Source organism: Streptomyces sp. GL_141 (assembly GCF_057834385.1).
In genome coordinates this window covers 1-56489 of the sequence record NZ_JBYQMI010000002.1, presented here as the reverse complement: position 1 = coordinate 56489, position 56489 = coordinate 1, and the positions used below count along the sequence as shown (strand labels likewise).

56 protein-coding genes are annotated in these 56489 nt (G+C 70.9%); 23 read left to right on the top strand and 33 right to left on the bottom strand.

Translation table 11 applies throughout. From position 1 onward, the window contains the following. Positions 1–73: 73 nt before the first annotated feature. Positions 74–283: a hypothetical protein gene (locus tag AC3IX6_RS39505; RefSeq protein ID WP_489371823.1), complete on the top strand. Its 210-nt coding sequence runs from the start codon at positions 74–76 to the stop codon at positions 281–283. 9 nt (positions 284–292) lie between these two features. On the opposite strand, the gene AC3IX6_RS39500 is transcribed toward AC3IX6_RS39505, so the two are convergent. Both AC3IX6_RS39500 and AC3IX6_RS39495 read right to left on the bottom strand, forming a co-directional pair. After that, positions 293–1456 (bottom strand): caspase, EACC1-associated type, encoded by a 1164-nt coding sequence (locus tag AC3IX6_RS39500; RefSeq protein ID WP_489371822.1) that lies wholly within the window; start codon positions 1454–1456, stop codon positions 293–295. Next, a complete protein-coding gene (locus AC3IX6_RS39495; protein ID WP_489371821.1) occupies positions 1453–1812 on the bottom strand; it encodes an effector-associated constant component EACC1 in 360 nt (119 codons plus the stop codon). The genes AC3IX6_RS39500 and AC3IX6_RS39495 overlap by 4 nt, the downstream gene beginning before the upstream one ends. A gap of 784 nt (positions 1813–2596) precedes the next feature. Here AC3IX6_RS39495 and AC3IX6_RS39490 point away from each other — a divergent pair. Next, complete coding sequence (locus tag AC3IX6_RS39490; protein WP_489371820.1) at positions 2597–2965, top strand: hypothetical protein; 369 nt, start codon at positions 2597–2599, stop codon at positions 2963–2965. Further along, the gene (locus tag AC3IX6_RS39485; protein ID WP_489371819.1) at positions 2962–3639 is read left to right on the top strand and encodes a nucleotidyl transferase AbiEii/AbiGii toxin family protein; all 678 of its coding nucleotides are present in this window, start codon (positions 2962–2964) and stop codon (positions 3637–3639) included. The genes AC3IX6_RS39490 and AC3IX6_RS39485 overlap by 4 nt, the downstream gene beginning before the upstream one ends. A gap of 140 nt (positions 3640–3779) precedes the next feature. Here the strand turns inward: AC3IX6_RS39485 and AC3IX6_RS39480 are convergent, their stop codons facing one another. From AC3IX6_RS39480 to AC3IX6_RS39470, 3 genes are all read right to left on the bottom strand, one after another. Then, complete coding sequence (locus AC3IX6_RS39480; RefSeq protein WP_489371818.1) at positions 3780–4760, bottom strand: hypothetical protein; 981 nt, start codon at positions 4758–4760, stop codon at positions 3780–3782. 397 nt (positions 4761–5157) lie between these two features. Further along, on the bottom strand, positions 5158–5676 hold the full coding sequence (locus AC3IX6_RS39475) for a hypothetical protein (protein WP_489371817.1): 519 nt from the start codon (positions 5674–5676) through the stop codon (positions 5158–5160). A 36-nt stretch (positions 5677–5712) separates the two neighbouring features. Beyond that, entirely contained in the window at positions 5713–7449 is a 1737-nt protein-coding gene (locus AC3IX6_RS39470) for a type IV secretory system conjugative DNA transfer family protein (RefSeq protein ID WP_489371816.1), read from the bottom strand. Between the two features lie 150 nt (positions 7450–7599). Here AC3IX6_RS39470 and AC3IX6_RS39465 point away from each other — a divergent pair, with 150 nt between their 5' ends. After that, entirely contained in the window at positions 7600–7920 is a 321-nt protein-coding gene (locus AC3IX6_RS39465) for a hypothetical protein (protein WP_489371815.1), read from the top strand. 18 nt (positions 7921–7938) lie between these two features. On the opposite strand, the gene AC3IX6_RS39460 is transcribed toward AC3IX6_RS39465, so the two are convergent. From AC3IX6_RS39460 to AC3IX6_RS39435, 6 genes are read right to left on the bottom strand one after another with little or no spacing between them, the layout of a single operon-like run. Next, entirely contained in the window at positions 7939–9498 is a 1560-nt protein-coding gene (locus AC3IX6_RS39460) for a type VI secretion protein (protein ID WP_489371814.1), read from the bottom strand. Then, complete coding sequence (locus AC3IX6_RS39455; RefSeq protein WP_489371813.1) at positions 9498–11018, bottom strand: SCO6880 family protein; 1521 nt, start codon at positions 11016–11018, stop codon at positions 9498–9500. Before AC3IX6_RS39455 ends, AC3IX6_RS39460 begins: the two co-directional genes overlap by 1 nt. Position 11019: 1 nt before the next feature. Then, a complete protein-coding gene (locus AC3IX6_RS39450; RefSeq protein WP_489371812.1) occupies positions 11020–12885 on the bottom strand; it encodes a hypothetical protein in 1866 nt (621 codons plus the stop codon). Then, entirely contained in the window at positions 12875–13612 is a 738-nt protein-coding gene (locus AC3IX6_RS39445) for a hypothetical protein (RefSeq protein ID WP_489371811.1), read from the bottom strand. The genes AC3IX6_RS39450 and AC3IX6_RS39445 overlap by 11 nt, the downstream gene beginning before the upstream one ends. A 44-nt stretch (positions 13613–13656) precedes the next feature. Beyond that, positions 13657–14001, bottom strand: a complete 345-nt coding sequence (locus AC3IX6_RS39440) for a hypothetical protein (protein ID WP_489371810.1) — start codon at positions 13999–14001, stop codon at positions 13657–13659. Between the two features lie 16 nt (positions 14002–14017). Further along, positions 14018–14863, bottom strand: coding sequence for a hypothetical protein (locus tag AC3IX6_RS39435; RefSeq protein WP_489371809.1), 846 nt, complete (start codon positions 14861–14863; stop codon positions 14018–14020). Between the two features lie 367 nt (positions 14864–15230). On the opposite strand from AC3IX6_RS39435, the gene AC3IX6_RS39430 reads away from it, so the two are divergent. Together AC3IX6_RS39430 and AC3IX6_RS39425 are read left to right on the top strand one after the other, a co-directional pair. Further along, positions 15231–16307 carry a C40 family peptidase gene (locus tag AC3IX6_RS39430; protein WP_489371808.1) on the top strand — a complete coding sequence of 359 codons (1077 nt, stop codon included), beginning with the start codon at positions 15231–15233 and terminating at the stop codon, positions 16305–16307. Positions 16308–16330: 23 nt separating this feature from the next. Beyond that, on the top strand, positions 16331–16939 hold the full coding sequence (locus AC3IX6_RS39425) for a hypothetical protein (protein ID WP_489371807.1): 609 nt from the start codon (positions 16331–16333) through the stop codon (positions 16937–16939). Positions 16940–18672: 1733 nt separating this feature from the next. On the opposite strand, the gene AC3IX6_RS39420 is transcribed toward AC3IX6_RS39425, so the two are convergent. Both AC3IX6_RS39420 and AC3IX6_RS39415 read right to left on the bottom strand, forming a co-directional pair. Next, positions 18673–19263, bottom strand: a complete 591-nt coding sequence (locus tag AC3IX6_RS39420; RefSeq protein ID WP_489371806.1) for a GNAT family N-acetyltransferase — start codon at positions 19261–19263, stop codon at positions 18673–18675. Continuing rightward, positions 19260–20588: an NsdA family TPR-like regulatory protein gene (locus tag AC3IX6_RS39415; protein WP_489371805.1), complete on the bottom strand. Its 1329-nt coding sequence runs from the start codon at positions 20586–20588 to the stop codon at positions 19260–19262. The genes AC3IX6_RS39420 and AC3IX6_RS39415 overlap by 4 nt, the downstream gene beginning before the upstream one ends. A gap of 277 nt (positions 20589–20865) precedes the next feature. Here AC3IX6_RS39415 and AC3IX6_RS39410 point away from each other — a divergent pair, with 277 nt between their 5' ends. From AC3IX6_RS39410 to AC3IX6_RS39385, 6 genes are all read left to right on the top strand, one after another. Continuing rightward, on the top strand, positions 20866–21315 hold the full coding sequence (locus AC3IX6_RS39410) for a hypothetical protein (protein WP_489371804.1): 450 nt from the start codon (positions 20866–20868) through the stop codon (positions 21313–21315). Further along, a complete protein-coding gene (locus tag AC3IX6_RS39405) occupies positions 21312–21848 on the top strand; it encodes a hypothetical protein (RefSeq protein WP_489371803.1) in 537 nt (178 codons plus the stop codon). Before AC3IX6_RS39410 ends, AC3IX6_RS39405 begins: the two co-directional genes overlap by 4 nt. Then, complete coding sequence (locus AC3IX6_RS39400; RefSeq protein ID WP_489371802.1) at positions 21845–22717, top strand: DNA glycosylase family protein; 873 nt, start codon at positions 21845–21847, stop codon at positions 22715–22717. Before AC3IX6_RS39405 ends, AC3IX6_RS39400 begins: the two co-directional genes overlap by 4 nt. Positions 22718–22784: 67 nt before the next feature. Next, positions 22785–24281 (top strand): B12-binding domain-containing radical SAM protein, encoded by a 1497-nt coding sequence (locus tag AC3IX6_RS39395; RefSeq protein ID WP_489371836.1) that lies wholly within the window; start codon positions 22785–22787, stop codon positions 24279–24281. Then, on the top strand, positions 24278–24958 hold the full coding sequence (locus AC3IX6_RS39390) for a dTMP kinase (RefSeq protein ID WP_489371801.1): 681 nt from the start codon (positions 24278–24280) through the stop codon (positions 24956–24958). Before AC3IX6_RS39395 ends, AC3IX6_RS39390 begins: the two co-directional genes overlap by 4 nt. A gap of 4 nt (positions 24959–24962) precedes the next feature. Then, entirely contained in the window at positions 24963–25409 is a 447-nt protein-coding gene (locus AC3IX6_RS39385; RefSeq protein WP_489371800.1) for an NUDIX hydrolase, read from the top strand. Between the two features lie 434 nt (positions 25410–25843). On the opposite strand, the gene AC3IX6_RS39380 is transcribed toward AC3IX6_RS39385, so the two are convergent. Both AC3IX6_RS39380 and AC3IX6_RS39375 read right to left on the bottom strand, forming a co-directional pair. Next, positions 25844–26740 (bottom strand): glycosyltransferase family 2 protein, encoded by an 897-nt coding sequence (locus AC3IX6_RS39380; RefSeq protein WP_489371799.1) that lies wholly within the window; start codon positions 26738–26740, stop codon positions 25844–25846. Positions 26741–26774: 34 nt separating this feature from the next. Beyond that, positions 26775–27728, bottom strand: coding sequence for an NsdA family TPR-like regulatory protein (locus AC3IX6_RS39375; RefSeq protein WP_489371798.1), 954 nt, complete (start codon positions 27726–27728; stop codon positions 26775–26777). Between the two features lie 142 nt (positions 27729–27870). Here AC3IX6_RS39375 and AC3IX6_RS39370 point away from each other — a divergent pair, with 142 nt between their 5' ends. Further along, positions 27871–28965 (top strand): NAD-dependent epimerase/dehydratase family protein, encoded by a 1095-nt coding sequence (locus AC3IX6_RS39370; RefSeq protein ID WP_489371797.1) that lies wholly within the window; start codon positions 27871–27873, stop codon positions 28963–28965. A 26-nt stretch (positions 28966–28991) separates the two neighbouring features. On the opposite strand, the gene AC3IX6_RS39365 is transcribed toward AC3IX6_RS39370, so the two are convergent. Then, on the bottom strand, positions 28992–29873 hold the full coding sequence (locus AC3IX6_RS39365; RefSeq protein ID WP_489371835.1) for a glycosyltransferase family 2 protein: 882 nt from the start codon (positions 29871–29873) through the stop codon (positions 28992–28994). 86 nt (positions 29874–29959) lie between these two features. On the opposite strand from AC3IX6_RS39365, the gene AC3IX6_RS39360 reads away from it, so the two are divergent. Both AC3IX6_RS39360 and AC3IX6_RS39355 read left to right on the top strand, forming a co-directional pair. Next, positions 29960–30676 (top strand): LbetaH domain-containing protein, encoded by a 717-nt coding sequence (locus AC3IX6_RS39360; RefSeq protein ID WP_489371796.1) that lies wholly within the window; start codon positions 29960–29962, stop codon positions 30674–30676. A 313-nt stretch (positions 30677–30989) separates the two neighbouring features. Then, entirely contained in the window at positions 30990–31160 is a 171-nt protein-coding gene (locus tag AC3IX6_RS39355; protein ID WP_489371795.1) for a hypothetical protein, read from the top strand. A gap of 61 nt (positions 31161–31221) precedes the next feature. Here AC3IX6_RS39355 and AC3IX6_RS39350 read toward each other — a convergent pair whose 3' ends face one another. From AC3IX6_RS39350 to AC3IX6_RS39340, 3 genes are all read right to left on the bottom strand, one after another. Then, positions 31222–31854, bottom strand: a complete 633-nt coding sequence (locus AC3IX6_RS39350; protein WP_489371794.1) for a DUF6000 family protein — start codon at positions 31852–31854, stop codon at positions 31222–31224. A gap of 643 nt (positions 31855–32497) precedes the next feature. Continuing rightward, positions 32498–36409 (bottom strand): MobF family relaxase, encoded by a 3912-nt coding sequence (mobF, locus tag AC3IX6_RS39345; protein ID WP_489371793.1) that lies wholly within the window; start codon positions 36407–36409, stop codon positions 32498–32500. Positions 36410–36588: 179 nt separating this feature from the next. Further along, positions 36589–37158 carry a hypothetical protein gene (locus tag AC3IX6_RS39340; RefSeq protein ID WP_489371792.1) on the bottom strand — a complete coding sequence of 190 codons (570 nt, stop codon included), beginning with the start codon at positions 37156–37158 and terminating at the stop codon, positions 36589–36591. Positions 37159–37403: 245 nt separating this feature from the next. On the opposite strand from AC3IX6_RS39340, the gene AC3IX6_RS39335 reads away from it, so the two are divergent. From AC3IX6_RS39335 to AC3IX6_RS39325, 3 genes are all read left to right on the top strand, one after another. Continuing rightward, positions 37404–37955 carry a DUF6431 domain-containing protein gene (locus AC3IX6_RS39335; protein ID WP_489371791.1) on the top strand — a complete coding sequence of 184 codons (552 nt, stop codon included), beginning with the start codon at positions 37404–37406 and terminating at the stop codon, positions 37953–37955. A 151-nt stretch (positions 37956–38106) separates the two neighbouring features. Continuing rightward, positions 38107–38328, top strand: coding sequence for a hypothetical protein (locus tag AC3IX6_RS39330; RefSeq protein WP_489371790.1), 222 nt, complete (start codon positions 38107–38109; stop codon positions 38326–38328). Further along, a complete protein-coding gene (locus AC3IX6_RS39325; protein ID WP_489371789.1) occupies positions 38325–38561 on the top strand; it encodes a hypothetical protein in 237 nt (78 codons plus the stop codon). Before AC3IX6_RS39330 ends, AC3IX6_RS39325 begins: the two co-directional genes overlap by 4 nt. A gap of 112 nt (positions 38562–38673) precedes the next feature. Here the strand turns inward: AC3IX6_RS39325 and AC3IX6_RS39320 are convergent, their stop codons facing one another. The 3 genes from AC3IX6_RS39320 to AC3IX6_RS39310 all read right to left on the bottom strand — a co-directional run bounded on the left by AC3IX6_RS39320 (position 38674) and on the right by AC3IX6_RS39310 (position 40780). Further along, positions 38674–39000: a hypothetical protein gene (locus AC3IX6_RS39320; protein WP_489371788.1), complete on the bottom strand. Its 327-nt coding sequence runs from the start codon at positions 38998–39000 to the stop codon at positions 38674–38676. Beyond that, on the bottom strand, positions 38997–39614 hold the full coding sequence (locus AC3IX6_RS39315; RefSeq protein ID WP_489371787.1) for a hypothetical protein: 618 nt from the start codon (positions 39612–39614) through the stop codon (positions 38997–38999). The genes AC3IX6_RS39320 and AC3IX6_RS39315 overlap by 4 nt, the downstream gene beginning before the upstream one ends. A gap of 200 nt (positions 39615–39814) precedes the next feature. Continuing rightward, complete coding sequence (locus AC3IX6_RS39310) at positions 39815–40780, bottom strand: hypothetical protein (RefSeq protein WP_489371786.1); 966 nt, start codon at positions 40778–40780, stop codon at positions 39815–39817. Positions 40781–40880: 100 nt separating this feature from the next. Between AC3IX6_RS39310 and AC3IX6_RS39305 the strand changes: the two genes are divergently transcribed. Together AC3IX6_RS39305 and AC3IX6_RS39300 are read left to right on the top strand one after the other, a co-directional pair. Beyond that, complete coding sequence (locus AC3IX6_RS39305) at positions 40881–41195, top strand: hypothetical protein (RefSeq protein WP_489371785.1); 315 nt, start codon at positions 40881–40883, stop codon at positions 41193–41195. Positions 41196–41234: 39 nt separating this feature from the next. Beyond that, on the top strand, positions 41235–41630 hold the full coding sequence (locus tag AC3IX6_RS39300) for a hypothetical protein (RefSeq protein ID WP_489371784.1): 396 nt from the start codon (positions 41235–41237) through the stop codon (positions 41628–41630). 67 nt (positions 41631–41697) lie between these two features. Here the strand turns inward: AC3IX6_RS39300 and AC3IX6_RS39295 are convergent, their stop codons facing one another. The 5 genes from AC3IX6_RS39295 to AC3IX6_RS39275 all read right to left on the bottom strand — a co-directional run bounded on the left by AC3IX6_RS39295 (position 41698) and on the right by AC3IX6_RS39275 (position 48874). Next, positions 41698–42279 carry a DUF6368 family protein gene (locus AC3IX6_RS39295; protein WP_489371783.1) on the bottom strand — a complete coding sequence of 194 codons (582 nt, stop codon included), beginning with the start codon at positions 42277–42279 and terminating at the stop codon, positions 41698–41700. A gap of 119 nt (positions 42280–42398) precedes the next feature. After that, entirely contained in the window at positions 42399–42731 is a 333-nt protein-coding gene (locus tag AC3IX6_RS39290; RefSeq protein WP_489371782.1) for a hypothetical protein, read from the bottom strand. Positions 42732–42760: 29 nt separating this feature from the next. Further along, positions 42761–43456: a hypothetical protein gene (locus AC3IX6_RS39285; protein WP_489371781.1), complete on the bottom strand. Its 696-nt coding sequence runs from the start codon at positions 43454–43456 to the stop codon at positions 42761–42763. 64 nt (positions 43457–43520) lie between these two features. Next, entirely contained in the window at positions 43521–45437 is a 1917-nt protein-coding gene (locus AC3IX6_RS39280; protein WP_489371780.1) for an SMI1/KNR4 family protein, read from the bottom strand. A 419-nt stretch (positions 45438–45856) separates the two neighbouring features. Beyond that, positions 45857–48874 carry a tetratricopeptide repeat protein gene (locus tag AC3IX6_RS39275; protein ID WP_489371779.1) on the bottom strand — a complete coding sequence of 1006 codons (3018 nt, stop codon included), beginning with the start codon at positions 48872–48874 and terminating at the stop codon, positions 45857–45859. Between the two features lie 221 nt (positions 48875–49095). Here AC3IX6_RS39275 and AC3IX6_RS39270 point away from each other — a divergent pair, with 221 nt between their 5' ends. The 3 genes from AC3IX6_RS39270 to AC3IX6_RS39260 all read left to right on the top strand — a co-directional run bounded on the left by AC3IX6_RS39270 (position 49096) and on the right by AC3IX6_RS39260 (position 51624). Next, positions 49096–49275 carry a hypothetical protein gene (locus tag AC3IX6_RS39270; protein ID WP_489371778.1) on the top strand — a complete coding sequence of 60 codons (180 nt, stop codon included), beginning with the start codon at positions 49096–49098 and terminating at the stop codon, positions 49273–49275. 609 nt (positions 49276–49884) lie between these two features. After that, positions 49885–50943, top strand: coding sequence for a hypothetical protein (locus AC3IX6_RS39265; RefSeq protein ID WP_489371777.1), 1059 nt, complete (start codon positions 49885–49887; stop codon positions 50941–50943). Positions 50944–51282: 339 nt separating this feature from the next. Further along, positions 51283–51624 (top strand): DUF6221 family protein, encoded by a 342-nt coding sequence (locus AC3IX6_RS39260; protein ID WP_489371776.1) that lies wholly within the window; start codon positions 51283–51285, stop codon positions 51622–51624. 158 nt (positions 51625–51782) lie between these two features. Here the strand turns inward: AC3IX6_RS39260 and AC3IX6_RS39255 are convergent, their stop codons facing one another. The 6 genes from AC3IX6_RS39255 to AC3IX6_RS39230 all read right to left on the bottom strand — a co-directional run bounded on the left by AC3IX6_RS39255 (position 51783) and on the right by AC3IX6_RS39230 (position 56489). After that, complete coding sequence (locus tag AC3IX6_RS39255) at positions 51783–52265, bottom strand: WapI family immunity protein (RefSeq protein ID WP_489371775.1); 483 nt, start codon at positions 52263–52265, stop codon at positions 51783–51785. 637 nt (positions 52266–52902) lie between these two features. Further along, positions 52903–53283 carry a hypothetical protein gene (locus tag AC3IX6_RS39250; RefSeq protein WP_489371774.1) on the bottom strand — a complete coding sequence of 127 codons (381 nt, stop codon included), beginning with the start codon at positions 53281–53283 and terminating at the stop codon, positions 52903–52905. Between the two features lie 122 nt (positions 53284–53405). Continuing rightward, positions 53406–54340, bottom strand: a protein-coding gene (locus AC3IX6_RS39245) for an IS5 family transposase (RefSeq protein ID WP_489371834.1) whose coding sequence is annotated in 2 segments (ribosomal slippage) — positions 53406–53969 and positions 53972–54340 — 933 coding nt in all. Because the reading frame shifts where the segments join, the coding sequence is not laid out codon by codon here. A gap of 362 nt (positions 54341–54702) precedes the next feature. Next, the gene (locus AC3IX6_RS39240; RefSeq protein WP_489371773.1) at positions 54703–54897 is read right to left on the bottom strand and encodes a hypothetical protein; all 195 of its coding nucleotides are present in this window, start codon (positions 54895–54897) and stop codon (positions 54703–54705) included. 365 nt (positions 54898–55262) lie between these two features. After that, positions 55263–55679, bottom strand: a complete 417-nt coding sequence (locus tag AC3IX6_RS39235) for a hypothetical protein (protein ID WP_489371772.1) — start codon at positions 55677–55679, stop codon at positions 55263–55265. A 108-nt stretch (positions 55680–55787) separates the two neighbouring features. Beyond that, a complete protein-coding gene (locus AC3IX6_RS39230) occupies positions 55788–56489 on the bottom strand; it encodes a hypothetical protein (protein WP_489371771.1) in 702 nt (233 codons plus the stop codon).

Sequence of the window (56489 nt, the reverse complement as noted above, 5' to 3'; positions counted from 1 at the left end):
TGCCCCCTCGCATGGCTGGACGCTGCCAAACTGTCGAAAGTTCAGCGAAGCAGGCTCGTCGGGGGAGAGCACAGTGGCGCAGAAGAGCGACAAGCCCTACTACCGGGCGGGACACTGGGTACGGCCGTCAGCCGTCAAGCAGGTGAAGAAGCCCGCGACGGGCGTCATCTTCGTGGCTGCGTTGCTGGCCATCGCTACGTGGAACACGGTATTCGGCGATGACAGCGGGACTCCTGCTCCTGCTCCGCAGCAGCCGATCCCGACCGCCGCAGCCACTCCCTGAACAGGTCTCTCAACTCCGACCGTTCCGCCGGGACGCCCTACGCCTACCTACCCATCGCTCCAGCAACGTGGGACCACGTTCCTGGCTCGGTCGTGAGCCGATGGGCCGGGCGACTGCCTCGGTCTTCGTCTCTGCCAGCAACCGTGTCCACACGGCTTGCCACTCGGCGACCTGCGTATCCGGCACGCCGCAGGCAGACAGGTACGCCTCTGTGGTCTGCCAGGTCTTGGGCAGGTCCTCGCGGTTCAAGAGCCGGCTGACGGTGCCGGCGGAGACGCGCCCGCCAGAACGTCGGCTGACCATCTGATGGGTGAGGCCGCTCGTGACGCGAACGTCTGACAACGCCTTTGAGAAGCCCTCGACCGTGCGGATGCCCGAAGGGCTGGGCCAGCAGCGTCCTGCCACCTGGCTGTTGTGGGCGGGAGGAGCGGAACCCGATGCCGGCAGGTACGCCGGGTTGCGGCCGAGCGCGAGCTGCGCTCCCGTGTTCCTGTCTCGCGCCTGTGGTACGGGGCGCCCCTTGGCGGCCAGGTTGATGCGCATGTGCCGGTACAGGGCGCCGAATTCCAGCAGCTCAGGCCCGTGGGGTATGCCCCTCTGCAGAGTGTCCAGGAGCTCGCCCGTGAAGGCGGTGAACCGCTCGCCCGGTGGGGCAAGCGCTGTGCGCGTTTCTGCCGCAGCGGCCAGCAGGAATGTTCCCTCCACGGATGCCTGATCGGCCAGATCTGCGGGGCCGCCCATCGACCCCAGGGCACGGCCGCTGAAGCAGCAGTCGAGGACGACGACGCATCGCTCCGCCCGGCCGGTCAGCAGCGCCTGCCGTAGCCACCGGTAGGACAGCCCGGTCTCGACCCGTTGCTGCCTCGACTGCGGCATCGCCAGATAGAGATCGTTCTCCGGGTCTACCAGCCCATGACCCGCGAAGTAGACGAGCACGGTGTCACGCGCCTGCTCGGCTGCCGCCCGCACCGCGGCCATGGTCGTCTCGGCAGTCGTGGGGTTGGAGAGGGTCACACAGTTCTCCGACGCCAAACCCCAGGAGGAGGGTTCTGCCAGTGCCGCTGCCAAGGCCGCCAGGTTGTTGGACACCGCCGGCAGTTGCTCAAGGTGGTCATAGCGACTGGTACCTATCAGCACAGCTCGGGTCGCGCCGGGATCAGGCAGCGCGCTCACGCCTCTGGTGCCTCATCCGCAGCCGGTGCCTCAAGGGCTCGGACAACACGGCCGATCTCGTCGGCGGTGGACTGCGTAAGCACGATCACGGTGTCGCCCCGCCTGATCTCGATCGGCGGGTCCTGGGGCCTCGTACGTTTCCAGGCAGCCAGTGCCACCACGAAGGAGGCAGCGCTCCAGCCGTTGTCGGTCACCAATTGGATGACGTCGACCAGGCCGCCCATCTGCCCGGACTCGGGAGGCTGTTCCCGGAGCGTCAGCGAGGAGGACCTCCGGATGTCCGTGTCTGCCTGAAGCCAATGGTGCAGTGAGCGCAGCTCGTCGGCTTCCGCCGTCACCCGTACGTCAACGCGCATGGTTGCCCCTGTCTCCACGTGTCGGCCCTCTCGTGCACCACCATCGTCTGGTAGAGCGTGCCGTCTGGAGTGCGTTTGGCTCATTACCGCCCTTACCTGGTGCGGAATGAGCGGTCGGCCAAAGCCTTCGGCGTGCATCCACCCCGGCCGCAGGACGCGACCGCTGCCCAGTCCGAGGGGATTCCCAGGTGGCCGCAGCCGATGAGGGCGGCGGGGTCATCCCCGCGTGCGCGGGGAGCAGGCTTACGGACCTGCCACTTTAGGTCGGCAGCAGCACGTTCTGAAGCACTTCCAGCGAAATCGACATCTCTGACAATTCCCACGCATGGAACAAGATCACCTGCCATCCTCACACCACTAGCCGCCGCTCCCCGATGCACATCACCACTCCAGAAGAAGCAGACGGGGCCCACCAGCTCGGCCAGTCACGAAAGTGGGCCGAATGCGATGCCAGAGCCGCGGGCGTGCGTCTGTACCGCCCTGGACACCGAGCCCCCCGCCATTGGGAGGCCAGCGGAACACCCGTACGTTCCGAGCGGTACGGCATCACCTGCGAGGCAGCAGCAAAGATCGTCGCCCCACCCCACTGTGCCGCAGCCGCTGACGGCGGACCGCGACGCTGCGCGGCCGGGGCCTCCCGGTCGGCCGGCCCCAGGCGCCTACGTGGATGCCCGCAGCAGTCGTAGCCCGCGTAGGCCCCACGCAGGACGCGCCATGCGCCCGGTGGGGACCGTACGCGCGTCTGCGGTACCGGGGACGGGCGGGACGCGGGATAATCGGGTTCATGGTCATGCTCTCCTCCAGCAGCGCGGCGCCCTCGGCGGCCGAGGTGCTCCACGCCCGGTACGCAGGCCGGCTGCCCGCCTCGCTGGAGAAGCTTGCGGGGCCGCGCCACGGCGTGGTCGAGCTGCCACTGCACGTCGCCTGGTCCGGACTGCGGTCCTACGACCTGGACCGCCCGCGCCTGCGCATGGGCCTGTACCGCACGGTCCTGGCCGAGGGGCAGCACGAGGACCTCGTCACCCTCCTGAACCGCGACCTCCTCCTCGCGCAGTGGCCCGTCCTTCGCACCCTCGTCAGCCGGCACCTGCGCGAGGTCTGGGAAGACGCGTTCCCCGAGCTGCTCGATGCGACGGAGTCCGCCGCCGCGTGAAGCTGACCGACCTGCACCGCCGGCTCCTCGCCGCCGTGATCGACATCGGCGCCCCGTACCCCCTGGTGATCACCGGCGGGTACGCCGTCCAGGCCCACGGCCTCGTCGAGCGCCTCAGCCAGGACCTCGACGTCGCCACCGAGAACCCCGCCCCGATGGCCGAGATCGTCACCGGCCTGGAGCAAGGCCTGGCGGCCCGGGGCTGGCAGGTGCGCGTGATCGCCGTGGACCCCCTGTCGGCCCGGCTGATGGTCGTCGACCCCGGCACCGGGGAGGAATGCGAGGTCGACGTCCTCAAGGAGCACTTCTGGAACCCGCCGGCCCAGACTGAGTACGGGCCGGTACTTGCCTTCGACTCCGTCATCGGTACGAAGGTCCGTGCTCTGGCAGACCGCGGCGCCGTCCGCGACTTCATCGACGTCCACGCCGCCTCCCACCACCGCACCACCACCGAGCTCGAGCGCCTGGGCGAGCGCCACGGCCGCGACGAGTTCCGGCTCCAGGACCTCCGTGACCGCCTGGCCGGCGCAGACTGGGCGGACGACGACGAGTTCGCCGCGTACGGCCTCACCGAGGACGAGACTGCCGAGCTGCGCACCTGGGCCCGTCGCTGGACGGACGACCTCGACCAGCGGCTGCACGAGCACACCCAAGGCCACGATTACGAAGCCTGAGGCAGCACTCTCGCCCCGGCCGCCGGACGATCCCGGTGGTGGGCGGAGATCCAACCCCATGGGCGCAGAGGCAAGCTCACCCGGTGCTGGCCTGCCCGGCTGTGCCTGCCCAGGTGCCCGACGGGCAGGTGCTGCTGGGTCTACATCGATGCCCCTGGGGTGCGGACCGCTGTCGGCGCGGGAAGCGCGACCCGGGGAGTCGAGGCGGCCGCCTTCTGTGCCGGCCTGGCCGTACCGGGTGGCAGGGTGACCGCGAGCCGGGCCGCGTGTTGGTCGGCCGTCTGGGCCAGGACCTGCAGGGCATGGAGGTCTGCGGGGGCGAAGCGCGCGGAGCCGACCACTGCGGTGACGAGGGCCTTGGCCCGCTCGGCGACGTCACTGTACGGACCGACGGCTGTTCCCGGCCCGCTTTCATGCGGCGGCAACTGCCTCCAGGCGTCTCGAAACTCGGCGACCCTGCGGTGGCCGGAACTAGCCAGCTCCTTGCCCATGGGGTTGGCGATCCACTCCTGGAAGCGCTTCGTCACCTCTTCGGCGGCTCGTACGGAGTCTTCGCGGGTGGCGTACGGCGTCGGGGCCTTTCGCTCGATGAGCCGCTGCCTCGGCGCCTCGGCAGGCGCCTTGGCCGGCACTGCGGCGGATCCCGGTACGGGCACAGCCACGGCCACGTTGCTGTAGGTGAGGGTCGCATCGGAGAGCTTGAGCAGGGCGTCGGCGGTGGGGAGGTCGCCCTGGAGACGTCGGGCCAGTGCTGACGCGGAGGTCGAGATGGCCTCGCAGGCGCGGATGGACGCGGTCTTCCAGAAGCCCTGGAACCGGATGTCGGCCTTCAGGTTCTCCCAGTAGGGTCCGGCGTTCTCCTTCATCACGTCCCAGACGTGCCTGAGGGCGCCTCGGACGGTCTGGATGCGCTGCCAATCGGGGTGGTCCTTGAGGCTCTCGGCGTGGGCGTCCACCCCCGCCTCGGCTGTCTCGACCGCCTTCGCCGCGCCGGGAACTGCCTGGGTGGAGTCAGCAACGGGAGCCGGCGCCGAGATCGGGGCCCAGGGCGTCTGGGTGGGTGCGGCGGGCGGCGGTGTGGCAGCGGGCGGCGAGCCGAGGACGGCCAGGTCCTCAGCCACGGCAGCACGGATCTCGGCCCCCTGGACAGGGAGACCGAGCTCGTCCCAGGCCTCGAGGGCTTTGTCGAATTCCGCCCAGTAGAGGTCTTCCGGGGTCGGGACAGGCCCGGATGCCGTCGGTACGGACGCGGCTCGTGCCTCCGGAGCAGTCGGGGGGACCGGCCGCTCGGGCCCTACCCACAAGGGCATGGGCTCGCGGCCGGGACGGCGCTCCTGGTCCGTCGGTGTGGCCATTGCGGGTGCCTCCTTGGAGTCGTGGGGCGCCGCGGCAGGTGGCGACGGCGCGCTTTCTGCGCATCGGCGGTGCGTTGCAAGGTGCCGGGGACGGGCTCGGGCTCGGGCTCGATGTGGTCCTGCTGTCCGGGGCCGGATTCGGGTTCCGGCCTCCCGCCGCGTGCTACAGCGGCGCGTTCCGCTCCGCTTCGCGGCGGCCGAGTTCGGCGGCCGCCGGATGGGCGGGGGGAGCGGTCGTCGTGTCGGAGAGCGTCAGGTACAGGTCGAAGCCCTCGTCGCTGCCGGGCGGCGGGGGCATGCGGAGCGGTGGTTCCTGGTGGGTGCCGGTCGCGCAGGCGGCGAGCTGAAGGCGGGGGGTGAAGGCGTGGAGGGTGTTGATCCAGTCGGCTTCGGCGAGTTCGCGGCCGGGGTCTTCCTCGCCTGCGTAGGTGCGGATCCAGCCGGTGTAGAGGGCGGTGAGGTGTTCGACGACGGCGGAGTGCCGGTACCAGCAGTGCGTGATCGTGTTGTGGAGCTCGAAGGCGGTACGGAGCCAGTCCACCCAGGAGCCGAGTTCCCGCATCCGCATCCGCCGCTCCGCGGGGTCCATGGCCACCCACACCCAGCGTTGCGGCTCCGTCTTCTTCGCGGCGGCGCCTGGTGGTGACGGCCAGAGGTCTGCCGGGTTCAGCGGGTCGGGCACGGATACCTCCTGGGCTCGGTCATCGTCGTCGGCTTCCTACTTCTTGGTGGGGGCGGCCTGGGGGGCCGCGAGGAGCTTCTTGAGGTCCCTGTCGCGGAAGGTGAGGCGCATCTTCACCTTGATCGGCGGCAGGTTGGTGTACTGGGCGATCGCGGTGAAGTCGGGGAGTTGCTGGAGGGAGTGGACCGGGGCGAGGTCGGTCTCGTTGGCCTGGGTGTTCGTGCTGTGCTCGCCGCGGGAGCGGCCGTGGCTGGTCTTCATGACCTCGGTGCGGCCGTAGAGGCCGGAGAAGTAGCGCAGGGTCTCCAGGTCTCCGCAGCCGGGCAGCAGCATGCGCAGGCCGGAGGCGCTCAGGACGGTGTTGGCCTTCTGGACGCCGAGGGATTCGCGGAGCTGGGAGAGGTCGTGCCAGACCGTCAGCATGGCGATGCCCATGCCGCGGCCGGTGGTGAGGATGGCAGGCAGGCGGGGGTAGCGGAGCATGTTGCCGGCCTCGTCGATGAGGAAGCCGACGGCCGGGTCGATGGGCTTGCCGGTGGAGTTGTAGCGGGATTCGGCGGCGTGGATCGCGCCGGCGATCAGGGAGCTGATCAGCGGGGCGAAGCGGTCGGCGTCGGCCTCTGAGGCGATGACGCAGATGGTGCCGCGCTGGTCGAGCCATTCCTCGAAGGTGAAGTCGGAGCGGGCGCAGGTCTCGCGGACCTCCTCGTCGGCGAAGACGCGGGCCAGGACGTTGAGGCTGAACTGGATGGATCCGACGCCGTCCTCGTGCAGGCGGAGCCAGGGGGAGGCGTAGTCCTCGGCGACGTCGGTGAAGCCGTGGGCGAGGAGGACGGCGCGGACGTGGTCGACGGCGTCCTTGCCGAGCGAGATCCAGCGGCGCAGGTCGGAGATCCCGCCGCCGGAGAGGTGGGCGGCGAGGAGGATGCCCTTGAGGACGCTCTTGGCCTGGTCGATCCAGGGGGCGGCGCGCTTGTCGTCGCCGGAGGCGGAGGCCTCGGCGAGCCAGGAGGCCATCCGGTCGGCGGCCTTGGCGTCGGTGCAGTACGCGACGGGGGACCAGTGGTCGCTGTCCCGGCCGGGGATGCCGGCCGGAGCGATGACCCAGATCGGAGGGCGCGGGGATCCGGCTGCGAGCCCATGATCGGACCAGTCCTTGGTGGTCACGCCGATGGCGCCGCGGCGGTCGTAGATGACGTCGAGGTCGGCGGCCTTCGTGGTGGTCACCACCAGGGGACCCTGCCACTCCGCGGCGTTCGGCAGGACCAGGCCGGTCGTTTTGGAGGAGCCGGGTACGCCGAAGACGGTCGCCGAGATGTTGGGCTGGGCGGCGACGATGTTCTTGGTTCGCAGGCCGCGGCCTGCGGTGATGCGGTTGACCCTCTTGGTCGGGTCGTTCGCGGCATACATCTTCCGCTCGACCTTCGGGCCGCCCCACTGGGCTCCGCCGGAGCGGGCGCCGAAGGACAGGGCGCTGGAGATCTTGACGATCAGGGCGCCCAGGGCGAGGACGAAGAACACCGTGAGCCCGTAGAACAGCCAGGACGGCGGGGCCGGGTGGTAGACGGAGCTCGGGCCTTTGACGATGGCCGACAGCACGGTGGTGGGAATGCTGTCCGTGCTGGCGACCCAGCCGTTGCCGGACAGGAGTCCGGCGAGGGGCCCGGCCAGCAGGACCGCGCTGCCGATGGTGACGACCAGGCCGGCGCCGTACGCGGCCAGCAGCGTGTTGTCGTCCAGCCCTGCGGCGGACGGGCCGGTGCGCTCGGACACTTATGCCCCTTCTGTCTTGGGTTCGTTCTGGACTGGGGTCGTGAGATGAGGCGTGCCCTGCTGGATCGGGCAACGGTCGTGAAGGGGTGCTGCGTCTTGGGGGGGGCACGGGCCGGCTCTGCGTGGGGCTGGATCTGTCGAGGGGGTTTCGTGGAGAAGGACGTGAAGCGGGAGCACAGCCCGGAAGCGGCACGGAACGCGTACGAACGGGTCCTCGCTGAGGATCGGCGGGTGATACGGGAGGCGCTGCGCTCCAGTTTCGGCGGAGCGCACTTCGGTCTCGTGCTGACGGCCTTGGCACTCGGTGCGATCGGGTACTTCGAGGGCCCCGAGTGGCCGTTGATCATCAGCGGTGTGTTCGCGGTCTGGTTCGTGCTGGCTCTGGCCGTCGTCCGCCGACGCGGCGGGCGGGGCTGGAAGGCGATCGGGCGGGCATACATCGCGACCTTCGGCTGGGCCCAGTGGCTCTGACCTGACGAACCCACGGGCCTAGATCACCATCTTCTCGTCGGTCTCGAAGAGGCGTTGCTCCGTACGGGAGAGCATCAGCTGGACCGCGTGCGAGCCGCCTCCGCGGCCGACCTTCCACAGCGCGCGGCCGCGCTGGCCGGCGCCCCAGGAGCCGATGAGGTCGCATTCGGAGTCGGTGAGGCCGATGGCCTCGCGGGTGATCTGGAGCGGCCGGGTGTCCTGGGCGAGGCTGATGCGGGTTTCGCAGGAGGCGATCAGGTCGCGGGCGATCGCGACGGCCTCGGAGCCGGCCGCGCCGACGGACTCGAAGTCGGAGAGACGGTGGGTGGCCAGGACCTGGATGGTGCCGGTCGCCCTGCTGAGCCTGAGGTCGGCGTCGATCTTCTTGACCATGGTGGCGCCGCCGGAGCGCATCTGGCGCCACAGCTCGTCGCGTACGACGATCCACGGCTTCTGTCCCGGCTGGTCGATGGCCGACTGAGCCCAGCTGCTGACGCAGGTCAGGACCATGGCCACCGTCTCGTCCCCGTACTCCTGCAGCGCTGAGATGTCGACGGACTGGATGGGGGCCTCCCAGTCCAGGTTGATGCTGGTGGCCTCGTCGAAGAGTCCTCCGAGGTGCCCGGTGACCATGCCGCCGAGTGCCGAGCGGATGGAGGCCATCTGTTCGCGGGCCCGCTGGATGTCGCCGTCGCGGATGCGGAGCTCGCGGGCCATGGCGTCGGTGGGGTCGCGCAGGCGGTCGTAGACGAGGGGGAGGGTGGGCACGGCGAAGCGGGTGGATCCCGTGCCGTGGAGCTCGCCCGTGACCTCGCGCACCGCGACGTCGAGGGCTTCTTCCTCCTGGGGCTGGAGGGTGCGGCGCAGCTGGAGTTCGAGGAGCGCCTTGAGCAGGGTCAGGCGGCGGCGGTGGATCTCGGTGAGGCGGCCCTTCAGCTCGGCCGGGTCCTTGATGAGGTCGAGGCCGGCGCCGAGCGGGCCCGCGTCCAGGGGGTTGAGGCGGCCGGGCAGTCCGGGTCCCAGGCGTACGGGTTCCACCCCGAGGTGGCGGCACATCGCCTCGTACTCGCCCTTGACGTCCCCGGCGATGAGCGTGCGGTGCCCGAACGCCATCAGGCGCAGGGAGAGCGCCTTGATGTGCGCGCTCTTACCCGAGCCGGGGATCCCGGTCACCATCACGTTGGGGTTGGTGCACAGCCCCTCCTTCACCCAGACCGCGGGGTGGGCGCTGAAGGCCTCCGTGGTCAGGACGTTGCGGCCGATGTACGCGCCGATCGGCGGCAGGCTCGCGGCGTGCAGGAACGGGTACATCCCGGCGGCGTTGGCCGTGTCCGCGCGTACGACTTCGGTACGGGGCGCGGAGGCGGCCCGGCCCGCGAAGGGGTGGGTCCATCCCTTCCTCGGGGCCACACGCATCGAGGTCTCGGGGTCTTCGAGGAGGCGGGCGCGACGCTCTTCCCGGGCGGTCCGCTGCTGCGGGAGCGGTACCGGCGGACGGTCGGCGATGCCTGCCGCCTCGTCGATGCCGATGGCTTCGAGGAGGGTGTCGCCGGCGCAGCGGCGGGAGAAGAGGCCCATCAGAATCCCATCCGGCGGTCGGGCAGGCCCTGGCCGAGGGGGAGGGCGCCGGTGGCGAAGCCGGTGTCCTGGGCTCCCCACATGCGGCGGACCTCCAGCCCGGAGGCTGCGGCGTCCGCCTGGAGTTCGGCGCAGGCGGTCTCCAGCTCGTCGAGCTCGGTGACGGTGACGGTGAGGACGGCCGTCATCCGCAGGACGCCCTGCCCGGAGGCGCGGGCGACGTCCTGCTGGCGGGAGATGGCCTCCTCGCGGCGCTCGTCCTCGCTCTCGTCCCGGCCCGACTTTGCGCGCAGGTGGCGGGCAGAGCTGCGCTTGGCCTTGTCGCGGGCCAGTTCCTGGCGGGCCCGGCGGGGGCCGATGGGCTCGTAGAGGAGCGTCATCGCGCGGCGGGCATTCTGCCGCGGGCGCATCAGCGGCTGCAGGATCGTCGCGTACACGGCGGCCTGCGGCCAGGTGCGGACCTGGTAGGAGACGGACCAGGCGCCGTCGTGCCGGTAAATCCCCCACGCGGTCTCGGTGGCCGCCGGACCGGCGAGGTCTACGTCGAGTCCGGGCTCGGTGCCCGTCCAGCCGGGGGCCTGGGCTGCGGCGCCCCGGGTGGCGAGCATCTGCTGGGCCTCGGGGTCGTACGCGGTGCGCACGGTCGCCGCCACCTTGCGGGGCGGGAGCCACTCGACGACCTGCAGGCTCGCGGTCGACAGGGCCTGGCCCATGGCGTGCAGTTCCCGTACGAGGACGGCCGCGGCCCCGATCTGTCCTCCGCCGGCGCCCTTGATGGCCAGGCGGGCCCGGGCCGAGGACATGGTCACCGTCAGGTAGGTCTCGCGGGTGGCCGCGGCGGGCCCGGCGCCGTCCATCAGCTCGGTGAGCGCGGTCACCGCGGCGGCCGGGGCGTCGGGGGTGACGTGGCGGGCGGTCCAGGAGGCCAGGGCGGCCCCGTCGTCGGGCAGGCACCGCTGGTGCACGGCGATCCGGGTGACGGGGGAGTCCTCGGTGCAGTACGACCGCAGGAGCTGTGCCCAGGCCGCGACCCTGGCGGTCTGCTTCTCGGTGTCGACCAGGGCCAGGCCGGGGAAGGAGATGCGGGCGATGGCGCTGTAGGTGCCGGCCACGGGATCGTGGACGACGCCGAGTTGCCCGCCGAGTCCGTCGGGGGCCTCCAGGATCCGCAGGCGGGCCAGGACGCCGGGGAGGTCCATGGGCTGGCGCCCGGTCTTGGCGGAGCGGGGCGCGAAGGCGCCGGAGAAGAAGAGGTTGCGCTGAGTGGCCACGGAGATCTGGTGCCTTACTGCGAGGGAGATCCATTCGTCGGCGCTGAGCCCGGAGACCCGCCCGAAGGCGAGCGCGAGCAGCAACAGGGCGATCGGTACGCACACGAACGCGGCCTGCCAGCCGACGTTGAACGGGAGGAGCGCGAGGAGGGAGGCGGCGGCGACCATCGCGAAGCCGGGGCCGGAGAGGCGGCCCATGAAGCCGGTGGTCTCCGACTGCCAGCCGCCGTAGGAAACGGGCTGTGACATGTCATCCCTCCTGTCGGGGAGCCGGGGCGGCCGGTGCCTCGGTCGATTTGGTCGGGGCCTCGGCCGGCGCCCCGACGGGGACAGGCTCGGGGGCCGGCGCTCGACGCGGAGCGATCACGACGTGCCGTCCGCCGCCGCCTCCGCTCTGGTCGAGGCCGGCATGGGCGGCCGTACTGGACAGCCCGGACTCCAGCGAGTCCTTGCCCGCGGCCACGACCTGCAGACCGAAGGCGGCCACACCCAGCGCCTTGCCGCCGAAGCGGGCAGCGGACTTGGCGGCTCCACCGCCACCGCCCACGGCGCCACCTCCTGCGGAAGGGGAAGTGGGCGTGGAGTTCTCCGATTCCAGGGCCCTGGTGTAACCGGGGCCGCCGCCGACGGATCCGGCGCCGCTGGGATCGGGCCGGTGGCCGCCGGTCGAGGAGGAGGCGGAGGAGCCGACAGCACTGATCCACCCGGAGGCCATGGAGCTGCCGGCGCCGCTGGTGGTGAAGACCATGAACTTGGCCAGGACCGGCCAGCAGAAGCAGGCCGCGAGGAACATGACGAAGCCGACGAGCATGTTCTGCACGCCCTTGCCCTCGGACATCGCGAAGAAGCCGATGGAGAACACGCCGACGATCGCGGGCTTCATCAGCACCAGGGCGATGAAGGCGTTGCGTGCCTTGGGCCACCACTCGGCGGTGGTGTCGGAGAGCTGCCCGGCGAGCGTGATGGGCATCGTCGCGATGATGATCACGATGCCGACCTGGCGCATGAGCATCTCCACCCACAGGGCGGCGACCGCCAGGATGCAGACGATGCCCATGACGATGACCACGCCGACCGCGGAGGTGGCCATCCCCTGACCGGAGATGATGGCTCCACCGATGGTCGCGGTGCCGCCGCCTCCGCTGATCAGTCCGCCGAAGAGCGAGCCGAGCTGCTGCTGCATGGCCGCCGTCGCGGAGTCCCTACCGCTGCCGCCGCCGTCGAAGGTGAAGTTGATGATCCACGTCGAGACGGCGTCGGACCAGTCCAGCGCGGTCTGCGCGACGACCAGGTAGACGGAGGAGATGACCGCCCACTTGGCCAGCCCGATCAGCGCGGTCGCAGCCGGCCCACCGTTCTGGCTGACCGCCACCTTCCCGAACTGGAGCAGCATGAGGAAGACGGCCACGGACGCCGACAGCGCGGTCGTCAGGGCCGTGAACTTCCCGATACCGGTGTCGCTCAGGTTGATGGACGAGAAGTCGTTGAAGAGCTTCGCGAACTCCGACAGCAGCCAGACGACCGACTTCCCGATGTAGGAAGCGGCTTCCTTCAAAGCGTTCGAGGCGAACTCCGAGAACTTGCCCGCGACCCACTGCATCGGCCCGTCGAACTCGCTCGGGAACTTCTTCTCGCCGTACCACAGGCATGCCCTGAACGGCTTCTTCCTCACCACCACGCAGTCGGTGACGTACTCATTGAGCGGCTCATAGTTCTTCGCCTGCTTGTCAGGGAAGGCCTCGCGCCACCTCTCCAGCTGGCGGACCTCGGCTTCGTGCTGGTCCTCCGGAGAGCAGTCCGGGGAACCGGTGCCGTCCGCACCCTCGCAGGGGATCGTCCTGCCCGGAAAGGGCGGGTCGCCTGGTCCGGGCAGGTGGCACTTGTCGATGTCGCCGATCTGATCGACCAGGCAGTACTTGCCCTGCGGGTCGATCCCGATGCTCCAGTCCTGCGCCCACTCCTTGGGAATCTCTTCGGGCGGACCGACGGATGCGTGGTACTCCGGCTTGTCGGCGGCAACCGCAAGGGACAGGGTCGCTCCCACGCTCAGGAACGAGAGCAGGGCGCACAGCATGAGGACGGCGCGCGACGCCCGGTGGAAACGGTCAGCCGGCATGGCGCACCTGGGCCCACCCGTCGGCCCAGGCGAAGCGGCTGGTTGGCTCGTAGGCGACGGGGAAGTCACCGAGCGCGTCGAACTCGTCGGTGAACTTCCACGCACCGTTCTGCCACTTCACGACGAAGGCGACGGCCTCCCCGCGCAGCGGGTTCTCGTCGCGGCCGCCCTGGGGACCGGTGGCGAAGCGGTCGTAGGAGAGCCAGATCTGCATGACGTGCCCGACGGGAAGGCCGGGCGCGCTGAGGGTCTTGGCCCGTGCTGCGTGGACGGAGGTGGTGAAGCTGACGTCGGCGGGGATGCCGCCGGAGGAGGGGAAGCCCAGAGCCTCGCGCAGGGCGCGGACCTTGGAGACCCGCTTGTCGGCGTAGCCGGGCGAGTCCTTCGAGGCCACCGCGTTGAGCTGCTGGGCGGCCTTCTCGTCGTCGAGCCAGGCGTACTCCTCCCAGAAGTAGACGGCGGCGGAGATCCCGCCGACGGGAGAGCCCGGGAAGCCCGTGGACACGCCGTCCTTCTGGCCGGTCCGCGGCGACAGCAGGATCTTCTTCCCCTTGTCGGGAGTGACCGGGCCGGCGGCGGATGCACCCGTACTCGCCGGTGCGGGTGTGCTGGCGGACGGACTCGCCCCTGCCTGCGGCTGCCCCTTGTCGTCCCGCATCAAGTTGGCCGCGGTGAAGCCGCTGGCGACCAGGAGTGCGGCCACCGCTACCACTACGGCGGCGAGCACGAATCGGGCTCTACGGGCCTTGAGCCCGCTCGACGAGTCCACGCTCAGGCACTCGTCATGTTGTACGCGGCCAGGATCAGCGAGGACGTCAGCCCGATGCCGCCGGCGCCGATCAGGCTCCACAGCACGCTCTGCTTGCCCCGGGCCGCCAGCGGGGCCCGCTCGGTGTTGTGGCCGATCGCGACCAGGGCCCAGCCGCTGAGCCCACCGAGCACGGCGAGTGCGAGGCCGCCGCCGGCCGTCCACGCCAGGATCGTCGCGGCCGGCTTCTTGACCTCCGTCGGCAGGCCCGGATCGAAGTCCGGCACGGGACCGGGCATGGGCGCTGCGAGGAAGTTCGCGGCGGAGTCGGTGGCAAGGGCCTGCAGGCTCATCAGGAGCTGGCTCATATTCGGTGATTCCTCGTCAGACGGCAGGGGCTGCAACGGCAGAGGCTGCAACGGCGGGGAGCGGGGCGGGCTGCGGAGCTGCGGGCAGCGGATCGCCGAAGGTCTCGTGGGCGGCAGTGAGCACGGCGGTGGCCAGCTCCTTCGCCGCCTGGCGGGTGCGCGGACGGATCCGGGCCGGCTGGGCCTGGAGTCCGGTGGCACGGATGTCCGCGTCGTGGGGGAGGTGAACCACCGCGGCGGCGCGGGCGGAGAGCATCGTGGCTGCGGCCCGGACCACGGCGGGTGGCCGGCCGTCAGCGGTGGCGGCCAGGACGACCACCGTGCGCTGCAGGGGCAGGCCTTCGGCGTGCAGCACCATCGCGGCTTGCTGGAGGGTCTGGATGCCGTCGGCGGTGGCCTGGGCGCACAGGATCGGGACGGCGAAGGGAAGGTCGCACCAGGCGCGGGTCAGGCTGGGCGTGCCCGAGTACCGGGTCGCGAGGAGGTCGTGAGCCACCGGGTGGACGGTGTCGGCGATGACGGCCTGCCAGCCGCCTGCAGCGGCAAGTTGATACCAGGCGGCCGGCTGGGACGGCAGCGGCAGCGGGGCCGTATGCCACTCGCGTACGTCGGTCAGGACGGCCCAATCGCCTTCAGGGGCCGCCCGACGACTTGCAGCCGCACCACGGATCTGGCCGCGGGTCGCGGGGCGGTCCGGCGGAAGCGCGGCCAGACCGCCGACCTGCTCTGCTCCGCTCCACGTCGGCCAGGAGGAGGCAAGGCGCGGCGCCAGGTCCAGTAGGACGGTGTCCACCGCTGCCGCGAGTTCGTCGGCGAGGAGGTGCGCGACCGTAGAGCGCGCGCTGCCCCCGGTTGCCGCCATCACCGGCACAACGAGGCGGGCAGCCTCGGGTAACACCGCGTGTAACGAGTTGCCCTTTTTGCCCATGAATCCCCTCGAGCACGTCAATCAATGCCGTCGCACATGCGAAATTCGCACGCGGGGCCGACCGGAACGGAAAGGCATCTGCCCTCACACGACCCATCCGGCCGTCCACCCGAGGGTCATTCAAGACCCTATCTGGCAAGCCGAGATGGCATAGTGTCACGATCCGTCACGCACTCACAGCGAAATCAATTTCCAGCCAGGGCGGCCAAATTTACTCTTCGTGGGCGCAAATCATAAGAACTGCCGAGGAGGCCAGGTGGTGGGGGCCAAGCGATGGCTGGGGGTAGCCGGTGCAGGAGCGGTGGCCACTCCGCTGGCTCTGGGGCTCGGAGTGGTGATGCTCGTCGCCACGCTCGCCGAGGACGACAGCAAGGGGCGCAACGTCGGTACGTGGCCGACAGCCGGCTCACTGATGATCGGCGGCCGTGAGGGCGTGCCGGCCCAGTACGCTCCCCTGATCCTGGCTGCGGCCGCCGCCTGCGACCAGGGGCTGCCGCCGGCGATTCTGGCCGCGCAGATCTGGGCCGAGTCGAACTTCGACCCGACGGCCATCTCCCGGGATTCCTCCGGCCGTCCGATCGCGTACGGGATAGCGCAGTTCATCCCGGCGACCTGGGCCGCTCAAGGCATCGACGGTGACGGCGACGGCGACAAGGACGTCATGGATCCGAAGGACGCGATTCCCTCGCAGGGGCGCATGATGTGCGGTTTGTTGAAGAAGGCGAAGGCACATCCCGAGTACAGCGGATCGCCCGTGGAGAAGGCCCTTGCTGGCTACAACGCCGGGTGGGGGAGGGTCGAGGAGTTCGACGGTGTCCCGCCCCCCGGTTTCGCCGGGGGAGAGACCTACGACTACGTCCGAAAGATCTTGGCCCGGGCGGCGAAGTACACCGCCCCGGCAGGCGGAGGCGGGCCCGTCGAGCTGCCGGACGGCTTCGAACTCCCTCCGGACACCCCGCCGCCGGTCCGCACCGCCGTGGCCTGGGCGCTGGCCCAGAAGGGCGGCTGGTACCAGCTCGGCGGCACCTGCACCAACGCCCTGGGGCCGAACCCGCAGCACTGGTGCGACTGCTCCTCCCTGATGCAGCAGGCGTACAAGGCGGCCGGGATCACCATCCCGCGCGTGACCTTCGACCAGATCGACCTGCCCATCCAGGTCGGCCTGGACAGCCCGAAGCCCGGCGACCTGGTCTTCAACGCCGGTTCCGACGGCTCGGCGTCCGACCCGGGACACGTCGGCATGTACATCGGCTCCGGCCTGCTCATCGAGTCCCCGCGCACGGGGGTCCGTACGCGGATCGTCCCGTACAGCAGCTGGCGCAACTCGACGAACTACATGACCCGGGTGACCGGAATCCGCCGGGTGGTGGCCTGGTGACCGACTCGACCGCAAGGACTGCCATGCACGACGACCAGGCCCTCTTCCACCCATGGGGCGTCGTCGACCCGCGGTTCTGGGCGAGCACGGAGCCCGAGGCCGCCGCCCCCGTCCCACCGCCCGCAGACCCCGCGCCCCTCGATGCCGCCTCCGAGCCCACGTCTGGGGCCGTGAGTTCGGACCTGGCCGAGCAGCTGGCAGCCATCCAGGCGGCCGCGTCCGACAACCTCGCCCGGGCGCACGCCCTTGTCGCCGAGCTCGACGCGAAGACCACCGCCGCACGGGGCGAGCGCCACATCGAGACGATCAGGGTCCGGGAGGTCCGTGCCTACGTCGTCCACTTGACCGGCCACCACGAGACCGCCGTCGCCTGGTACCTCCACGCCGTCCGCCTCCACACCGCTCTCCACGGTCCCGAACACGAGGAGACGGCACTCGCGGTACGGCGGGCCTACAGCATGTGGAAGGCGCTGCCGCCTCCGGACGCGGTGCGTCTGGCCGAGGATCTGACCGAGGCCTTCACCGCGGTGCCGCCCGCGGGGGACGAGGCGATCCGGCGCGTACGGGACCACCTTCGCGACCTCCACGAGTCCGAGGACGGGCAGGGTCCCGTACCGCTGTCCGCGCGATAGCCGGTCGGGGCTGCCCCGCCCCGACTGCCGCCACCGCCGCCGGAAAAGGCCGCCGCTTCGGCCTCAGCCCACGAAAGCCGACCCAGACGCTCCCGCACCCGGCCGAGTAACGGCATGACCTCCAGCAACCCTCCCCGGCATCAGCCACGCGACCCGTCCTCAAGACCACGCACTGCCTGCGCCCGCCAGCGGCGACCGCCCACCCCGGCGGGGCACCTCAGGTATCCAGGGCCTGCTGTGCGCAGGCCCTGGGGCCGAGGAGCCACCGCCCAGCAGCGCCGCCCAGCACTCCCCAGGGCGCCTGGCCGGCTCGGGGAGTAGACGATCCGTCGGGCCGTGCCGGTGGTTGTGAACGGGCCATCCTCGCGTGCGCGGGGAGTAGCGGACCTGTTGGGCCATGAACAAGGCCAGGCTGGGGTCATCCCCCGCGTGCGCGGGGAACAGTTCGACACCCCGGCCGCCGCGTACACCGACATGGGGGCATCCCCACGTGCGCGGGGAGCAGCCGCCGGCCTTCGACCCCGCAGAGCTGTCCTGGGGGTCATCCCCGCGTGCGCGGGGGAGCAGGTTGCGAGTGCAAGGCCGTCCGGGAGGCCCTGGGGGTCATCCCCGCGTGCGCGGGGAGCAGGCTTACTGAGCTGCCACTTTAGGAAGCGAGGAAGGCGTTCTGAAGCACTTTCACCGAAACAGACACATCCGGCAGCTCGCGAGGTCGCGTGGGGTGGACGGCCGTCACCGGCCCCATGTCCCCACCATTCGCTTCCGTGTCCGGCCGGCCCCCTCCGTCTCGCCCCCAGCTCAGACGCTCCCGCACCCGGCCGAGCAGCGGGACGGCCTCCAGCAACCCCTCCCCGGCATCAGCCACGCGACCCGTCTTCAGGACCACGCACTGCCCGCGGCCGCCGGCGGCGACCAGCCACCCCGGCGGGGCACCGCAGGCCCCCAGGGCCGAGGAGCTACCGACCAGCAGCGCCCAGCACTCCCGGGGCGGCTGCCGGGCTTGTCCCAGGCCGGGCTCGTGGGGGTCGTCCCCCGTGCACGGGGAGCAGCCTTCTGTGCCTTCGGCGGCTCAGTCCACGAACGGATCATCCCCACGTATGCGGGGAGCAGCCATTGGGATACACGATCTGGGTCTGCTGCACGGGGTCATCCCCGCGTGCGCGGAGAGCAGGCCCTACTGAAGGAGATCGACCCGGACGAGCGGGGGTCATCCCCGCCTCGCGGGGAGCAGAGCGGTGCTTGGGCGCGCAGGGACTCGCCCTCGGGGTCATCCCCGCGGGCTCGGGGAGAAGAGCCACCAGGCCACCTCCTCCGTCTGTCCGTCGGGGTCATCCCCCGCGTGCGCGGGGAGCAGGCGCGGGCGGGGTTGTACTCCGGCGAGGTCCGGGGGTCATCCCCGCGTGCGCGAGGAGCAGATGTTGGGGGTTCCAGACTCCGTGCTGAGCTGGGGGTCATCCCCGCGTGCGCGGGGAGCAGTGCCAGTCGCCCGAGACGACCAGGCCCGAGGTGGGGTCATCCCTGCGTGCGCGGGGAGCAGGCTTGCTGAGCTGCCACTTTAGGGAGCGAGGAAGGCGTTCTGAAGCACTTTCACCGAAACCGGCATATCCGGCAGGCCCGCGAGGCCGCCTAGGTGGACGACCGCAACCGGGCCCCGTGTCCCGACCGTTCGCTTCCGCGTCCGGCCGGCCCCTCCGCCTCGCCCCCCGCAGCCACCGCCACGTAGCCCTTCTGTGTCAGGCCGCCTCCGCCGGGGTGCGGTGCAGGTCGCGGAGCATGACCGCGTAGAGGGGTGAATCGGGGAAGGGCCGGCGTTCGCCGACCTTTGTGTAGTGCCAGCTCTCGTAGAGGGCTTGGACGCGGGGGTGGGTGGTGTCGACCAGGAGCACGGCCAGGGCCTCGTCGCGGTCGGCGAGGAGGGCTTCGTGGAGGCGGCGGGCTATGCCGGTCTTGCGCCACTTGCCGCGGACCATCAGTTCGGAGACGGCGAAGGTGGTGCTCGGGTCGGGTGCGGGGTCGAGGTGGTCGCGCCACCACTCGCGGCCCGGGTTGGACGGGGCTCCGTAGGAGAACCCGACCGGCTCCGCCGGATCGTCGCCGTCGTAGGCGATCACGCAGACGAAGCCGGGGTGGGCGCCCCAGTGGTCGACGAACCAGGCGAACCGCTGGTGGAACTCGTCGTCCATCTCCTCCGCGTACGCGTCGTCGTGGACGTCCAGGAGAGTCTGGCGGATGCGGGGGAGGTCGGCGTGGCCGAAGCGGTTGAGGTGGTAGCCACCGCCTTGGCGGTCGGTTCGGTGGTCCGTGGGGTGGGCTTCGTCGCTCACGCGGAGTGGCTCCATTCGGTGCGGTAGCGGTCGGCCCAGTCGAGGGCCGTGGTGGCGGACGGCGCGAGGGTGAACAGGTCGCGCTGGAAATCGCCGAGGAGGGTCCGCATGCGGCCGGGCAGGGGCGCGCCGCGCATCAGCTGGAAAGCGGTGTCCGTGGTCGCGCAGGCCTGGTCCAGGTCGCCCTGATGGAGCTGGGCCAAGGCCAGGCGCGAGGTGGCGAGCGCCCGGTTGCGGCGGAAGGGCTCGGGCAGGACGGACAGGGCCCGGTGGGAGGCGGCTTCGGCCTCCGCCGCGTCGCCTAGGCGGTCGCGGACGATGGCGGTCAGGGCGTGGAGTTCGGCGGGCCCGTAGAAGGCGATCCAGCTCGGGCGGATCGCGTCGGGGGCCTTGGCGAGGGCCTCGCCGGCGTAGCCGAGGCAGCGCAGGGCGCTCTGGCGCTCGCCGCGGTTGGAGTGGCCCACGGCGGTACGGGCGTGCGCGAGGGAGGCGTAGAGGGGATCGCGCCGGGTGACGGCGGTCGACTGCGCGGCCTGGGCGGCCACGACGGCCTCGGCATGGCGGCCGCGCTGGTGGGCGAGCATGGCGTTCGAGTTCCACACCCGCATCGTGGCCTCGGGGTCCTGGGCCAGGCCCGCCAGCCGCAGGGCGGTGTTCAGGTGGGCCTCGGCCTGGCCGAGCCTGCGCGAGTCGATGCACGACCAGGCCGCGGTCGCGGTGTAGTTCGCCGCAAGGGAGAACAGGCGCTGCCGGGTGCGGCCGGTGGCGGCGCCCTGCTGCAGGGCGAGGGCTTCGCGGGCTCCCGCGAGGGCGGCCCGTTCCAGGTCGGAGCTGCCGCCTCCCGCGTCGTCGGCCGCCATCAGGGTGTCCAGGCCTCCGCGCAGGCGGATAACGTCGGCGGATCCGACCGACGGACGCGGCCCCGTGGTGGTGGGCGGGTTCGCGAAAGGTGAAGGGCCGGTGGCCGCGGCCGCGGCGGCCGCCGTCACGCCGGCCGCCGCCGCGGCGAGGAAGGTTCGTCGCAGCACGGGCATCTCCTGCTCCTGGTCGGCCCCGGGCAGGCAGGCACGGCCGGCCGGGCCCCGGGGGACGAATCCGAGTTCGGTGACGGTGGCTCCCGCGACCGATTCCAGGGCCCGGCGCAAGCGGGCGTGCGGCCACCGGTTCTCGCCCGACAGCCACCGGAAGACCGTGCGTTCGCTCGTGGTTCCCTGACGCCCGGTGATCCCGGGCATGGCGTCGTTGACCAGCTCTGCCAGTGCGGCGGCGGTGAGTTCGTGCGCGCGCATCCACGCCGCCAGCGCCTCGTTCCTCGGCTGTGCCATACCCGCCACGGTAGAGGCGGCGCACCCGGCCGTCAGGTAAAGCGACCGTCAAGTCGTCAGTACCGTGCGCGGAGCCCGGCACCGGTTCGTCATGGCCGTGGCCGCTCCGGCGGGGGTTACTGGGGATGTGCGGACCGGGGGACGTCCGTACATCCCTCCCCAGTGGCCCCACCAACCCCCGCCCCGGAAGCAGACCCTGACCCGCCGGCACCCGAGACCACGCGGCCTCCCGGCGAAGGGCCCGGGCCCACCCCCGTAAGTCCGACCGGAGGCAGCCGTGCTGGATGTGGAACCCGCGAACCTCGGAGCGCACTGGGCCGCCCGCTGTCACCCCGACCCGGCCCAGGTCTGGCGGGAGTGGGACGACGCGCTCGGCGTGGCGCTGTTGCCGGCGGGGCGTCTGTGGGACGCCGTGGCCATGCCGTACCGGCGGATGCAGGCCGTTGCCCGGGACCTGACCCCGTACGGACTGCTGGACGACTCCGCGATCCTGGCCGACCTGGCGGTGGGCCGCTGCTACCTGTTCCTGCCCGTGGGCACCGCTGCGGATTGGGACGTGCCGGACACCACGGCACTCGGCGACGGCTGGTGGCTGGTGGCCTCCAAGCCCGGCGGCCACCAGCGGCGCACGGGGACGTGGGTGCAGGAGCCGGACTGGCGAACGGCCCTCACGGACCCCGACGTACTGCGGGAATCCCTGCTCCAGAGCGCGGAGGACGCTTCATGACCGTGTACCCCGGGCGCCGGGCGGCGCTCTGGACGTACCCGGGCCACGACCCGCGCACCCCGGGCCGCACGCGGTTCAACACCGGCATCGCGTACGGCGTCTGGGGCGTGGGCGACGAGGTCGCGGAGGCCTTGGGTGAGCTCGCCGAACACCTGACCGCGCACGCGGCGCGGGTGATCCCTTGCCGCTGGTACGTCGTCACCGCCGTACTCGCCCGGGACCGGGCCACCATCAGCGTGCTCGCGCCCGGCTGTAGCCCGGCCGACGGCACGGACCCCGGTACCCGTCCCGCCGTCCGACGCCTCGCCGATTCGTGGGGGCGGCTTCGGCACACCGCGGGACCCGCCGTCTACGCGACCAAAGTCCTGCCGCCCACCCTGCGCATTGACCACACTGTGGGGCCGAGCCACGTAGTCGAGCACGGGGCCGAGGCACGTAGCCGAAGCACGGGGTCGACCCACCAAGTCGACCCACCTGACCGATCCACGTGGTCGAGCGAACCACAGCAACAGCGACGGGAATCGAGCGCATGAGCACCACGATCATCACGGAACACCCCGGCTGGCACGAGACCCCGGCCGGCGAGCCGGTACGCGTCGTCGAGCACCGGGGCGTCGCCTGGCTCGCCCACTGGGAGAGCGAGCGCGAGCACCTGCTGCTGCGCCCCCTCGGTGCCGGCGGTGACACCGGCGGCGGTCACGCCACGAACGGCGACGGCGAGCAGCCGCCCGTCGCCTACACCTCCGCCGTCGACCTCCCCACGACGGCCGAGGGCATCCCGCTCCTCGACGCGTTGGTGCCCCTCGGCACGGTCGCGCGGCTCACGAACCCCTCGCTCTGGGACGCGATCACGACCGCCCTGCTCCGGCAGGTGGTGACGGCCTCACAGGCGCGGAAGCGTCACCGCGCCTTCTACGCCGCCTATGGCCGAACGTTCGACACCCCGGCCGGTCCGCTTCCCCTGGTCCCCACCCCCGCGGTCGTCCTCGACCTGAGCGACGAGGGATTCGCGGCGGTGGGCGCCCTGTTCAACCGCAAGGGCCTGCGCGCCGCCGCGACCGCCTACCTCGACCGCGGCCGTCACTGGGCCACCCTCGATCCCGAAAGCCTGGCCAAGGAGCTCATCGAAGTCCCGTACATCGGCCCGTGGACCGCGGCAGCGGCCGCGGCCGACTTCACCGGAGACCACTCCGTGTACCCGCACGCCGACCTCGCGGTGCGCACATGGGCCCGCCGTGCAGCTCCCGCCCTCACCCTTCCGAGTGCGGAGCGGGAGTTCGAGGCCGTGTGGCGTCGTTGGGCACCCACCCGGAGCCAGATCCACGCCCTGACCCTGTTCACTCTCACTTGGGGGAGCCATGCCCGCGTTACCGGCGCAGAAGGAACAGCCCACCGCCCTTGACCGGCACCGGACCGGAAGTCCGAGCCCTGATCCGTCACGTGACGTGCCTCCTGGCCCGTCTCCTGCCCTGAACCCTGGCCCGTCGCCTGACCTGGCCCCTGGTCCGATCGCCGGCGCCGACCCGACCCGCGCCCTCGACGCGCTGTTCGTCAACGCACCGCTCCGCGACTACGGTCTGCGGCCCCGGACGAACGACTACACCCTGCCCGTCCTCGGCATGGCCTACATCGCCACTTACGCACGGGAAGTCGGCGGGTTCAACGTCGGCGTGCTGGACGCCGAAGCCCACGGCCTGGGCATCGGGGAGACGGCCCGGCTGATCAACCGCGTACGCCCCCGATGGGTCGGCATGAACCTGCTCGCCCCCACGTACGAGATGTCGGCCCGGATCGCTGCCGCCCTCGACCCCGGCATCGCCCTCATGGTCGGTGGTCACCACGCCCGCGCGATGCCCGCCCGCGTCCTAGACGACCCCCGTATGAGCAACCTTCGCGCGCTCGTCATCGGCGAAGGCGAGACCCGCGTTGCCGCGCTCCTCTCCGACGAACGCCGCCGGGCCGAACTTCCCGGGGTCATGTGGCGCGACCGGCTGCTCGGGACCCACGGCGCCGGCATCGCGGCCGGCGGTACCGCGCAGTGGCTCGGCCCGGACATCGACGCCCTTCCCCTGGTGGACCGCGCCTTCCTGCCACAAGATCCCTACGTCGCCGAGGACGGGCGCACCGAGGCGAACATCGTCGGTTCGCGCGGGTGCCCGTACGACTGCGGGTTCTGCGGCGCCGCCGTCTCCGCCAACCCCGACGTCAAGATCAGGGCCCGTTCCCCCGAGGGCATCGTCGCCGAACTCGACCACCTCCACGCCGCCTACGGGACGACCGCGTACCGGTTCGTCGATGACCTCTTCCTGGGCGCCAAGCGCGTGATCGTCCCGCAGATGGAGGCCTTCACCCGCCACGGCATCGGCGACCGCTGCGTCTGGGACGCGACGGGCCGGATCAACGTCTTCTCCCGTCTCGACGACTCCATGCACGCCACCCTCAAGGCGAACGGCCTGCGCGAGGTGGCCCTTGGCATCGAATCCGGGAGCGACCGCGTCCTCGCCGGCATGGACAAGCGGATCACGGCCGCGATGACCGAGGAGGTGACCGGCCGGCTGCTCGCGCACGGCATCAACGTCAAGGCCTACTTCATCCTCGGCTACCCCGGGGAGACCCAGGAGGACCTCGCCGCGACCGTTCGGCACATCCAGACCCTGTGGGCCCTCGCCGACCGCCGTCCCGGCAACGGAACGTTCCGGGCGAGCGTCTTCGAGTTCCGCCCGTACCCCGGCACCCCCGTGTGGAACACCCTCCTCAAGGCTGGACATCACCCCGACGAGCTGCTCGCCTACGCCGACGTCGACCTCACCGCGGACGGCGCCGACGAGTCCATGCGCGCCCGGGACGAGTTCAACTTCTCCGTCGGCATCGAGTTCGGAAGCGTGCCCCTGCCCAGGCTGCGCACCACCCTCGCCATGCTCACCCGCGAGCAGTACGCCCGGAACCGGACGGAGGTCCCCGCATGACGACCGTGAGCACCTCCACCGCGGCCCCGGCCCCGGCCCCCGGAACCTTCGTCACCCTCGACGGCCCGGGCGCCGTCGGCAAATCCACCACCCTCGACCTACTCGACCGGCTCTTGCGCAACGAGGGCCGGCTCGTCCATCGCACCTGCGAGCCGACGCACAGCGCCCTCGGCCAGTTCACCCGCGCGAGCGCCTCGTTCCTCGACGGTCATTCCCTCGCCTGCCTCGTCGCGGCCAACCGCTACGAGCACGTCCAGAACGAGCTGCGCCCGATGCGCGACGCCGGGTTCACCGTCATATCCGACCGGTACCTCGCCTCCTCGCTGGTGCTCCAGCGCCTGGACGGCGTCGCCGAGCAGTTCGTGCTCGACCTGCACCGCGAGGTCATGCTGCCCGACCTCGCAGTGATCCTCACCGCCGCTCCGGACGTGATCGCCACACGCCTCGCCGCACGCGGCGTACGCCACCGCTTCCACCTCGACCCGGACGCCCCCGGTCGCGAGGTCGAGCTGTACGTCGAGGCGGCAAGCACGCTCCGGGCCATGGGCGTACAGGTGCTCGTACTCGACTCCACCACGATCGCCCCGAAGGACGTAGCGCGCCGAATCGCCGACGCACTCCCCCCGGACGGGAGTAGCGTCCCCGGCAGTCCCAACAGATCGACGACCCCACGGTGAACCCATGAGCCCCACGCCCGCACCCGCAGCACCCGTCATCGACACCCACGTGATCCTGCGCGACGGCGACATGATCCTGCTGTCGCAGCGCGGAGGACCGTACGGCCACGGCCGCTGGCACGCCCCCTCCGGCAAGCTCGACCAGGGCGAGCCGCTCACCGCCGGCGCCGCCCGCGAACTCCGTGAGGAGACGGGCGTCGAGGTCGACCCCGACCACCTGCGCCTCGTACACACGGTCCACCACAAGCAGAGCGCGGCGGTCGAACGGATCGGCCTGTTCTTCCTCGCAACGGAGTGGGACGGCGAACCGGTCAACCTCGAGCCCGAGAAGTGCCTCGCCCTGGAGTGGTTCCCGGTCGACGCCCTACCGGAGGACATCATCGAGTACCCGGCCGCCGGCCTGTACGGCTACTTGAAGAACGCCGACGCGCTGACCGAACACGGCTGGTGACGTCCGGGCCTCCCCGCTCCTGAAGCCGTAACGCATCCCCTTCGGGACTGCTGGGCACCCCCGAACGGCCCAACAGGACGGGAAGCCGTCCTGTTGGGTGAGGGGAGTCGTCCCCGCATGCGCGGGAAGCAGTCGCCCATCTGCCAGAGCGTCGTCTTCTTGTCGGGGTCATCCCCGCCTGCGCGGGGAGCAGGGCGCACTTAGCTTCACGAACGGACAGCTGCTGGGGTCATCCCCGCATCCGCGGGAAACAGTCTTGCTGCCCTGCCACGTTAGACACGCGGAATGGCGTTCTAAAGCACTTGCGCGAGCTCCCAGCACCAGAAACGGACGCGCCCTTCGACTCCGCGCTCACGCCGGGCGCGCACCTCGGCAATCCACCCGAACCCGACGACGGCCACCCCGGGGGGGCGGCCTCCGCCCACCACGACAGCTCAGATCACCGGCGGGCGCCCCAGCCGGGTCATGCGCCAGACCGTCCGCCACCGCATGGGACGGCGTGGCGGACACGCTGTGCGTACCCCTTCGAAGAAGCCGGCCCACCACGACTTCAGCCCCGCCGCCGGGGGCCGCTGGGCCAAGGTGTACGCCGCCCACGAGGCGAGGTAGAGCGGGACCAGCACGGCGGGCAGGTGGCGCTTCGCCAGCCAGACGCGGTTGCGGCCTGTGTTGCGGTAGTAGACCGCGTGGCGGGATGCCGCGGTGCGGGGGTGGGTCAGTACCAGGTCGGCCCGGTAGTCGATGTCCCAGCCGGCGTCGAGCGCACGCCAGGCGAAGTCTGTTTCCTCGTGGGCGTAGAAGAACTGCGCGGGGAAATCCCCGACCTGGTCGATGACCCGCATCCGGATGGCGTGCGCGCCGCCCAGGAAGGTCGTGACCGGCCCGGAGACCAGCGGCTCCGCGCCGCCGAGGCGGGGTACGTGCCGGCGCTGGGAGTTCCCTTCCTCGTCCGCGATGCGGAAGCCCGCGATCCCGAGGCGGGGGTTCGCCGTGAAGGCCTCCCGGACCAGTCGCAGGGTGTCTGTCCGGGGCAGCAGGCCGTCGTCGTCCAGGACCAGGACGATGTCGGCGCCGCCGTGTTCGCGCAGCCACCGCACCCCGGCGTTCCTGCCGCCCGGGATGCCCAGGTTCTCGGGCAGTTCCACGGCCGCGATCCCCTCCGGGAGGCCGGGGAGCTCCACTCCCTGGGCGAGTACGACGACCGTCGCGGGGGCTCCTTCCTGGGCGGCCACCGAGGCGAGGAGGGCCCGGAGTTCCTTCTCCCGGTCTCCCATGGTGAGGATGACGACGCCGACCGCGGGTACGTCGTCCGTACGGTGGCGGCCGCTCATGCCTGGGCCCGCAGCAGGTCGGTGGCGCGCTGGTTCAGGGCGTCGGCTCCGGGGACCCGCCGCCTTCGGTAGCCGGCCGCCGCGGACTGGATCGACCTGATTCCTTCCGGTTCCGGTCCGAGGTCACGCCGTCCATGAAGTCGAGGGAGCGGCTCCACAGCGCCACGGCCTCCTCGTGCCGGTGCTGGGCGGCGACCGACTTGCCGAGGTTGACCATGGTGAGGCCGTGCACGCGCTGGTAGGTGCCCGGCACCCGGTCCCGCAGCGCCGCGCGGTAGTGCTTCTCGGCCGCCCGGTGGTCCTTCATCCCGGTCAGGGTCTTGCCGGTGTGGGAGGCGACGGTGGCCGCGACCGGCCCGGAGGCCGCGGCGTACGAGGGCACCTGGTCCTGACGACCGTCCCCGGCCAGCATCACGTCCTCGGCCGACAGCAGGGCGGCCGCCGCCTTCCCGCCCTGTCCGCAGGCCCCGTACGCCCTTGCGCACGTCACGAGGAGCAGTGCCTCGGTCCGCCTGTCGACCTTGCCGGAGGCTCGGCGCAGTGCTTCCTCCGCCAGGCCGACGCAGGAACCCGGGTGCCCGAGGTCGAGTGCCTGGTGGGTCAGGGCCCGCATCATCCACGCGGCGTGCCCGTGGGGGTCGCTCTCGCAGGCCAGTTGGAAGCCGAGCAGGTAGTAGCGCTGCGCGGCGCCCTCGCGGCCGAGGTCGTGGTGCTTCCAGCCGACCAGGCAAGCCAGCGTGGCCGCGATCTCGGTGAGCGTGACCTTCCGCTTCATCCTTCTGGTGAGGGCCTCGGCGAGGTACGAGCGGGTCCGGCCGCTCGGAGTACCGCCCGCGACCCAGGAGTGGACGGCCGAGCGGGAGGTGTGCAGTTCCTCCCCGGCCTCGGCGGCGACGGTAGGGATCTCCCTGGCCAGGGACTCGTACGTGCACCCGGCCTCGGCGATGGCGTCCGCCAGCGCGGTGTTCGGACTCCGACCCTCCGTCAACTCGCACTCCCTGACCCGATCTTGAACAGATTGAACAGGCTGCCGCACCGCTCACCGTACCGGCGCACAGTGACGCCCGCTTCACTGATTGCAAGGCCGGCCGCCTATCACGTTCCACCCGAACCCCGTTTCTGGAGGCATCGTGCACCACCGCTCAGACCTCGGCGCCCTGGCCGGCGCCACCGTCCTGGTGACCGGCGGCGCCGGACTCATCGGCTCCCGCATCACCGCCCGGCTGCGGGACCTCGGCGCCCACCCGATCGCTCTGTGCACCATGAACGCCTACCCCGCGTCCGTGTACGCCGACCTGTTCGGCGTCCGGGCCGGGGACCCGGACGTGGTCCTGGGGGACGTCCGGGACACCGCGCTGGTGCGCAAGCTCGTCGCGGAGTCGCACTACGTGATCCACGCCGCCGCCCTGGCGGACGTCGCCGCCTGCACTCGCGAACCGCTGGCCGCCATCGACACCAACGTGGCCGGCACCCAGAACGTCCTGGACGCCGTCGCCGCGACCGACCGCGTCCGCCGGATGGTGTTCGTCTCCTCCGCCAGCGTCTACGGCGACGGCAACCCCGAGGAGACCGACAGCCCGGACCTGCTGACCATGCGCCAGCTGCTCGAATCGGTCCACGGGCGCATCCCGCCCCGGTTCGACGAGTTCACCCGCATGCGCCCGAAGTCGGTCTACGGGAACACGAAGGCGTGGGGTGAGGAGCAGACCGCACTCGTCCTGGGCCAGGTCGGCGCCTCGTACGCGATCGTCCGGTACTTCTCCGTCTACGGCGAACCGCAGACCGTCAAACCCCGCTCCCACTCATGGGTGGTGGCCTGGTTCGCCGCGCGGGCCCACCTCGGTCTCCCGCTCCACCTCAACGGGGGCGGCCGGCAGGTGCGGGACATGGTCCACGTCGACGACATCGCCGAGGGCACGCTGAGGGCCCTGATCAGCCCCCGTGCGCACACCGAGACCGTGAACATCGGCACCGGCGTCCCCACCAGCGTCAGGAAGGTCGCCCAGCTGGTCCGGGCCCACTACCCGGACATCCCGCTCATGGAGACCCCGCTCCCGGCCGGCGACCCGCTCGGCGGGTACGCGGCCACCAGCCGGATGGAGAACGTCCTGGGCTGGAAGCCCGCGATCACCGTGGCCGAGGGGGTGGCCCGCTACGTGAAGTGGCTCCAGGCCACCCCGGCCGCCGCCCCGGACTGGCTCCGGAGGGAGCCCGCCACGGCTTAGCGGCGACGAGGTCCCGGGCCCCAGGCCTAGATGACCGGGGGACGGCCCAGCCGGGTCATCCGCCAGACCGTCCGCCAGCGCATCGGACGCCGGGGGCCGCCGGACGTCCGGACGCCCTCGGCGAACCCGCCGAACCAGGCCCGCAGCCCCGCCGCGGAGCGGGTGCGGGCCACGGTCAGCGTCACCCACACGCCGAGGTAGACCGGTACCAGCGGGGCGGGCAGGCGCCGCTTCGCCAGCCAGACCCGGTTCCGGGCGGTCATCCGGTAGTAGACGGCGTGCCGGGCCGGGGATGTCTTCGGGTGCTGGAGCAGCAACTGCGGCTCGTACAGGACGTCCCACCCGCGGTCGAGCGCCCGCCAGGCCAGGTCCGTCTCCTCGTGCGTGAAGAAGAAGGCCTCCGGCCAGCCCCCGGTCTCCTCCAGCATCGGCATCGACAGGGCGTGTCCACCGCCCAGGAAGGTCGTCACCAGGCCGCCCCGCATCGGGTCACCCGACCCCAGGCGGGGCACGTGCCGCCGCTGCGTTTCACCGGTCTCGTCCGCGATCCGGAACGAGACGATGCCCAGCCGGCCGTCCGCCTCGTACAGGTCGGCGATCCGCCGGAACACGTCCGCCTCGGTCAGCAGTCCGTCGTCGTCCAGGTCCACCAGGACGTCGACGTCCCCGAACTCCCGCAGCCTGTCCCAGGCCACGTTCCGGCCGCCGGAGACCCCCAGGTTCTCCTCGAGCTCCACCACCGTCACGCCCTCGGGCAGGCCCGTCAGGGGCGCCCCGTTCCCGACCACCACGACCCGGGCCGCCGGCTCGTCCTGCTTGGCCACTGCGGCCAGCAGGGCCAGCAGTTCGGGCATCCGGTCGCCCCTGGTCAGCACGGCGACACCCACACGCGGCCGGGCCACGGCCATCACCACCACTTCCGTCCGGATCAAGGTGAACGGCGAGCGTACCCCCGCCGAACCCCGGGCCCGGACCAGACGAGAGGCCCATCACCATGGAACGGATCACCCTCGGCGACTACGTCGCCGCCCCCACCGAGGGAGCCCTCGCCACGACCGCGTACGGCGGCCTGGAGAAGTTCGAACTGGCCGACTTCCTGGCCCAGTGGCAAAGCCTCCAGCACGAATCCCTCGTCGCGCTGGGTGAGGAGCAGCGCATCCACCCCTCCGCGTTCATCCACCCAACGGCGATCATCGGGGACGACGTGATCATCGGGCCGGACGTCAAGGTCCACGAGTTCACCACCGTGAGGAAGGGCAGCGTCCTGTGCGCAGGCGCCCAGATCGGCTTCAACTGCGAAGTCACCGCCACGTTCGTCGGCGAAGGCGCCGTCCTCGGACACCGCATCAGCGTCAACCGGACGATCCTCGGCGCCCGGTCCCACCTGTCGGCCGGCGTCACCGTGGCCGCGATCAACATGACCACGGACATGCGCAGGCCCGACCGAGAAGTGATCATCCGCACCCCGACCGGCCTCTACCGCTGCGGCACGCCCCGGTTCGGCGCCGTCATCGGCGACGGCACCCAGACCGGCAACAACATCAGCCTCGGCCCCGGCGTCGCCATCGGCCGCCGCTGCCAGATCACCAGCGGCGTCACCCTGGCCATCCGAACCGTCCCGCAGGAGTGCGTGGTCACCGCACCGCACACCACAGAGACCAGCGTCCGCCGGCGCCGCCGCACTTTCGCGGGCGGGGACGATTCCGAATGACGCGGAAGCCTCATCCCCGCGTGCGCGGGCTGCAGGAAGACCTAGGAGAGGGGTCGGAGGGATGGGAGGGGTCATCCCCGCGTGCCCGGGGAGCAGATGTAGGCGGCTGCCGACGTGGCGGGCAGCCCGGGGCCATCCCCGCGTGCGCGGGGAGCAGGCTAGCTGAGCTGCCACTTTAGGGAGCGAGGAAGGGGTTCTGAAGCACTTTCACCGAAACCGGCATATCCGGCAGCCCGCGAGGCCGCGTGGAGACCCCACCCCATCCCCTCAGCTCCTCTTCGCTCCGGCGGCCGACAGGAAGGAGCCCGCCACCGTGCGCGTATCCGTCATCGGCTGCGGCCACCTGGGAGTCCCCGGCGCGACGGCGATGGCCGCCATCGGCCACAAAGTCCTCGGAGCCGGCATCGCCCTCGTCAGGACCGATCGGCTCAACCGCGGCGAGCGCCCTGTTGAGGGCCCTTGGGCGGGAGGGAGACAGCCGTGAACCACGGGCCGTCCTCGTCGAGCAGGCTGAGGGCCGGACCTCGGGACGGGCCCCCGGCGTTTTACGGGCAGGACCAGCCGTTGGCGAAGTCGCAGTGGAGGTCGGTCCAGCGGCGCTGCTCTTCGGGCGTGTAGGCGGGTTGGTCCTGGAGGTGTATCAGGGCATTGACCCAGCGGTCCCAGAGGCCGCCGGGCTGGGTGAAGCGGTTGGCGTGGTGGGTGCCGAGGTGGGCGTCGAGGCGGAGAAGGGCACCGAGGGCAGCGGGCTGGTCGTAGCGGAGGTCGGTACGGGGGAGGTAGCGGTCAAGGTAGGCCGTCAGGATCTCGGCGTCGGCGGGGGTGCCCAGGCGGGCCAGGGCGAAGCAGTAGCCGCCGCCGGAGTAGCAGACCTCGCTGGCCAGGAGCAGATCGCCGAGGCGCTCGCGGAACGAGGTGCGCCGGCCCACTCCGATCAGCCAGGCGGCGGTGAGGCGCGAGCGCCATTCGTAGGCGAGCAGCGCCTCCAGCTCGGCGTCGGTGATCGTGGCCGCGTCCTCGATCAGGTGGCGGGCGAAGCGTTCGGCGTGCGGCCACCCCGGCCGCAGGACGCGACCGCTGCCCAGATCGAGGTAGCGCGGGCGTTCCGAGTCCTTCCTCGTCACGTAACGCTCGATCACGTGGCCGTAGCCGATTTCCTCGGGGCGCTGGGACGGCATGGGGTCACCTTCCGGCTGCGGGTGCAGGCCACTGGAACAGAGCTTCCATCTTGGCTTCACCCTCGGCGGGGTGTGGGGGTGATCCCCGCATACGCGCGGAGCAGGCCGAAAACGGCCGCTGGGCTCACGGCGTCGGGGCATCCCCGCGTGCGCGGGGAGCAGCGGTTCGACGGGACGTCCGCGGACTACGACCCGGGGTCATACCCGCGTGCGCGGGGAGCAGATGGACTTCCGGCGGTCGTAGGGCACGTCGTTGGGGTCATCCCCGCGTGCGCGGGGAGCAGTAGAAGCGCGGGTTCCCATCCCCGTTGGCCTGGGGGTCATCCCCGCGTGCGCGGGGAGCAGCGCCTGGTGCGCAGCGCCTTCGACCCGGCGGTGGGGTCATCCCCGCGTGCGCGGGGAGCAGACTCGCTGACCTGCGACTCTAGGTCGGCGGCAGCAGGTTCTGCAGCACTTTCGCAATATCCGGCATATCCCAGATCTCGCCCGAAATCGGACTTAAAGCCCGCCGCTGTCTGAAAGCAGCTCAGCCACCGGCCCATGAGGGTCACGCGCTGCCCTTCTGGTCGGTCCGGTCGTGGCGGGCTTCACGGCCCTGATGCAGAAGACCATCGTGCAGGAGGCGCTGGGCGCGTGGTCACGGCTACGCACTCGGCGACGGGCTCCCTCGGTGCATCCCGCTCCCCGGCCCAGGCACCACCGGCTGCGCCGGGTAAGGGGCTCGTACAGACGGCGGCGATACGGCTGCCCGTCCCTGCAGCTGTCCAAGGGCCGCGGCGCGTTCGCCGGACTCGCGGGCGTGACCGACCGGCGCCGCAGCGCGCATCTCCTCGCGCAGGGCGTTCTCCTGCTGCAGGGCGACCACGTTCGCGCGGTGCCGCGCGGCCGCCGTGTTCTGGGCCGCGGCACTGGCCCGGAGCTGCTGAGCGTCCTCGGAGACGCGGGCGTCGAGGCGAGCGGCCAGTAGGGGGACGCGCTGCCGCAGCGTCTCCAGCGTTGCCTCCATGGATTGGACGTCCGCGGGCGGGAGCAGGGTTCCGCCCGGCGCGAGCAGGGAGATGTGCGGGTACTCAGTGAGGGCGTCCCAGCCTCCGCGCAGTGCCTCGGCGGAGGTGCGGGACGCTCGCCGCGCCTCGTCGATCGCGGCCGCGTGCTGCTGCTCGTACTGGGTGGTGAGCGCCTGGGCATCCTTCCGGCTGCTGCCGGCCAGCAGGAGGGCGATCCGGCCCTTCGTCGCGGACTGCTCGACCCGTTCCAGGATCTGACGGATCGACTCCGCGTGGCGCTGGGCCGCCGCGTGGCGCGCCGACTCCTCGCGCGCCCGGTGCGTCCAGGCAGCGGCCCGGGCGAGGACCTCGTACGACTCGGCGGCGAACGCCCCTGCCGGGGTGACGGGGACGTTCAGCCGGTCCTGCTGCACGGCGGCCCGGCGCTCGTGCTCGGCGGCCAGTTCCTCGGCCCGCGCGCCGGCGGCGGACTCCTCCGATGCCCGGGCGGGCAGATGCTGCGCGGGCAAGTGTCCGTACGGGCGCTGCTGCCACGGCGTGTAGGCCGGCTCCTGCCGGACCACCGTCCGGGACGCGGGGAGGCGGGTGAGCTCGTCGGTGACCATCGTGTCTTCGGTGTCGGCTTGCAGGATGCGGCCGTAGGCGGCGACGGCGCGGTCCAGGCGGTCGGCATCGGTGCGGGCCGGGCCGAGGGCGGCGCGGGTGGGGTGGTCCTCCAGCTCGTCGAGCGGGAGGTAGAGGTGGCTTTCCCGGCGGGCCCGGGACATGGCCGGGTAGAGGCTGTGGGAGTCGGCGTGCAGGCCGTAGGCGATGGTGACGTCGGCCGTGAGTCCCTGGGCGGAGCCGATCGTCATGGCGTAGGCGTGGGTGAGGCGGCCCTCCGCGATGTCACGGGCGGACATCCAGGCCTCGTTCAGCACGAACCCGCCCACCGGCCGCGGGCGGCGCCACTGGACGAGGACTCCCTTCTTCCCGTCCACCGCGAGGACGGTTCCGCGGAAGCCGTTGAGGACGTCGACCGCGGACTCGTCCCGGCGGCTGCGGTAGTCGTTGCGGCGGATGTGGACCAGGTCCCCGGCCGCGAAGGCGATGCGGTCGCCGCCGCCCGCGACCGCGTACGTACGGCCCTGCTCCAGCTCGCCGCACGCCACGAGCACGGCGCGGGCGCCGGCGTTGAGGGCGGCGACGTCCGTACGGCGTGCGGCGAGCAGCAGGAGGTCGGTGAGCTGGGCGTGCGGGTCGCCGGCCCACCGCGCCCGGGCTTCGTTCCAGGCGCCGAGCATCGCGGTCAGGGCCTCGGTGGCGGTGTCCTCGGCGTGGACGCGTCCGTGCGCGGCGAAGGCGGCGAGGGCGCTGGTACGGGCGCCCGAGCGCCAGTCCAGCAGCGCGGCCCGCTCCACGACGTCACGCTGGCGGCGGTTCTCGGTGAGTTCCAGGCCGCCGACGAGCTGGTGGATCCGGGCGAAGCCGCCGCCGATGCCGACGGCGCGCAGCTGGAGCGGGTCGCCGACCGCGACGACCTTGGTTCCGGTATCGGCCGCGTGCCGCAGGAGGGCGGCGAGCGCGCGGTCGTCGACCATCGCGGCCTCGTCGATGACGAGTACGCCGACCCCGTGCAGGCCTCGGCCCCCGCTGACCTCGCGGGTCCACGCCGCAATGGTCTGCGACTCGATGCCAGCCTCCGCGGCCAGGTTCGCGGCGGCGACCGCGGCGGTGGAGGCGCCCACGACGCGCAGTCCGGCGGCCTCCCAGCCGGCCCGGGCCGCCTGCATGAGGGTGGTCTTGCCCGCGCCGGCCACGCCGATGATGGCATCGACGGCATGACCGGCCGTCAGCAGCCGCGTCACCACGGCGCGCTGCTCGGCGCTGAAGACGAGGGCGCGCTCGGCGGTGGAGTTGGCGGCCTCGACGGTGGCGAGGGTCATCTCGGCGGCCTCGGCCGTCACCTCGGCCAGGTGCCGGCGCAGTCCTGCCGTGGCGCACTCGATGACGGTCTGCTCGGCGGCCACGACGGTGGTGTGCGTGTAGCGCTGGCGGTGGGTGTGGTGACCGCGGTTGGAGTCAGCCAGGCGGACCGCGTGGCCGCCCACCACGAGGACCTCGTCCGTCAGCGCGGTCAGCTGCTCCACTGACAGCAGGTGGGGCAGCGTCTTGGCGACGGCGGCCATCACGTGTGTGTGGGAGACGGTCTTCCGGGAGGCCGTGAGCCCGTGCTCGGCGTCCCAGATCCGGGCGGCGATCTCGGCGGGGCCCGGTATCCGCGGCCCGCCGCCGGCGGACAGCGGCGGCGCCGAGCCGTCCGGCCCGGGCAGCGCCGCCGCAACCATCGCGTCCACGGCAGCTCCGCTGCCGAGCACGGTGGCCGCCCGGGTCCGCCAGGCCTCCTTCGGCGCCTCCGGCCCGGCGTCCTCCTTGGCCTCCGCGCTCTTACGGGCGGCGGTCTTCTGCTGCTCCCGTGAGGCACCCTCGCCCACCAGGTCGATGACCTGATGGTGACGGCGGGAAAACACGTCCCGAAGGCCCTCGTCCACGCCCGCGAGCTCCCACGCCCCGGTCGTCGCGGAGCGCTCGAACCGGGCCCCGTGGGCTTCCGCGAGACGGGCTCGGAGCCGTCCCTCGGCGATCTCGTTGACCAGATGGGCGTAGCGGTGGAGGTCCTCGCCGCCGCCCGCGATGGTGCGCCACTTGCCGTCCGCGCACTTCGCCATGTGCGCGATGTTCACGTGGACGTGCAGGTGCGGGTCACCGGGCGAGCCGTCGACCGGGCGCGCGGACCGGTGCAGCGTCGTCCAGCCGATCAGCCCGGACGTGGCCACCCGCTCGGCCTGCTTGCCGTCCCCGTGGTGGCCGGCCATCCCGTACGCCGCCCACTGCTCCAGCGCAGCCACGGCCTCGCCGACGCTCGCCAGCCAGTCCGCCTCGATCCGCCCGGCGAGCTCGGCACCGGCCAGCCCGTAGGCGGCGGAGATGCTCTTGGGGAGGTCGAGGGTGATGTCCACACCACGCAGGCCGACATCGACCTTGTGCCGCATCCACGTCCGCGCCTCGGCCACCGTGTCCGCGCCGTACAGCTCGTCCAGCTCCAGCCGGGCCGCGTCGGCCAGGCGCTCGGCGTCGGCCAGCGGCAGCAGGTGGCTCTCGCCGTCGCGCAGGATGCCGCGCTCGGCCCGGGCGAACCTCTTCGCCAGCGCGGGCCTGCCCAGCACCTCGGCAACCGTCGTCCCCGCCCCGGCGGCCGCCTCGGCGACGGCATCGACGAGGACGCGGGCAGCCACCTTCCCCCGGGGATCGAGGACCTGCTTCCGCGCGACCAACTGCTCGCCGGTACGCCAGTCCCGACCATCCATCAGCGCGCGAGCGGCGTCCGGATCGACCCGCTCACCCGCAACCAGATCCAGCTCGACCAGACCGCCGCCGATCCACCGCAGGGTGCTCTCCCCGGAGAGCCGGTACTCGACCTGAGCATCCTCGGCCCGGTCACACCCGCAGTCCTCGCTCAGCCGGTACTCGACCTGCTCGGGAGCGTAGATGGGAGTCGCGTACCCCACCCGTCCACCCCCTCATCCGATGTCGGCTCTTAGCGATCCATGATCGTGTATCAAAAGATACCTGGAGTGCTAACTGACCTTCCATGGCTATCCGCAGCCGTCCCGACTTTTGTCCGCGGACAAAAGTCGGGACGGTCGGACTGTCGTGCGCAGGGTTGATGTCAGTGGGATGCGCAGGGTTATGACAGTGGGAACGCAGAGTCCGTGTCAGTAGGCATCGATGACGCAGGGAGTCCCAGAAGGCTGTAGAGCACGTTGTCGTGGAAGCGGTCGACGATACCGCCGGGGAGGACCATCTCGGCGGCGGCGAGGTCTTCCAGGGCTTGGCGCTGCGCGGCGTCGTGGGGGTCGATGCCGCCGTCGCCCCAGACGCGGAGGAGGACCTCCGCCTCGGCGGGCTGAATCGGACCGCGTACGGAGGCGTGGGGCTTCTTCCGCCCGGTGAGGGCGTCGACCTGGTACGAGTCGAGGACGTCGAGGCGCGGGGTGACGGTGTACGCATCGGGCGGGACCTGACGCAGGATGAGCACGCCGCCGGCGTCGGGGTGGGTACGGGCGTGGTCGAGGGCGGTGTCGGTCCGGTGGCGGGTCCAGGACAGGGCAGCCACAAGGGCCTCGGCGGTGAGGGAGCCGTCCGCGTGCGCGAGCGCGGTGAGGACGGTGAGCGCGTCACGGTCCGCGCCGGCCGGGTGTTGAGCGACTCGTTGTGTGAGCACGTAGGTGGGGTTCGCGACGCTCAGAGTGGTCACGGGCGAAGGGCGTCCGGTTGACGTACATGCGCGACGACACGGTGAACATCGGCTGGCCCTTCCCATGCTGCTCTTGGCGTCGGTACTGCTCTTCGTGGACGTCCTGTCGCTCCTCGCCGTTCGGGTGAGCTGTGCGCCATGGCACGACTGGGTGATCGACTCCGTGGGCAGCGTGCAACACGAACCGCCCCTGGTGCCGGGGCGGGGCGCTGGTGACGCTGGTGGGATGTGGGAGGCAACAGCTCGTGATCGTCGTACCCGAGTCCGAGGAGACCGTGCTGCCGTCGTGTCCGGCCTGCGAGGCGCCTCTGCGTCCGTGGGGCTATGCCCGGGTGCGCGTGATCCGCCTGCCGGATGGCCAGGTCCGGCGACTGCGGCCGAGGCGGGCCCGCTGCCGCTCATGCCTCACCACCCACGTACTGCTGCCGCCGTACTGCCTGCTCCGACGCGCGGACAGCGTCCACACCGTCGCCCTGGCCCTGCTGGACCACGTCGGCGGACACGGCCACCGACAGATCGCCCAGCGCCTCCAGCTGCCCGCCAGCACGGTCCGCGGCTGGTTCCGTCGCGCGGCCGCGCTCGCCGCGTCCTGGCGCCGTCAGGCCACCGTCTACGCCTGCCGACTCGACCCGGACGCCGGGCCGCTCCAGCCGCGCACCAGCAGGCTTGCCGAAGCACTCGACGCCCTGGGCGAAGCCGCACGCGTCGCGCGGGGCCGGCTGTCGGCCTGGTCGTCCATCGACCCCTGGGGCGTCGTCACCCTGCTGACCGACGGCCGGCTCCTCACGCACCGATGAGTAGCCCGTCGGCCGGGTTGATCTTGGTGCATCTCCGAAGCGAGTGCCCCGCCGGAAGCGCTTTTGACCTGCTCCGAGTCTTGGCCCGGCCGGAAAGGGGGATGCCGCCGGGGAGCTCGCGCTCCTACCCTGGCGGAAAGGAGCGGGGGAAATGATCATGACGGTGACAAAACCGATGCAGCCGAAAGCGGGGCTGTGGATCTCCGGCGTCGTCGGGGTGGTGTGGTGCGGGGTGCTGGTGTTCTGGCTGCTGGTGGTGCCGGAGCCGCTCGACATACCGGGCGTGCTGGTGCCGGCGATCGTGGCGGTCGCCGCGGTCGTACAGCTCGGCATGGCGGCCATGTATGCCGTGCGGCTGTGGTGGTCGCGGTGACGGGCCGCGAGCGGGTGCCAGTCGACAACGGCGACCCGCAGACCTGGTACGCCCGGGGCCTGGTCCTCCTCGGCCTGGGCGGGGTGCTGATCCTGGTGGCGTGGCTGACCCGGTCAGCGGAACCGTGGTTGCTCCTCGACCTTGTCGACGGGTTCGGGTTCGCGCTCCTCGGCTTCGGCGCGCTGTTCTTCGCCGCGGGCGTGGTGCTGCGGCTGGTCCGTCGTCGCCGCTGAACGAGGGCCTCGACAGTGTGCACACGAAGCCGACAGCGTGAAGACGAACCCTCACCCCGGAGAGCGAACGGAACCTCCGACATCATGCGCATCCCGAATGTCGCCGCCGTGCTCATTCTGAGCGTCCGACAACAGCCGGGCGGCGGTCGCTGACCTGGCGTTGGCGGGGCAGCTCGAAGAGTTCGTCGGAGCCGGGCATCAGGTCGGCGGGGTGCATGTCGAGGCGGCGGGCGAGTTCGAGCAGGACCCGGACGGGCAGGTCGGGGAGTTCTTCGAGGTCGATCTGGTGCTCGTGGACGCCGAGAAGGTCGGCGAGCTGCCAGCCGGTCATACCGGCGGCCAGGAGCCGCCGCTTGATGACGTAGGACTTCTGCACGGAGTCGCGGCGCCGCTGCGGGCCCTCGCGGCGGATGGGGCGGCTGGAGTAGTGCGCGGTCACAGGCGCTCTCGCACGTCGTCGCCGAGGGCGATGAGGTCCAGGCCCCGGTAGTGCATCCACCCGGCGGCCGCGGCGTCGTGTGCGGTCTCGTCGCCGTGGCGGCAGTGGGAGCGATGGAAGGGGTCGGTGTCGGTGGCGCCCTGGCTTCGGCGGTAGGCGAGGTGGGCGGCGACGAGCGGGGCGGCGTGCGCGGGCAGGGGCACCGGGTCGTCGGATTCGAGGTGGAGGACCTGGAGGGCGTTGAGCTCGTGCGAGGTGTGGTGGTGGAGCTTCCACCGCCACGGGACGCGCAGGTAGCGCCTCTCCTCCGGCTCGTACGGGCTGCCGGTGACGGGCACGTGGACGCTGCTGCCGTCGGGGGCGGTGTTGCCGCAGGTGATCAGCCCGAAGCCCGTGGGTCCGTGGGAGAGGTGGATGGACAGGGCTGTCGCGGCGGCCGCTTCGGGCGAGGCGACGGTGCGGATCTTGTGACAGAGGCGTTCGGTGAGCTGGCTGAGCAGGCGGGTGGTGGGCGCGCTGCCGAGGGTCTCGTACTGCCAGCGCAGGAGGTAGCCGCGCAGGAACAGGGCGACCTGGACGCCGCGGAGCCGTCCGTCACCTCGATCGCCCGGCACCTCGACATCGGCCGCTCCACCCTCTACCGGACGCTGGCCGCGTACGACGAAGCCATCGCCACCGGCCGGGAACCGGCGCGGTGACCCACAAACCTCGACTGCGGACTCCTCGACGCCACCCAGCGTGAGGTCGGATGCGGCTGGGCTGGCAGCACGTCCACCGCGTCACGTCCCGTCTCGTCAACGGCCTGCGGGCTCCGTCAGCCTGCCGAGTGCGGCGGTGCGGTCGGCAACGAATCACGGGACCAGCGGACGGGGCCGTCGGTGAGCCAGGAGCCGTCACCCATGGGCTCCAGGTCGTAAGGGTGGGCCGCCTCGACGGCCATCTCGCCACTGATCGCGCCCGTGCGCACGTCGATCAGGTGGTAGCGGAACCACTCCTCCCCGTCCTCGGTCTCACTGCCAAGGGTGACCACAGCCGTGTCCGCGGCCAGGTAGCCGCCGCTCCATTCCACGAAGGTCTCCTCTGGGTCGTACCCGAAGGCCTCGACAGGGAGAGTGAAGAGCACGTCCCCGCTGGGGTGGCGGTGGAAGGAGACGTCCGCCTGCCCGTGGTCGACGGTCATGAACTGCTCCCCGCCCGGCGCCAGGTCGATCAGGCAGCGATCCGACCACGGGTACGTCACGAACTCCACCTCGCCGTCGGCCCCGGCCGTACCTCGGAGAATGACCGAGCCGTCCTGGCCCTCACCGATGTCGAGGTAGATGCTGCCGTCCACGGGGTGCACGTGGTGGCCGGCGCCGTGTCCGCCCGTCTCCAGCTCCCGGCGGGCGAGGACGGCCCCGCTATCGGCGTCGTACACGACCCACTGGTCTCCGCCCCCACGCCGCGCCATCGCGTCCGGCCGGTAGACCCACACAGTCCGCCCGTCCAGGGACAGCGCACAGCCAGGCCGGTGGCCGTGGAGCACGTCGGAGTGCGGCTCGAAGTCCGACGCCCACACCAGGTCACCCACGCGCGTGAGGCAGACGACCCGGTTCAACGTCGTGTAGACGACTCGCTCCAGATCAGGCCATACCACCGACGCCACGACCTCGTCGCCGGCCCGCGGCTCGAACACCGCGGCGGGGTCCAGCACCCCGAAAGCACCGGAGTCGATCACGTAGGCGTGGATCCACCCGTCGCGGTGGCGGGTAACAGCCTTCAGATGCTGCGGACGAATCATGCGCCGAGGCTAACGCCCAGCTCCGACACCCGACGGGTGCCGTTCGTCGCCCAGCCATGAGAGGAGTAGCGCGACGCATCTGGCCTGGCATCCTGGTTTGGTGACCACTTGGATGCGTTGCTACTGGGACGAGGAAGACACCTGGTTCTACTTCGAGGTCGACGCCGAAGGCTGGGTGATCCGGCAGGTCGAACTCAAAGGACCTGAGCTGATCCCAATCGCAGCTGCCTCACTCCCCGAGTGGCAGGGGGCCCGCGACGCAGGCCGCCTCAACGAGTACGACAACAGGTTCGGGATCACCGCCGAGCTGCCCGTCTCGGAATGGGAAGGCCACGACCCCGGCCCACTCACCTTCGAGGAGTTCGAGGAAGTCTGGGGGTCTGCCCGTCGCCGGATTGCACCCCGGCCCGGCTGACCGCTCGGTCCCGCGGAGGCTTCTTGGCATCATCGCGGCATGACCCCGACCCTTCCCCGCACCGTCCGAGCCGTCGACACCGCTCACCTCCTGGACCTGGCCCAGGCGGCCGCCATGCATGGCTTCAGCCAGCGGCTCCCGGTCGATTGGCTACGAGAGCACCTCGCCGCAGAGGCGACGCACTACCTGTTCCCGACGCTCGTGCAGCGGCTCACGCACCGTCCCGAGGTGCCGCTGCAGTGGAGGTGTCAGCAACTGCTGACCGTCAGCACCGGCGAACAGATCTGGGGCCTCCTCGACGTCCTTCCCGACACCTTCGACAAGATCCCGGAGACCTTGGACACGGAGTTCAAGGAGGACATCATCAACCGCATCGAGCAAGCAGTGAAGGTGCGGGAGTGGATGGAACGGACGGCCGCCGATGCAGGTTCATGATGTCCGGCGCACCCGACTCTGAGGCCATGACACCGAACTGAACCAGTCGCCTGGCGACGCCGCGCCGCTACTTGATCAAGTGGAAATCCGGATGCCGCAGCCAAGCCCTCAGAAACTCCACGTCCCCGACGTGTCGATGCCACCGCCCACCGCCCCCAGTGTCATAGGAGACCTCCGCGAGTGTTCCCGGCAGGGTTGACGCCAGTGCTCTCCCCCGGGCCAGGGCGGTCTCGGTCCCCCTGTCCTCTCCTGTGCCGGGGAGGCTGCTCAAGAGGCCGTCGAAGTCGACCATGGCATCGAGGCGGCAGGCCAGAGCGAGCGCCAGGTGACCGAGCAGCACATGGTTCACCGAACCCGAGCAGCCGGCACCGACTACCAGCCCCTGCGCCGGTGGCCGCGAAAAGGATGAGTAGTCCTCGTCCTCGGCAGGCATCTCCTCGTCCTCTGAGAGGAAGAACACGCCGACGCCGGCTGGATCGAAGGCCCGCAGGCCCAAGGCCGAACCGTCGCGCACCCAGAAGTCCACATCGCCGCTGGCCTTGGTCTCCACCGGGTCGCAGAAGGTCTCCAACCACGGGACCACGTCGGCCAGGATGTCCGCAAACCCTCGTTGTTCGAAGAGCCACAGTCCAACTGCCGGTCCCGCCATACCGCCCCCAGAACTTCGTGGACCAAGTGCCACCAGGACCCGGTTCTACCAGGTCCCGGCGGCGGACGTCTGATCACGGCGACGGCTCACCTGCGTTGCTGTGGTGACCCGACCCGCGGTCAGCCGACCTCAGGTACCGCGCCAGGCGGAGCAGGCTCCTCCGCGGTGACACGCCGGATGTGGCCTACCCACGAATCCGGCGTCAGGGAGGACCACTCAACGTCGATCTCAACGCCGTGGAATATGCGGGTGAGGTCCGCAAGCTGCGTGAAGATCGCCGTCTGTACGTCCTCAAGGGCCGTGTCCGCGGGCATCGGGACCTTGCCGCATCCGCCACCCGAGTCGTCGGCGATGAACGTGTAGGGCCACACGCCTTGCCCAGTCAGCAGGATGATCTCCTTCGGTATGCCGAAGGGGGGCCGATTCTTCTTCGTCTTGGGTCGTCTCGCCACGGTGCCATCCAACCTGACGGACCGCAGGGTCAGGCACCCGGCATACACACCGCAGCCCCTTCCATGGGCTGAGAACCATCCCACTGACACAACTCTGCGCGCCACTGACATCTACTCTGCGCACGACACAGTGACCGGCGACATGAAGTGTCAGCAGGTGGTGACGACATGGAGAGCCCCAGGAGGCTGTACAGCACGTTGCCGTGGAAGCGGTCGGTGCTACCGCCGGGGACGACCATCTCGGCGGCGGCGAGGTGTTCCAGGGCCTGGCGCTGCGCGGCGTCGTGAGGGTCGATGCCTCCGTCGACCCAGACGCGCAGAAGGACCTCGGCCTCGTCAGGCTGGATCGGGCCGCGTACGGAGGCGTTGGGCTTCTTCCGCCCAGTGAGTACGTCGACCTGGTAGGCGTCGAGGACGTCGGGACGCGGGGTGACGGTGCACACCCCGGGCAGGACGTGCCGCAGGAGGAGCACGCCGCCGGCTGCGGGGTGGGTATGGGTGTAGTCGAGGGCGGCGTCGGTCCGGTGGCGGCTCCAGGACAGGGCGGCCGCCAGGGCTTCACCGGTGAGGGGGCCGCCGCGTGCGCGAGCGCGGTAAGGACGGTCTTCCGTGCCGATGGGTACGGTGGGCGTGTCGTGGTCCGCGCCGGCCGGGCGACGGTCGTTGGAGTTCGCGCCGTACGACGCGCACCGGTAGGCGCCCGTATCCGGCCGACGGGCCAGCACCCTGAGCAGAGCACCGTACCCATCGGCACGGAAGACGGTCGCCTCGAAGCAGTGTGGCGGCGGGTCAGCCGATGCTGATCGTCGTGTACGTCTCCCCGTCGCCGGGCGGGCGGCTCCAGGAGAGCGACTCGAAGCTGTGCAGCCGGCCCTCGGTGAGGGCGAGGCGGGGCAGGGTGACCCCGTGGAGGCGGACGATGACGTCCAGGACGCGGGCTACCACGGCGGCCTGGCCGTCGGCGTCGGGGGCGTCGAGCCCGAGGACGGTCGGGGCCAGTTCGGCGGGAACGGCGCCGGCGGTGGCTTCGAGCGTTCCGCCCCATAGCGTGAACGCGTAGCGCAGCGTGCTGTCTTCGGCGGCCGACACGTGGAAGACCGGGGTGCCCTGGCGCCACTCGTGCCAGATCACGATCGCCCGGCCGCCGCCGACCGAGGCGTCCGGCGCGGGAGAGACGAAGCGTGCGGTGTCGAACCCGGCCGGAGGGTCTTGTTCGAAGGCGAAACTCCAGCCCGTTCCGGCCCTTCCGACGCTGAGCAGTGCCTTGTCGTCGTAGCTGGAGAAGACCCGTTGGCCGGATCGGTGGTGTCGGCTGACATCCCACTGCCGCAGGGGCGGCGAGAGCACGGTACCGGGCGATGAGCCGAGCAGCGCGGGCAGCTCGTCCGGGGGCACGCCTTCGACGAGGATCATCCGGTAGTCGCTGACCGATGTCTGCCAGGGGCGCAGCCCGCCGGGCCGGACGAGCCAGGACAGGCCGTCGGGGTTCCGGTCGGCGGCAGGGGCTGGAGCCGGGCCGCTCTCACCGCCGCGCGGGGTCCGCAGGAGTTCGAGACGTCGTTCGGCGGTCAGTACCGGGGCGAGCAGCGGGTCGGCGAGCAGGCCCACCGGCGCGATGTGGCCCGGGCCGAGCGGCTCCCACGACGGGATCGCGGCGCGCAGAACCTGCCAGGCGGCATCGGTGTCGCCCCAACGGGCCTGCTCACGGGCCTCGTGGACGGCCTCACCGAACGCTCCGCCGGGCCGGTAGCGGTACGCCCCCTCGCGTACGGCGCGCAGGATGTCGGCTGCGGCCTCGGCGGTGCCGGGGAAGATCCCGGGGTCGGCATAGTGCCAGTCCTCCGCGGGCCGGCCGCTGCTGAGCAGATCGACAGCATTGAGGGGGAGCTGTTCGCTGAGGAAGCGGGGATTGTCGGGGTGCGGCGGCTGCACCGCGCGCCCACGCGAGCCCTCCAGCTGCGCTATCTGGTCCATGAGCTCGAGCGCGTACGGTCGGCCGTACTTCTGCGCCTCCGTCAGCAGGGCCGCGGCCTCTTCGTGGCGGCCGCGCAGTGCCATGGTCCGGGCCCGGACCACGGCGGCGTCCTGGGCCCGGGTCGTGCCGTTGACGAACGCGGGGCCGTCCTCCTCGTCTCGGCCGGGCGCGTGCGTGTGGAACTCCTGGTGCATAGCGATCATGAACGCCGCGAACGACGGATACCGCTCCGGGTCCGCGGCCCGCCAGGAGGCCCACACCCGCACCGCCCACTCGCCGTCCGGCCCCACGTCCTCCGGGTCGAGCAGCACGAAGGTGATGTCCGACTCGACGTCCAGTTGCAGCGCCCGGGACCACAGGCCCACCTGCGCCCGCACCTCCTCGGGGTTGCCCTCCTCACCCCAGGCCTCGTCGAAATCCTCACCGAGGCCCTTCGCGTCGTCGTGCCAGTGCGCCTCGCGGGTGCCGGCCAGTTTCCAGACGAAGGCGCCGGCGTGCTGCCAGCCGTCGCTGACCCGCAGGAACTCCCGGTAGGAGGGCGGCATCGCGCGGCCCAGCCGGTCCTCCATCGCGGCGATGTCCGCCTCGGTGGCCGGGTCGGCTCCGAGCCATCTGCCCCGCAGTGCTGCGGCGTCATCGGTGCTCAGCTCCTCGGATTGCCCCTGCGCGTCCGCCCACTCCTCGCTCCACCGGGCCAGAAAGCTCTGCCAGTCGACCTGCTTGATCTCCATGCCGGTGATCCTCGCAGCGGGCACCGACAACGGTGCTTGCCGCGAGCGACGTCGCCCGCTTCCGTAGGGCTCCACATGGTCGTCGATCAGCACGAGCAGGGCCTGAGCCAGACCGCCGAGGCCGAGGTCCTACTCCGCACCTGGATTGATGGCGGCATCGACCCGCACGACATCGCCCAGCGCCAGGCCCTGAAGACCTCGTCGCCGCCGAGACGGTCACCCGTAGCGACATCATCGACAGGTTCCGCGACAACGTGCTCTACAGACTTCGGATGCCTCCGAGTCGTTGCCGCCTCCTGACACGGACTCCGCGATCCCACTGTCATGACCCTGCGCATCGTGCTGACATCCACCCTGCCCACGACACAACGGACTCCACGACGGATCGGTCCCTCACCGTTGCCGGGTGCGCCTTTCGCTCACCAGGGCGGTGAAACGGTCCCGTCCGCTTCGAGTCCGTACCGGAGCAGCTGATCGGAATCGAGACTCAGGGCCCTCCATCGGGCCAGTTGTCGCAGCAAGGACAGCTCTCCCGCGTCCGCGTTGCGTCGCGCCAGGAGTTCCGCCTTCGCCATCTGCTCGGGTGACAGCATCGGGGCTCGGGCCGGCTTGCCCTCCTGGCGGGGGCGACCGGCCTGCCACTGGACCCGCATGAGGCGGACCAGCCCGTTGGCTGCCCCGGTATCGCCCGCATCGGAGGCTTGCTGGTAGAGGTGCGCGGCCCGGTCCGTCTCGCCCTCCTCCTCCAAGGCCTTGGCGAGGGTACGCAGCGCAAACCTGCCGCCCGTGCGTGCTAGTTCGGCGGCGGTGTCCTCCGCCTGGTTCCACTGCCTGGCTTCGATCCGCAGCCGGAGGAGGTGCTCCCGCGCCTGCGCACCGGCCAGCTGCCGTAGCCGCTCCGCCTCATCCGTATTGCCGACCCGTTCCTCCATCATGGCCAGGTCGTGGAGGAACCTCGGGTGTTCCCCCCTCCGTACGAATCGCTCCAACGCCGCCGCGTCGTCGACGAAGGGCCGCATGATGCGCTGAAAGCGGGCACCGTGGGCTTCGGCGGCCCGCCGGTACAGCTGAGCGGCCTCATCACGGTCTCCGCTGTCCTCCCGCCGTCGAGCGACGTAGCGCAAAGCCTCCGGATGACCTGCCTCGGCGGCGACTTCGTAGAGGCGTTCCGCTTCTTCGGGATCCCCTGCATCGGCCCGCAGGCGGGCCAGTTCCTGCAGGGGCCCGCGCCCTGCGGGCCAGCGCCGACCTTCGGCCGGACTGTCCAGGAGCCCGAGGAATCCCACGGAAACAGGTGTGGCCTGCCGGGCGAAGTCCTCGGCTTCATCGTGCCGGCCGGCCTTCTCGCAGAGCAGGGCGAGATCGCCGAGGGCCTTCTCGGATCCGCTGTCGGCCGCGATCCGGTAGAGGCGTTCAGCTTCTGCCGATTTCCCATCCCTCTGCCACTGTCCGGCCAGGCTCCTTTGCACTTGGTGTCGGCCGGTGTCCGCCGCGATCTGCAGCAGGCGTGCGCTCGTGTCCTCGTCGAGCGGCAGTGTTTCCGGTCCTATCAGGCAGTCCACGGCCTCGGGGTGCCCTGCTCGCGCAGCCTGCCGGGCCACCGCCTCCGCTTCCGCCAAGCCGTTATGCCGGTACTGCAGCCGTACCAGCTCTCCCCACGCGCTGCCGCTACCTGCCTCGGCGGCCCGGCGGTACAGGCGCACCGCTTCCTCGTATGCACCATCTCCCCTCACACGCTCCGCGAGGACGACGAGGGCCTGCGGCTCCCCGTCTTCGGCGGCCCGTTGGTACAGCCGCTGTGCCTCCTCGCGGTCCTTCGTCACCCCACGCAGCCGACCGAGAGCCGTGACGGCCGCGCTGCTTCCGCCTTCCGCCGCCCGCGAGTACAGCTGAAAGGCTCGGCGCAGCCGCCACCGGTCCTCCGCCGCCCGGGCCAGGGCGAGCAGGTCCGGGATGCCGATGGACTGGGCCTGGTCCGCGACCGCGTCCCAGAAGCTGTCCGGTGGGACCTGGAGCCGGCGCGAGGAACGGCCATGGTGGTCGAGGTAGTCCGCCAGCGCGCACACACCCGGCACGGCTCCCATGCCGGTGGGGCGCGGCACGTGCCCCAGGGCAGCCACAACGCCTTTGACCTTGGTACGGGCGTACGCCAAGGCGCCGGTGAACCAGTCCTCCGGGGCGGCCGCGCGTTCCTGGCTGGTGAGGTAGCCCGGGGCGGCTGCCTCCAGGAGGGCCAGGGGCACGGCAGACGCACAGCCCAGCCGCCGGGCGTCCATGGCGGCGGTGATGAGCGCGCGGCCGTAGCGGCCCGCGGGCCCGGCGGGATGCTGCCAGTGGGCGATCAGCTGCGGCCCTGCCGCCAGGGTCTGGGTGACCTGCCCGTCGGTGCTGGTCCGACCGGCCACGGCCAGCGACAGGTCGCCGGTCACGTGCAACCGCGTCAGCGCCTCGGCCGTGAACTCGGCGGGGACGTCGACCGCGGGCACGGCCGTCAGGAGGGCACGCGCATGGGGATGGTGATCCTCCGCATGGGGCAGGGGGGCGGCGGCAAGGCTCTGGTGGTACTCGGGCCACAGGGTCGCCATCACCACCACGGGCCCGGGCTCCTCCAGCCTGCGGCGCAGCGCGGCGGCTGCGGCCTCACCCGCAGGCCCCAGCAGGAACTCCTGCGCCTCGTTCAACCACAGCACCGTGCGGGGGGCCAGCGCATCGGCTGCCAGCAGGGCCAGCAGGCTGTCGGCGCCCTTCGGGAAGACCAGGCGCCAGTCGGGCAGAGCGGTCCGCACGCCCTCGTACGCGGTCCGGGTCTTGCCCGCGCACGACGGTCCGCGCACCACCACCATGACGGAGGCGGCACCGACGGCGGCGGACGCCAGATGGGAGCGCAGCTCCACGTCGTGCTCCCGGACCACGTAGTCCGGGAGCACGAACGCGGCGGTGCCGGCCGTAGCCGCACCTCCCGCAACGGCCGCGTGCACACCCAACTGCGCGGCGGTCCACTGGTCGAGCGGCCGGGGCTTGTCCGGCAGCGCTGCTGCGCGTGCGCGCAGTTCCTCCTGGCCCAGCGCGGCCACGGACTGGGCGCGGAGGACACCTTCGCGCACGGCCCGGGTGCGGTGGGCATGCAGGGCTGCCTGTCGTCGGCGCCACGCGTCGGCATCGAGCAGGTCCGGTGGATCGGGGAGGGCGACACCGAAGGCGACGGCGTGGCTGGCCAGATGACCGATCAGGTCCAGGAGGCGTTCTGGTTGTTGGGGAACCTGTGCACCCTCGAACCATTTCCCGACGGTCGTCGCAGACGCCTTCAGCATGCGTGCCAGGGCTCGTACCGAGGGCAGCCGGTCCCGGTGCGCATGGTGCCAGGCACCGAGTGCGCGCAGATCCAGCAGGAACGACTGCTCGGGATCCCCTCCCTGCTGCGACCCGGTGAACGTCATGCGCCCCTCCCCCACTGTCCGGTGTCCACCTGGTCATGGATGGACACCCGCGCAGCCTAGGCCGGACACCGACGCCGTGGCCGGGCAACCGTCCAAGTCCACCGGAAGGCAGCCGGACACCCAGGCGGACGGTCAAGGTCAGGCCCATCGCTCCGGGCACACCCGTCCCGTAGCGAGCACGTTCGACGATCTTCCAGGCAACCTTCCCGAGGGGGAACCACATGTCCGTCCTGCCGTCCGTACTCCACGACGCGGCCACGCTGACCGCCGCCACCGGGCTGGCCTACACCGCCGCCACGGTCACGGTGGCCGCGGCTTCGGTCCTCTCGCGCAACCCTGAGCGCCGGCGCGATGCCCGGGCGACGCTGACGATCCTGCTGCAGCGCCGCGGCGCGCGCTGACGCTCCGAACGCCCCGACGCGCCCCCGACTTTTGTCCGCGGACAAAAGTCGGCGTTGCTGTCCTTCGACAGCGAACCTCGGCGCCGGTCCTTGCCATCCAACTCAGTCGTTCCAGGTCAGCAGACTCAACCCGCCGCGCTTCGATACTGCCGGGCTTTGACAGTCAATCCAGTCGTCGCAGGTCAGGAACCTTCGGCCGGACTGAGTTGGCTATCAAAGGACAGTGGCAGCGTAGGTCGCACACAGGAACGCTTGCTGTCGCGTCTCCCTGAACCTTGACCGATCTCACCGAACTTTGACCGGCCCCCTCTCGGTCTGCCTTCGCTGACACCCCTGGCGCAACCAGAGTTCGTCGAAACGCCGGATTCGTGCCGCGTGGGAGTCAGGGACGCAGCAGTGCGGGAGCCGCCTTTCGCTACAGGGCGCTCCCCGCAGAAGGGGGTGCTGGTCAAGGTGTAGCGCCGACGTGGTTGCATCAGGCACTGAATTTCTTTCCGATCTTCGGATCGAGAGTGCTGTGGGGGGCATGTGTCCGGTCTGAGCAAGAGGATGTCGTTCGTCGTCGGGGTGGCAGGCGGGCTTGTCCTGGCGGGGTGCTCGCCTACGCCGGTGAAGCACGCACCCCAGCCGGCCCCGAGCGTCAGCGCCGCCCCGCCCGTGCCCTTGGTGGTTGAGCGGGCTCAGGCCGAGAAGCTGGTGGACGAGGTGCTGCGACAGGTCGTCTACGCGAAGGATGAGGGGGCGCTGGCGAAGGCGGAAACCGGGGCCCTCCTGGATCAGAGCAAGACGATCCAGCGGCTGAACGGCCGGAACGATGCCGAGCTGGTGCGCTCGGAGCAGTGGGTGGACTACCTGATTCCCACCGAGCGGGAGCAGCCCGGCTATCCACGCTCATTCGTGGCTCAGTTCAGGAGCGAGGACATGCACGACCTCGGGAAGGACCGGGCGGCCGGGCTGTACTACTTCGTTCAGGAGGAGGCCGGCGGGCCGTGGAAGGCCGCCGCCAAGTCGTGGGCACCAGACAAGCCCGCTCCGCAGCCCAAGCCGGGCCAGGCCGACGAGCGCCTGTACGGGAACTGGGGGTTCGGGGCGTTCTCCGTACGGGACACCCCCGTCGCCGCCCCGGCCCGAGACGAGGCGGGCGCCGCGGTCCTCTCGCCGACCGCCGCCAAGGACCGGGAGGTCTGCGGGCACTACGCCGAGTACCTCTCCTTCACCGCACCGGACGGGGAACCGAAGAGCGAGCACTTCGTTGCGGGCAAGCTCACCAGCGACGTCGTCACCGCCTACAACGCCGAGGCCAAGGTGAAGGGATGGGAAGGCCTTCGGTTCCGGTTCGCTCTCAAGGCAAGCGGAGCGGACCTGCCCGTACTACGGCTCGCCGACGGGAAGGCACTGGTCACCTGCACCTTCACACAAACGGCCCGCACGGACAGCAGGCCAGGAGGCAACTGGGACTTCTCCGTCGGGGGGAGCGGGGAGACCCACCTCGCCAACAACTACGCGGCCATCCTGTTGGGGGGCGCCCCCAACGCGCGGTGGCGCCAGACCACCATCCGCAGGAGCGTCACCGCGACCTTCGAAGTGCCCGCCCAGGGCCCCTCCGACGTCGTCGGATGCAACTGCCTCAACCCGCCGGTCCTCACGGCAGATGGAACACCCAAGTAGCGATCAAAGTTCGGTGAGACTGGCCAAGGTTCACTGAGACGGAACAGACGCCTCTGCCCATGAGTCAGGACCATTGTCCTTGGACAATGAAGTTAGTCCGGTGCGGTGGTCTGACCTGGATCGACTAGGTTGGATGTCAAACGATCAGACCCTTCTTCCAGGTGTGTCCCGTGCCGCTGAGTCTTGATCGGGTTGTCGGCGAACCCTGGCTGACGCGTGCCTCCGCCACCGAAGGTTGGCTGCCCCCGGCCCACGAAGTGGATGTCTGGCCAGACACGTTGGCAGACGGGGACGCAGGGGGCTTCCCGCACCACACGGCCATCGGCAAGGATGATCGCCATGAATGACGGTCTTATCCAGTTCGTGCGACGGCGTCTCGACGAGGACGAGCACAACGTCGTGATGATCACGTCGCTTGCTCCTCCCAACACGGATGTGACCCTCGACAGCACGATCCCCATGATTGACATGGTTCGTGCTGTCACGGACCTCTATGCATCGGTTGCAAACCTCGACATGCCAGAAGGATCCAGCAGCAGGGGCTTCGAGGCTGGGCGGGCTGCTGGCCTGGGCGAAGCGGTCAGGCTTCTCGCTCAGAGTTACCACGACGCCCCGGATTACCGTGAGGAGTGGCGCCCCCGGACGCTTCCCCAGAAGAGCCTCGCCGATCCCGAAGCGTGACGCAGACTGTCGTACTGACCTGGGCATTCACGGTTCGGTGGCACTGAGGTGGTACCAGTCCTGGGCGACCACCCAGGACTGGTACCACCTCAAGGACCCGGCAAAGTCGCCGGCCTCACGGGAGAAACCACGGCCCGGCTAACCCACGCGAACTTTGATCAGCGGGTCGGGAACGAAGCCAGATCGAGATCCCACTGGTCAGCTGCGTGAAGCAGAGCGCCTGTCTCCACCCGGGCCTCCACGAAGTACTGGTAGATGTCTGCTCCGTTTTCACCCTGCTGCCACGGAGGTGCCGCCTCCATGGACAGGTGCACACGAATCACCGCGCCGTCCTCGCTTCGATCGACGAGGCTGAAGGCCAGGACCGGCTCGACGAACCAGGTGTCCGGGGACAGCCAGCCGTCGGCATCAGGCCTGGTCACCTCAACGACCCCTGCAGCCACCGCGCGCAGCCAAGCAGACACCTCACGGGCTTCATCGGTCAGCAGACAAGGATCACTGAGGGACCAGCTGCCGTCCGGAGCCGTCACCGTGCCACCGATGACCAACCAGTTGTCATCGTATGAGTCGCCGCAGACCGCGGAGAACTGGTATCGCAGGGGGCGGAGCTCGACACTGCTTACGTGATCACCCAAAAGCATTGTCCCAGGGTGTCACGGACCGTCTCGACGTTGCACGGTCCCGCAAGCACGTCAGCACCGCATGGGCGAACTGGGCGAGACGGGCCGTTTGACATCCAACTCAGTCGCTCCAGGTCAGGGCGCCGAACCGGACTAACTTCGTTGTCAAAGGACAATCCCCGCATGCGCGCGGAGCAGTGGAGCAGGCCAGGAGCGAGCTCGTTCTCGTAGGGGCCATCCCCGGTCCGCGGGGAGCAGCTCGAGGACACGAACACGATGAAGTGCAGCCCTGGATCATCCCCGCATGCGCGGGGAGCGGCGCACGGTCTTCATCCGCACCGTGTACCAAACGGGGTCATCCCCGCGTGCGCGGGGAGCAGCATTACCTCGCCCCTGACCACCTCCACCGGCACGGGGTCATCCCCGCGTGCGCGGGGAGCAGCTCCAGCGTGATCGTCCCTTGGACGCCAGCGCTGGGGTCATCCCCGCGTGCGCGGGGAGCAGACTGCCTGAGCTGGCACGTTACAGCGGCCACAGGCCCGTTTTCATCACTTCCCAAGATTCAGGCATACACGGTATTCGGGATTTTTCACTCCCCTGACGGCCGGAGTCGCGCGTCATCCAGACGCAGGCTGCTGCTGCAGAAAGCAACTCGGCCTCAGTCAAGGGACAGGCCCCCGTGCCGAGCGCCGCCCATCCGCCTGAGCCCCTCACCGGCGCCCATCCATTCCCGCCCCGCCTGCTCGGGGACGGCCCCGAGGTCCCCCGGAGTTGCTGTGGCAGGAGACGGGGGGAGCTCCGTGGGGAGGGTCGGTACGGGGAGCCAGCGCTTGAGGCCGCGGTGGCCGGTGCCCGCCATGAGGACGAGCAGGCCCCAGGTGAGCGGTTCCGGGAGGTTGAGGAGGGACAGCAGCTTGCCGACAACGCCCGGGCCGGCGACGAAGAGGCCGTAGCCGAGGAGCTTCGCGCCGATGGTCTCGTTGCGCAGCGGCGGGCCCTCCCAGCTGGGGTCCGCGGTCAGCAGCTCCGGCGAGACCAAGGGTCCCGGGCTCAGTGCGTCGGGGCCACCGTACGGGCGAGGAGCGAGCCGAGGATGGCGAACAGGTCGGTGAGCGCGGCCTGGTCGCCCTCGACGAGCCGCCTTAGGTTCTGTTTCCTGGATCAGGTGCGGAGCCAGATCGTCAGGGCTGCGATGGTGACGGTTCCGAGGTAGACGTAGGCGCGTTTGTCGTAGCGGGTGGCGACTGCCCGGAAGTTCTTGAGGCGGTTGATCGCCCGCTCGACGACATTGCGTTTCTTATACCGGTCCTTGTCGAACCCGGTCGGGCGTCCGCCGGCCGAGCCGCGCCTGCGGCGGTTGGCCCGCTGGTCCTTGGGCTCGGGAATGGTGTGCCGGATCTTGAGTTTCCGCAGATAGCGGCGGTTGCTCCGGGAGCTGTACGCCTTGTCGGCGCTGACGCTGTCGGGCCGGGTTCGGGGCCGCCCCGGCCCAGTGCAGGGCACCAAGATCTTCTCCAGCACCGCCTCGAACTGCGGGCTGTCCCCGCACTGCCCGGCCGTGAGGATCAGCGACAGCGGGCGACACCGGCCGTCAGCGGACAGGTGGATCTTCGTGGTGAAGCCGCCCCGCGAGCGCCCTAAGCACTCGCCTGCCGCACCACCTCCGCCAGGCGGGCAGACAGCCTCCGCAGCACCGGATCGCCCTGGTTTGCCCCGCTGTTGGCCCCCTTTTGGGGAGCAATCGGCGGCGGGGCCACCTTCCTCGCGCCAGCCGCATGCTGGTGGGCACGTGCCGTGGTGGAGTCCACCGACACGTCCCAGTCGATCCTGCCCGCGGAGTTCTCCGCGGCCTGCACCCGCGTCAGCAGCAACTGCCACGTTCCATCGGCCGACCAGCGGCGATGCCGTTTGTAGACCGTCTCCCACGGCCCGAACCGCTCCGGCAGATCCCGCCACGGCACACCGGTCCGCACCCGGAACAACACCCCGTTGATGACCTTCCGGTGCTCGCTCCACCGGCCACCACGCGCCCCGCCACGAGGCAGGAACGGCTCCAGCCGCTCCCACTCCGCAGTCGTCAGATCTCCCCGCCCCACCATGCCGACCAGCCTGAACCCCACAGCATGATCACGTCAGGAGATCCAGGAAACAGAACCTAGCCGCGTGCAGGTTGCGTACGACCTCCAGTGCCTCAGCGCGCACCCGAGCCCGGTGCACCGGGTCGGTGCGCCTCGGCTCCAGCTCGGCCTGGCGCGCGAGTGGCCGCGTACCTCGTCGTGCTCGGTCTCCGGCACCACCCGGCACGCTTCGACGGCGCCGACGGCCTTCACGGTCGTGTACTCGAGGGGGAGGGAGCGGCTCATCATGCGCCGGTCGGCCTGGGCGAGTACGCCGACTCCGGCGGTCGCCATCACCAACGCCGGACTCACCCACGGATACCCGTCCGCGACCTGGCTGTTCACCGTGAGAACAAGGCCGCCAGGAGGCCGAGCCAGGCAAACAGCCAGAGCAGCAGGATGGACAGGACCGAGCAGCGGTAGTCGTCCAGTCGCTGCTCCAAGCGCCCGATCTCGGGGATCTCGCCGTCGGCCGGCGCGTGTGCGCTCAGCGCACCGACCGTGCGGGTGGCACGGACGGTGACCGACTTCGCCACCTCCGCCCGCCGGAAGAGGCGAAAGACCCTCCCCCGTGGCATCCGAAGCCGGGAGGCCCACCGAGGAGCAACGAACCAGAGGGCGACCACGGTGTAGAGACCTGTTGCCCAGATGAGGCTCGTGAAGACTTCTTTCAGCGTGAGCAGATGGTCCCGCCCCGAGCGGCCGCGGTTTCATCCCCCGGCCCCGCCGCCCTGACACGGAACACAGGTCCGGAGAATTCACGTGCCCGCATCGGGGCCGCGGCGAATATACTGGGGTCACCAAGTTGCTCAGGCACGAATGGCCCCCACCGATGGTGGGGGCCATTCGCTTGTCCGCGGACGGACGGACTGGTGGGCGGTCGGACGCCTCGCCCCCGCCCTCAGGCGACCTGCAGCTTCGGCCTGCCAGCCGCGGCCGGCGGGGCCTGGTGGTACGTCGGCAGCTTCAGGTTCGGCAGGTCCCCCGCCTGGATGCGGGTGAGGGCCGCGCGGAACGCCGCCTCCATCGCCTCCGGCGACTCGTACTTCGCCGCCAGCGGGTGGAGCCGGTACGAGTTGCCCGTGCGCTCCTCGCTGCGCGGCCGCAGCACGATGTTCAGGTCGCACAGCGGCGCCATGAGCCCGCTGATGGCCTGCGGGGTGACCCCGTACTCGGCCGCCATGTCCTTCTGCCGGACCGGCAGCGTGCCCCCGAAGTCGCTGCGGGAGACGAGGTACTGGAGGAACTTGACGGCGGACCCTGACAGCGGCAGGGCCCAGATGCGCTCCGCGACGATCGGAGACATGACGTTAGCCATGGGGGGACAGCCTTCCTCGTGAACGGTCGCCTGCGTACGGGCCGTACGGGCCGTGCTTGCTGGAGTTGCCGTACCGGCTGTACGGGCCGTACTGGTCCTGCAGCGCTATCACCCGGTCCTCTTCCTCGTACCAAAGCTCTCGTCGACCCCGAAGTCGAGCTCCAGCTCCTCCTGATGGGCGCCTTCCGGCCCCATCGCGTACGGGAACGCTTCCGGGTCGTGCGCGTGCTTCTCGGCGATGTCGGCGAGCACCTCGTGCTGCGCCGTGCTGTTGCCGTGGAACCACAGCCGCACGTTGATCTGGATCCGGCCGTTGCCGGCCTTCTCCACCCAGTTGTAGCCGCACAGCGCCTGGACGGCACGGTTAACCGTCGAACGAGTGATCATCTTGCCGCCCTTCTGGGCAGCGACCTTGTTCAGTCCATCCGTGATCTCCTGCTGCGTGTACGGGGTGATGCCGGTGCCCGGCACCTGTCCCCCGGCCACGAAGAGGAACACGCACAGCTGGGACTTGGTGATGCTGTTCGCGACGGCGAGCTGCGCCAGCAGCTGCGTGAACCAGTTGCTGGCCAGGCTGTATCCCGCGCCCCCGGCCATGTCGTGGACGGCCTTCGGGTCCGCCGCGTACTCGAAGTGGACTCCCTTGAGCCGACGACGGCCGCTGGGGTCGGTGGCCTCGGCCACCTTCTCTCCGAGCTGCTGACCGAGTACGGCCAGGATGTCGCCGTACTCGGCTTCGTTCCCCTCGGCAGTGGGGACGGGAACAGGCCGGGGCCCGCGCCGACGACGGGCGGGCGGATCAGATGTCAC

Excerpts from the sequence above, each read along its gene's own strand:
- AC3IX6_RS39495 (WP_489371821.1), bottom strand. The coding sequence starts at position 1,812 with ATGCGCGTTGACGTACGGGTGACGGCGGAAGCCGACGAGCTGCGCTCA.
- AC3IX6_RS39490 (WP_489371820.1), top strand. The coding sequence starts at position 2,597 with ATGGTCATGCTCTCCTCCAGCAGCGCGGCGCCCTCGGCGGCCGAGGTG.
- AC3IX6_RS39460 (WP_489371814.1), bottom strand. The coding sequence starts at position 9,498 with ATGGGCCTCTTCTCCCGCCGCTGCGCCGGCGACACCCTCCTCGAAGCC.
- AC3IX6_RS39455 (WP_489371813.1), bottom strand. The coding sequence starts at position 11,018 with ATGTCACAGCCCGTTTCCTACGGCGGCTGGCAGTCGGAGACCACCGGC.
- AC3IX6_RS39450 (WP_489371812.1), bottom strand. The coding sequence starts at position 12,885 with ATGCCGGCTGACCGTTTCCACCGGGCGTCGCGCGCCGTCCTCATGCTG.
- AC3IX6_RS39440 (WP_489371810.1), bottom strand. The coding sequence starts at position 14,001 with ATGAGCCAGCTCCTGATGAGCCTGCAGGCCCTTGCCACCGACTCCGCC.
- AC3IX6_RS39435 (WP_489371809.1), bottom strand. The coding sequence starts at position 14,863 with ATGGCGGCAACCGGGGGCAGCGCGCGCTCTACGGTCGCGCACCTCCTC.
- AC3IX6_RS39425 (WP_489371807.1), top strand. The coding sequence starts at position 16,331 with ATGCACGACGACCAGGCCCTCTTCCACCCATGGGGCGTCGTCGACCCG.
- AC3IX6_RS39415 (WP_489371805.1), bottom strand. The coding sequence starts at position 20,588 with ATGGCACAGCCGAGGAACGAGGCGCTGGCGGCGTGGATGCGCGCGCAC.
- AC3IX6_RS39405 (WP_489371803.1), top strand. The coding sequence starts at position 21,312 with ATGACCGTGTACCCCGGGCGCCGGGCGGCGCTCTGGACGTACCCGGGC.
- AC3IX6_RS39400 (WP_489371802.1), top strand. The coding sequence starts at position 21,845 with ATGAGCACCACGATCATCACGGAACACCCCGGCTGGCACGAGACCCCG.
- AC3IX6_RS39390 (WP_489371801.1), top strand. The coding sequence starts at position 24,278 with ATGACGACCGTGAGCACCTCCACCGCGGCCCCGGCCCCGGCCCCCGGA.
- AC3IX6_RS39385 (WP_489371800.1), top strand. The coding sequence starts at position 24,963 with ATGAGCCCCACGCCCGCACCCGCAGCACCCGTCATCGACACCCACGTG.
- AC3IX6_RS39380 (WP_489371799.1), bottom strand. The coding sequence starts at position 26,740 with ATGAGCGGCCGCCACCGTACGGACGACGTACCCGCGGTCGGCGTCGTC.
- AC3IX6_RS39365 (WP_489371835.1), bottom strand. The coding sequence starts at position 29,873 with ATGGCCGTGGCCCGGCCGCGTGTGGGTGTCGCCGTGCTGACCAGGGGC.
- AC3IX6_RS39360 (WP_489371796.1), top strand. The coding sequence starts at position 29,960 with ATGGAACGGATCACCCTCGGCGACTACGTCGCCGCCCCCACCGAGGGA.
- AC3IX6_RS39350 (WP_489371794.1), bottom strand. The coding sequence starts at position 31,854 with ATGCCGTCCCAGCGCCCCGAGGAAATCGGCTACGGCCACGTGATCGAG.
- AC3IX6_RS39330 (WP_489371790.1), top strand. The coding sequence starts at position 38,107 with ATGATCATGACGGTGACAAAACCGATGCAGCCGAAAGCGGGGCTGTGG.
- AC3IX6_RS39310 (WP_489371786.1), bottom strand. The coding sequence starts at position 40,780 with ATGATTCGTCCGCAGCATCTGAAGGCTGTTACCCGCCACCGCGACGGG.
- AC3IX6_RS39300 (WP_489371784.1), top strand. The coding sequence starts at position 41,235 with ATGACCCCGACCCTTCCCCGCACCGTCCGAGCCGTCGACACCGCTCAC.
- AC3IX6_RS39295 (WP_489371783.1), bottom strand. The coding sequence starts at position 42,279 with ATGGCGGGACCGGCAGTTGGACTGTGGCTCTTCGAACAACGAGGGTTT.
- AC3IX6_RS39280 (WP_489371780.1), bottom strand. The coding sequence starts at position 45,437 with ATGGAGATCAAGCAGGTCGACTGGCAGAGCTTTCTGGCCCGGTGGAGC.
- AC3IX6_RS39275 (WP_489371779.1), bottom strand. The coding sequence starts at position 48,874 with ATGACGTTCACCGGGTCGCAGCAGGGAGGGGATCCCGAGCAGTCGTTC.
- AC3IX6_RS39270 (WP_489371778.1), top strand. The coding sequence starts at position 49,096 with ATGTCCGTCCTGCCGTCCGTACTCCACGACGCGGCCACGCTGACCGCC.
- AC3IX6_RS39260 (WP_489371776.1), top strand. The coding sequence starts at position 51,283 with ATGAATGACGGTCTTATCCAGTTCGTGCGACGGCGTCTCGACGAGGAC.
- AC3IX6_RS39255 (WP_489371775.1), bottom strand. The coding sequence starts at position 52,265 with ATGCTTTTGGGTGATCACGTAAGCAGTGTCGAGCTCCGCCCCCTGCGA.
- AC3IX6_RS39235 (WP_489371772.1), bottom strand. The coding sequence starts at position 55,679 with ATGGCTAACGTCATGTCTCCGATCGTCGCGGAGCGCATCTGGGCCCTG.